This is a genomic window from Exiguobacterium sp. RIT594 (assembly GCF_003339585.1).
Taxonomy (GTDB): domain Bacteria; phylum Bacillota; class Bacilli; order Exiguobacteriales; family Exiguobacteriaceae; genus Exiguobacterium_A.
Genome location: NZ_QPKF01000007.1, coordinates 1 through 53,856, shown reverse-complemented (window position 1 = coordinate 53,856; position 53,856 = coordinate 1). Strand labels below are relative to the sequence as shown.

Genomic DNA, 53,856 nt, shown 5'->3' with positions numbered 1-53,856 from the left:
TCGTTTGACGACTTTTAAATCTTACAGTAAACTATTAACTGGTGTCAATAACTTTTTTCGTAAGTTTTTTTCGTTTTCGACGTGTCTGTGTGGCGTGTGCCTCAGCGACATGTATTAATATATCAACTCTTGTTTTTTACGTCAACTGTTTTTCTAAAAAAACATTAAAAAAAGATGGACGCCGCTCTGACCGGATAAAACGGTAGCACGGCGCCCTTTTCTTTTATGCTCTTTTCCCCGACGCAGCATTCGCTGAATTCGGTTTTTCCTGCAACCGGTGCAACATCAGAATCTGATACGCATTACAAACAAGTAATGTGGCAAGTGCCGCCCATAACATCCGCTTGTCTTGTGTCGCCTGAAGAGCCGGAACCCATTCAATCAATGTGATGACTGTCATCAAAAAGAGTGTCGGCACGAACGCTGTGAAGTTTGTCTCGCGGGCTTTCGTCCGAGCGACAAAAAACGCAATGAGCAATAAGACAACCATCTCTCCGATATACAGGTTTGTTTTTTCAAATCCGAAAGCAAGACCGCGAAGGTAGATTCCGTCGAATAACGCAAATGCGATTAAGACGATTTGAACCCGGTCCCACAACTTAGCTCCCCGAAAAATATCGAGTCCGACCCGGTGAAGGATCAGATACGAAAAGAATCCCATCAAACTGATGGCTGTCCATGTACTGCTGTAAGCCAGGGCTGTAACATATCCGCTGATCGATTGATTGCGGACATAACCCGGTTCAGCGACAAGGTTAAACACGAAGCCGGCGAGCGTCCCGATCAGGAGCGTCATCCAAAACAGCTTCAAAAATCCTCTAGTCTTCATTCATTATCCCTCTACTTTTTCGATGACACGCGCTGCGAGTTCATTATAGTGTGTTTCAAATGGATGGTCGTCACGGTAAATCGACGGTGCAAAGTCCGTGTCATTTGCATACGGCTGTCCAAGTGGAATCTTAGCTAGAATATCTGTTTTTAACGCTTCTGACAACTTCTCTCCGCCGCCTGAACCAAACACATACTCTTTTTCGCCCGTTATCTTGCTCTCGAAATAGGCCATATTCTCAATGATTCCGAGCAAACGGTGGTTTGTTTTGATTGCCATCGCCCCTGCACGTGCAGCAACGAATGCCGCAGTTGCATGCGGTGTCGTGACGATCAGTTCCTGACAGCTCGGCAACATCGAATGAATATCGAGTGCCACGTCGCCTGTGCCCGGCGGTAAATCAAGCAGTAAGTAATCGAGGTCGCCCCACTCGACGTCAGAGAAGAAGTTGTTCAACATCTTCCCGAGCATCGGACCACGCCAGATGACAGGTGCATTGTCTTCGACGAAGAAGCCCATCGAGATGACTTTCACGCCAAATCGTTCAGGTGGAACAATCCGGTCGTTGACGACCGTCGGACGAGTTTCGATCCCCATCATGTCCGGTACACTAAATCCATAGATATCCGCGTCAATCAAACCAACTTTTTTACCAGCTCGTGCGAGGGCAACTGCCAAGTTGACGGAAACCGTCGATTTTCCGACGCCACCTTTACCGGAAGCAATCGCGATGAAGGTCGTGCCTGAGTCGGGTTTGAGAATCGACGGTGTCGTCGCTGCTTGAATGCCATGGTCGCCGAGTGCCTCAAAACGTAAGCCAACCGTCTTGAATCCTTTTTCTTTCAACTCTTTAACGATCTGTTGTTGTAATGCGAGCTGTTCGCCCGAACCTGCTTGTGCCAGCGCGATTTTGAGACTGACATAGTCTCCTTTGATGCGGACATCGCGAATCCCGTTCGTATCTGTAAGCGAGCGTTCAATCGTCGGATCGATCAATTGCCCGACCACCTCGCGAATTTCTTGTTCATTCAACATAGTGCCTTCCCCCTGAGAACGTTCGATTTAATCCATTTCAGTATAACAAAAATAAGATAGCGCTTGCACATTTCGACTCGGAAAGCATGACATTTCCTTGACGACGCCAAAGGAATCGCCAAGAAGGATTCAAAAAAGAGATTCTCCTCTTCGCAACTGCAAAAAGGGAATCTCTACAGGATTAAAACATCCGGTTCCATGTCGCGGGTCCGACGACACCATCGACTGCTAATCCTTGACGTGCTTGATAGGCACGTACCTTATCGACGGTCTCCGCGTCAAAGCGTTTCGTCACCGTCGCCTTGACGGCCCGCTGAATCCGCTCGATGTCCCGGCTGTTCATATTGACCGCTCCTTTATAGAGCGGTTGTCCCGGATAAGGCACAAAGACATCCGTTGTCGTTTTGTTCAGCTCAAAGTGCGGATAGTCTTTAAATCCGCTCCAGTCTCCGCCCCAGGAGAAACCGTGCCGCTTCATCGCCTGGACGATTTGCTGAAAGTTGGCATCGGTATTAAAGATGGCTTCCGTCCCGTCCATGGAGTATTGAAACAGATCAACGGCAATCCCCCGGTTATGATTCGATTGTCCCCCACGGGCGTTCGTCACGATTGCACCGGGAGTCGTCCGTCCTTGTGCATACAACTTCTCCTGCTCGGCGTAGGACCGGAATCCTTGCGCCACCCCGACATAAATGCCTTTGACATGAAGTTCACGGATGACTTGTCGCGTCTTTCGGGCAACTTCAGGTGAAAGTCCCGGAACATTCAGTTTCCGGTTTGCCCGTTCTATTAACCAACTGACTGATACGGTCATCGTTCACCACACTCCTTTGTAGACTGTTCCCGAAAACCGAATCCGGTATACACAATAGGTTTATTCCGTTGCCTTTCAAGTACCAGAGCATTTCCGCCCACATAGGCGATTGATCCAAAAAAAATCTCCCACCCGTAAGGATGAGAGATAAAACGATTAACGTTTTGAGAACTGAGGTGCACGACGTGCTGCTTTAAGACCGTATTTTTTACGTTCTTTCATACGAGCATCGCGTGTGAGGAAACCTTTAGCTTTAAGTGTGCCACGGAAGTCTGGATCCGCTTGAAGAAGAGCACGTGAGATACCGTGACGGATTGCGCCTGCTTGACCAGTGAAGCCGCCGCCTTTGACCGTTACCATGATATCGTATTTGCCTTCTGTTTCTGTGAGTACAAGTGGTTCTTTTGCAGTCATGATTAATGTTTCATAACCGAAGTATTCGCTGATATCGCGCCCGTTAACTGTGACTTTACCGTCTCCAGCAACGAGGAAAACGCGAGCTGCCGCGTGTTTACGGCGACCAGTGCCGTAGTAACGTACATCTGCCATCGTGTAGTTCCTCCTAAATTCGTATTAATTAACCGCGAAGTTCGTAAACTTCTGGTTGTTGTGCTTCTTGCTTATGAGTATCTCCAGCGTAAACGTGGAGTTTGTTGAACATTTGACGACCGAGGCTACCTTTTGGAAGCATCCCTTTGATCGCGAGTTCAAGCATACGCTCAGGTTTGTTAGCGAGTAAGTCGCGTGCGACAGTCTGCTTCAAGCCGCCTGGATGACCAGAGTGACGGTAGTAGACCTTTTTGTCGAGTTTGTTACCAGTTAAAACGATTTTCTCAACGTTGATGAGGATAACGTGATCCCCACAGTCAACGTGTGGTGTGAACGTAGGTTTGTGCTTACCGCGGAGAAGTGAAGCCACTTCGCTCGAAAGACGACCGAGTGTTTTGCCTTCTGCGTCGATAAGGAGCCATTTGCGTTCTACATCAGTAGCTTTCGCCATGAAAGTTGTGCGCATGTAAAATACCTCCTAAGGAATTTAAAAATTTCTTTTTTGATTTTTCATTTATTCACTGTTTGAATCTATCAGAATCTTAGGTGTACGGGGCTAAGATTGTGGTTTCATAATAAATGAAATGCCAATAAACATTGTATGTTTTTTAGCGGCTAATGTCAAATGCCTTTTTTAGACTCTGGGTAGAAAACTTCCCAAAGGTATAACCCGTGCGGTGGTGCCGTCACACCAGCGACGTTTCGATCCTTCGCTTCGAGCATTCGTTTGATGTCTTCCGGAGTAAATCGACCGCGTCCGACATCAAGCAACGTGCCGACCATGATCCGAATCTGATTGTAGAGAAAACCGCTTCCCTGAAAACGGAAAATCAGCTCCGCTCCTTGTTCAATCAGTTCCGCTTCATAAATCGTCCGAACACGATTGTCCGTCTCTGTCTTCGCGACACAGAACGAACTGAAGTCATGAGTCCCGACTAAATACGCTAATCCCAGACGAATTTGCGCAACATCGAGTGAATACGGAATCAAGACGGATTGATGACGTCGAAACGCATCTTCCGTCCGGCGCACGAAGTACCGATACTCTTTCCCTACTACATCATACCTTGCTTCGAAGTCAGAAGCGACCTCTTTACAGTCACGAACGCGAATATCGTCCGGTAATAACGTATTTAAGGCCTTCACCATGCTTGCAGGGGCGATCAAAAGCTCCGTATCAAAATGAATGACCTGCCCCTGCGCGTGTACACGCGCATCCGTCCGTCCGGAACCGATGACCTTGACCGGGTGCTTATGCATCCGGTCAAGCGTCTTCTCGAGGACTTCCTGAATCGTCAGACCGTTCGGTTGTACCTGATATCCGGAATAGTCCGTCCCATCATACTGAATCGTACATTTAAAGCGTCGCATCAAAAGCCTCCCCGTAAATAGACCAGAAGCAGTCCGAGGACGATCAGAAGGACGATCAGTCCCGTATCGCGACCTGTCCATTTGGACTCACGGAGTCTCGTCCGTCCTTCGCCGCCCCGGTATCCCCGGGCTTCCATTGCCGTCGCCAGATCTTCTGCCCGTTTAAACGCCGAGATGAAGAGTGGAATCAGCAAAGGAATGATGGCCCGCAAGCGCTCTTTGATCGGACCCGCCGATAAATCGACACCCCGTGCCTGCTGCGCCTTCATGATTTTTTCCGTCTCTTCTGCCAAGGTCGGCAGGAAACGAAGGGAAATCGACAACATCAAGGCAATCTCGTGCGTCGGGACACGGACGACCTTAAACGGTTTCAATAATAACTCAATCGCATCCGTCAGTTCGATCGGCGACGTCGTCAACGTGACGAGTGTCGTAATCGACACAAGATAAAAGAACCGGAGCGAAACGATGATGGCAAGACGCAATCCTTCTTCATAAATCCTGAACCAGCCAAATTCAAACAGAATGGCCCCTTCACGCGTAAACAACAGTTGAATGATAAACGTAAAGACGATTAAGAATAAGATTGGTCGCAGCCCCTTTAAGACGTAACGAATCGGTAATTTACTACTCGCTAACGCAAAAAACGTAAACAGCAGTAAAAAAATATTCGTTGCCGCATTATTGGCTAAAAAGACAAGGGGAATGAAACAAAAGGCAAAAATGATTTTCGCGACGGCCGACGAACGATGTAAATACGACGTCCCTGGTATATGTTGTCCTACGATCATCGTCCATCCCCCCGTACACGTAAAATCCATTCAATCAATTCCGCTTCCGTCTGAAGTGACGGGCGCGGCTGTTTCAATTGATCCGCCATCTTCCAGGCAAACGCCAAAACGTGGGGTAAATCGAGATGGAATTGACGCAGTAACGTTTCTTGACGGAATAGACCCATTGGTTCTCCGTCATACGCAACTTGTCCCTCTTCCATGACGACGACCCGGTTCGTATACTCAAGGACCTGATCCATATCGTGTGTGATCAACAGCAAGGTCATTCCTGATTGCGCATGCAACTCAGCAAAAAGAGACAGCATCTGCTTTCGTCCTTGCGGATCAAGTCCCGCTGTTGGTTCATCGACGATCAACACGTCTGGTTGACTAGCGAGTACGCCCGCAATCGCAACACGCCTCATTTGCCCACCAGACAGGTCAAACGGAGAACGTGACCAGAAGACTTCATCGAGTCCGACGGTACGTAAGGCATCTTTCGCTAACCGTTCTGCCTCTGCCGGTGCATGACCAAAGTTCATTGGACCAAACATGACATCCTTCAGGACGGTTTCTTCGAACAATTGATATTCCGGATACTGAAAGACAAGACCCACCCGTTTACGGAGCGCTTTTAAATCTTGTTTTCGTTTTGGTTCGATGACGATGTCATCGACCTGTACCTTACCGGCAGTTGGTTTCAACAAGCCGTTGATGTGTTGGACGAGCGTGGATTTCCCGGAACCGGTATGCCCCACAAACGCAACAAGCGCCCCTGACGGAATCTCAAGATTCACATCACGCAGCGCGACTCGTTCAAACGGACTATTGAGTTGGTACGTATAATTCAATTCCTGGATTAAGATTGGCATAAGCGGTTCACCAAGTCTCTTTCATCTAGTATCGTGTCCTCATAAGTAAGACCACGTGCCGAAAGTTGCTCCTGCACCCGGACGACAAATGGAACATCTAGTCCAATCTGCTCAAGAAACGCGGATTGTGCAAACACCTCTTGCGGTGTGCCTTCTAAAACGATTTGCCCTGCATCCATAACAATGACACGACTGGCCCGTAAGACTTCATCGAGTTCATGTGTAATGGCAACGACGGCCATCGGGTGTTGCTCATATAATTCCTGGACGGTCGACATAACCTCAGTTCGTGCAATCGGATCAAGCATCGATGTCGCTTCATCGAGCACGAGAACATCAGGGCGCATCGCAAGCGCCGAGGCGATTGCGACACGCTGCTTCTGTCCGCCGGATAGTTGATGGGGTTCCCGATCAACAAAATCCGTAAGGCCAACGCGCGCTAGACTGTCGTCGATACGACGAACCATTTCCTCGCGTGGCACCCCCCAGTTTTCCAGGGCAAATGCCACGTCGTCGCGCACGGTCGTGCCAACGAATTGATTATCCGGATTCTGAAAGACGATACCGATTGCGCGGCGCATCTCCCACAGTTGCTCCGGCACTGCACTCGAGAATGTCTCGTTGACAGTGACCGTTCCTTCTTCAGGAAGCAACAATCCGTTAAACAGCTTCGTCAGCGTTGATTTTCCGGAGCCGTTGTGTCCAACGATTGCGACCCATTCCTGCGAATGAATCGAAAGAGAGACATTCCGTAAGGCTGGTTGTTCTTGTTCCGGGTAACGGTATGTCACCTGTTCCAACTCAATCAGCTTTGTCATGTCTGCTCCTCCTTCATCAAATCAAAATAATTTCATTTGTAACAAAAGGGCAGAAGCGAGTTACGCACTGCCCTTTTATTCGAATCATTTAAAAATTAAACGAGTTCGATGATGACCATTTCTGCGCCGTCACCACGACGTGGTCCCATTTTCATGATACGTGTGTAACCACCTTGACGCTCAGCAAAACGTGGAGCAACATCAGCAAACAATTTTTGGATTGCATCTTGTGTTTTACCAGCTTCGTTTTGACCAGCAGCTTCGCGACGAACGAACGATGCAACTTGACGACGAGCGTGGAGATCACCGCGTTTACCTAAAGTGATGAGTTTCTCAACGACTGGACGAAGTTCCTTCGCTTTTTGTTCTGTAGTTTGGATACGCTCATTGATGATGAGATCAGTCGCAAGGTCACGCAAAAGTGCCTTACGTTGTGAGCTTGTACGGCCTAATTTCGAGTATGCCATGGATGGATTCCCTCCTTCGTGCAATTAATAGTTTTAGTCTTCTTTACGTAGGCCCAGTCCGAGTTCATCGAGCTTCGCTTGAACTTCTTCGAGTGATTTACGTCCGAGGTTACGAACTTTCATCATCTCGTCTTCGCTCTTGTTCGCGAGTTCTTGAACCGTATTGATGCCGGCACGTTTCAAACAGTTGTACGAACGAACTGAAAGATCGAGTTCTTCGATCGTCATTTCAAGTACTTTTTCTTTCTGATCTTCTTCCTTTTCGACCATGATTTCGGCATGGAGCGCTTCGTCTGTAAGACCAACAAAGATGTTTAAGTGTTCTGTCATGATTTTTGCACCGAGTGACACTGCTTCTTCCGGGCGGATTGAACCGTCCGTCCAAACATCAAGCGTCAACTTATCGAAGCTCGCATCTTGACCAACACGTGTTTTTTCAACTTGATAGTTTACACGTTGAATTGGCGTGTAAATCGAATCAATTGGAATGACGCCGATTGGCATATCGTCCCGTTTGTTATCTTCAGCCTGAACGTAACCACGGCCACGACGAGCTGTCAGACGCATATGAAGTGATGCACCTTCTGCAAGTGTTGCAATGTGGAGTTCTGGGTTGAGGATTTCGACGTCGCTGTCATGCGTAATGTTCGCAGCAGTAACAACGCCGGCGCCTTGAATATCGATCTCAAGTGTTTTCTCTTCTTCCGAGTAAACTTTGAGGGCGAGTTTCTTAAGGTTCAAGATGATTTGGGTAACGTCTTCTACAACGCCATCAATCGTCGAGAACTCATGAAGAACGCCATCGATTTGGACTGCAGTGACTGCAGCACCCGGAAGTGAAGATAATAGGATACGACGCAATGAGTTACCAAGCGTTGTACCGAATCCACGTTCAAGCGGTTCTACCACGAATTTACCAAACGTAGCGTTATCGCTTAATTCGACCGTTTCAATCTTCGGCTTTTCGATTTCGATCATCTGAACCCCTCCTTGAATATCGTCATGTTGGCCATCGCGTTCAATCGCCAACCGTCTTGTGTACGTTTCTACTGCCTTGCTTGGTCAAACGATCAACGAAAGTCTACTCGAATTCCCGCTTTGCAGTACAAGACGGGTTACACGCGACGACGTTTTGGAGGGCGGCAACCGTTGTGTGGAACTGGAGTTACGTCACGGATCGCTGTTACTTCAAGACCGATTGCTTGGAGCGCACGGATTGCAGCTTCACGACCTGCACCAGGACCTTTAACGTTAACTTCTACAGTACGCATACCGTTATCCATTGCTGTTTTCGCAGCAGTTTCAGAAGCGAGTTGCGCAGCAAATGGAGTTGATTTACGTGAGCCTTTGAAGCCCATGTTACCTGCAGTTGCCCAAGAGATTGCATTCCCTTGCATGTCAGTGATCGTAACGATTGTGTTGTTGAATGTTGAACGGATATGCACGATACCAGATTCAATATTCTTTTTGACTTTACGTTTACTACGAACATTCTGTTTACGTTTTGCCATCTTAGTTTACCCTCCCTTACTTCTTCTTGTTCGCTACTGTACGGCGTGGGCCTTTACGAGTACGCGAGTTGTTTTTAGTGTTTTGACCACGAACTGGAAGACCACGACGGTGACGAACACCACGGTAGCAACCGATTTCGATCAAACGTTTGATGTTGAGTGAGATTTCACGACGAAGGTCACCCTCAACTTTTACTTTATCTAATCCATCACGGAGTTGGTTGAGTTGTTCTTCAGTCAATTCACGAGTACGAGTATCTTCAGAGATACCAGCTTCTTTCAAGACTTTCTGAGCAGTCGTTTTACCAACACCATAGATGTAAGTGAGTGAGATAACGATGCGTTTCTCACGTGGAATATCTACACCAGCAATACGTGCCATGTGTGCACCTCCTTGTTTATTACCCTTGTTTTTGTTTATGCTTAGGGTTTTCGCAAATAACCATTACTTTGCCTTTACGGCGGATAACTTTACATTTTTCACAGATCGGTTTAACCGAAGGTCTTACTTTCATTGTGAATACCTCCTCCTGAAAAAATCGGAGTTTTTATTTGAAACGGTATGTGATCCGTCCGCGAGTCAAGTCGTATGGTGACAACTCAACCGTTACTTTATCTCCTGGTAGGATCCGAATGAAGTGCATCCGAATTTTTCCTGAGACGTGCGCGAGGACCGTGTGGCCGTTTTCTAACTCCACCTTAAACATCGCGTTTGGAAGCGGTTCGATAACCGTACCTTCCACTTCGATTACATCTTGTTTCGCCATCAATTATACCCCTTTCTCTATAAAGTTGATTGGGAGCCCAGACGATTTGTAGCGCTTAGGGGCTTTCTACAGTAGCCGTGAGAGAATCATCGGTCACAAACACGAGTGGATAGCGGCTTATAGAAAGGTGACACCAATAACGCGCACAGCTCACTCTGCATCGACCGTTAAGATCTCGTAGCCTTCGTCTGTGATGGCGATGGTGTGCTCAAAGTGGGCGCACATGCTACCGTCCACTGTCACTACCGTCCAATTGTCGGATAGTGTGCGAACATAGCGTTTTCCAACATTGACCATTGGCTCAATCGCCAAAGTCATGCCGGTTTTCAGGCGCGGCCCTTTCCCCGGTGGTCCATAATGTGGAATTTGCGGATCTTCATGCAAATTTTGTCCCACGCCGTGGCCCACATATTCGCGGACTACAGAAAAATTCGCTGCTTCAACATGTGACTGAATCGCATGCGAAATATCTGTCAGGTGCACGCCAGCTTTGGCGCGCTCCAATCCTTTATACAGAGATTCTTCAGTTACGTCAAGTAACCGCTTCGTCTCTTCAGAGATTGTACCTACCGGATATGTCCAGGCTGAATCTCCGTGATATCCGTTATACTCCGCCCCAATATCAATCGAGATGATGTCTCCATCGTGGAGTACGCGGTCACCCGGAATACCATGGACAAGTTCTTCATTTACTGAAGCACAGATGCTGCCAGTAAACCCATTATAACCTTTAAACGATGGTGTTGCCCCTTGACTTCGAATATAACGTTCAGCAATCGCATCGAGTTGCCCCGTTGTGATCCCTGGACGAATATGAGCTTGCAGCTCCTTATGCGTCCGGGCGACGATTTGTCCTGCCTGACGCATGATGTCGATTTCACGCGGCGCTTTCGTAATGATCATTACTGATCACCAAGAAGTGCTTGAACATCGGAATAAACTTCATTAATCGGACGATCACCGTCCAAATTACGAAGATACCCTTTTTCAGCGTAAAAGTCAATCAAAGGTTGCGCTTGAGCGACGTTGACTTCAAGACGACGGCGAACCGTTTCTTCTTGATCATCTTCACGTTGAACAAGTGCTGATCCGTCGATATCACAGACACCCTCCACTTTTGGCGGGTTATAGATGACGTGATACGTTGCTCCACATGTCGGGCAAATCCGGCGGCCTGTCAAACGAGGGACAAGTTTCTCCGGGTTCACACCGATGTGAACGACGTGATCGATTTGTTTATTTAGATCCGCAAGCAATACTTCAAGAGCATCCGCTTGTTTCACTGTGCGTGGGAAACCGTCAAGAAGAAAACCATTTGCACAGTCTTCTTTGGCGAGACGTTCACGTACGATGCCGATTGTGACTTCATCCGGAACGAGTTCCCCTTTATCCATGTACGATTTCGCTTCCTGCCCGAGCGGTGTTTGATCTTTGATCGCCGCGCGGAACATGTCGCCTGTCGAGATGTGTGGAATGGCGTAGTCTTCGATAATTTTCGCAGCCTGCGTCCCTTTTCCAGCACCCGGCAAGCCCATCAATACAAGATTCATGTCGGTAGCCTCCACTTCTATAGACTCTATAGACACAACAGAAAGGAAAGGGATGGTCCCCTTCCTCCCGCCTTATCGGATAAAGCCTTTGTAGTGTCGTTTAACCAGTTGACTTTCAATCTGTTTCATCGTCTCAAGACCTACACCGATGACGATCAACAAGCTTGTTCCACCAATCTGCACCGAGTTCGGTAAACCAGCGAACTTAATAAAGAACGTTGGCGTCACCGCGATGACAGCGAGGAAGAGTGAGCCGAAGAATGTCAGACGGTACAGGATCTTCGTGATGTACTGTTCCGTTTGCTTACCAGGACGAATACCAGGAATGTACCCGCCTTGCTTTTGAAGGTTCTCTGCCATTTGTTCCGGATTAACCTGAACAAATGTATAGAAGTAAGAAAACGCGATGATCAGTGCCACATAGATCGACATACCGATTGGACTCGTATAGTCGAAAATGTCACGGATCTTCGTCGCATTTTCCGGACTTGCAAAGAAACTTGCAACCGTTGGTGGCGTCACCATGAACGATACAGCGAAGATAACTGGGATAACACCAGCAGCATTCAGTTTAATCGGCAAGTGTGTCGATTGACCGCCTACTGGTGCACGGTTCACCGTACGCTTAGCGTACTGGATCGGAATCTTACGGGCAGCTTGCTGCACATAGATGACTCCGACGATGACCGCGATGATGATTAAAAGCAACAGTACGATATAAAGCACATTGACAAACAAAGCATCCCCTGCATTTTGGAGCTTTGTTTCATAGATCTGACGGAACGCGTTCGGGAAGCCTGCGACAATCCCAGCGAAGATGATCATTGATATCCCGTTACCAATGCCCTTCTCCGTGATGAGTTCACCGAGGAACATCAAGAATGCGGTACCCGCCGTCAAAACAAGTGCAATCATAACGTACGTCCAGGTGCCGTATTGCTCATCGACAAGACCTGGGTAGATACGGTTAAATCCAAGCGCGATTCCAAACGCTTGGACTAAGCCGAGTACGATCGTTCCATAGCGCGTTACCGTTGCTAACTTCTTACGGCCCGCCTCTCCTTGTTTTGCCCATTCGGCAAACTTTGGAACAACGTCCATCTGTAAGAGTTGGACAACGATCGAGGCCGTGATATACGGCATGATTCCCATCGCAAAGAGTGAGAAATTCTGCAAAGCATTCCCGCCGAAGGAATTCAAGAAACCAAGAATACCATTCTGGTCAATCTTGAATACTTCAGTGTTTACCATTGGGACCGGGATATGTGCTCCGATACGGAACACGATAATCAGAGCCAGGGTAAAGAGAATGCGCCGACGAATGTCGGCTACGCGCCACATATTGGAGATCGCTTGAAACATTAGATCACCTCAACCGTACCGCCGGCAGCTTCGATCGCTTGCTTCGCAGCTTCGGAGAACTTGTGAGCTTTTACTGTCAGTTTCTTTTCAATCTTACCGTTAGAAAGGATCTTCACGCCATCCTTCATACCTTTGACTGCGCGAGTCTCGATAAGAAGTTCTGGTGTTACTTCCGTTCCATCTTCAAAACGGTTAAGTGTGTCAAGGTTGATAACCGCGAACTCTTTACGAGTCGGGTTGTTGAAGCCGCGTTTTGGTAAACGACGGAAAAGTGGGTTTTGTCCACCTTCGAAACCTGGACGAACACCACCGCCTGAACGAGCTTTTTGACCTTTGTGACCACGGCCAGAAGTCTTACCGTTACCAGAAGACATACCGCGACCTACACGGTTGCGTTCTGAACGTGAACCAGCAGCTGGTTTCAATTCATGGAGTTTCATAGTGGGGCACCTCCTCATAAAATTATATCAAACGTATTACTCTTGAATTTCTTTAACTGTCAATAAGTGTGACACGTGGTTAATCATCCCACGCATAGCAGCGTTGTCAGGTACGACAACAGTTTGGTGCATCTTACGGAGACCAAGCGTACGAGTAGTAACGCGTTGGTTCTCCGGACGACCGATCATGCTGCGTGTGAGGGTAACTGCGAGTTTCGCCATCTGTATTCCCTCCCTTTCTTAACCGCGAAGTTCTTCGACGGTTTTACCGCGGAGTTTCGCAACGTCTTCAGCACGTTTAAGTGAAGTGAGACCTTTAACAGTCGCACGAACCATGTTGATTGGAGTGCTTGATCCAAGTGATTTCGAAAGAATGTCGTTGATTCCCGCTAATTCGAGAACCGCACGAACTGGGCCACCAGCGATGACTCCAGTACCTTCAGAAGCAGGTTTCAAGAAGACGTGACCTGCACCGAAAATTCCGTTGATTTCGTGTGGAATTGTAGTGTTAACGATTGGAACGTTAACCATGTTTTTCTTTGCATCTTCGATTGCTTTACGGATCGCTTCAGGCACTTCCTGAGCTTTACCCGTACCGAAACCTACGTGACCATTCTTGTCACCTACGACGACGAGTGCAGCAAAACGGAAGCGACGGCCACCTTTTACTACTTTCGCGACGCGGTTTACAGTAACAACGCGTTCTTCGAGTTGATCCATGTTAATTTCTAACTGGCGCATGTAGAGGTTCCCTCCTTTTCTTTTAGAATTTGAGACCAGCTTCACGAGCTGCTTCAGCTACTGCTTTGATACGTCCATGATAGAGATATCCTCCACGGTCGAAAACGACTGTTTCAATACCTTTTTCAAGAGCGCGTTCAGCTGCAAGCTTACCAACTGCTGATGCAGCGTCAGTCGTGTTGCCTTTTTCAAGGTCGAGTGATGATGCAGATGCGAGTGTTGCATGTGTTGCATCGTCAATGACTTGTACGTAAATGTTCTTGTTCGAACGGAATACATTCAAGCGTGGACGAGCTGCAGTCCCGATGATTGTACGACGTACACGACCATGACGCTTTTTACGCGTAGCATTTTTGTTTGCCTTTGAGATCATTTATGCCACTCCTTTCCGGTCAATTCGTATCAACGAATTACTTACCTGTTTTACCTTCTTTACGACGAACGACTTCATCACTGTAACGAATTCCTTTACCTTTGTACGGCTCAGGCTGACGGTACGAACGGATCAATGCAGCAACGTGTCCAACACGCTCTTTGTTGATTCCGCGGACGATGATTTGCGTATTCGTAGGAACTTCGACTTCAATGCCTTGTTCCGGAGTGTACTCGATTGGGTGTGAATAACCGAGGTTGAGTACGATTTTGTTACCTTGTTTTTGAGCACGGTAACCAACACCTTGGATATCGAGTGTCTTAGCGAAACCGTTGTTTACACCTTCGACCATGTTCGCGATAAGCGCACGAGTCGTTCCGTGGATTGTACGGTTAGCTTTCTCGTCGTTTGGACGAGTGACAGTCAATTCATTACCTTCTACGTTGATAGCCATAGTCGGGTTGAACTCACGTGTGAGTTCACCTTTAGGACCTTTTACCGTAACTGTGCTGTTTTCAACTGTTACTGTAACGCCTGCTGGGATAACGACCGGCTTTTTACCAATACGTGACATTTAAGACACCTCCGTTCTTTTTATGCGTGAATTACCAGATGTATGCGATCACTTCGCCGCCGACTTTTTGTTGGCGAGCTTCTTTGTCTGTCATAACACCTTTAGATGTTGAAACGATAGCGATTCCGAGACCACCGAGTACTTTCGGGATTTCATCAGCTTTCGCGTAAACGCGAAGACCTGGTTTCGAGATACGTTTGAGTCCAGTGATGACGCGTTCGTTGCTTGCGCCGTACTTAAGGAATACGCGGAGCGTACCTTGTTTGCTGTCCTCGAGATATTCAACATCGCGGATGAAACCTTCACGTTTGAGGATTTCAGCGACTTCACGTTTGATTGTAGAAGCTGGCATTTCCAACTTCTCATGGCGAACCATGTTTGCATTACGAATGCGTGTAAGCATATCTGCAATCGGATCTGTCATAACCATGCGATGTACCTCCTTTCACAACTTTAATGAATTACCAGCTTGCTTTTTTAACACCAGGGATTTGACCTTTATGAGCAAGATCACGGAACTTAATACGGCTGATACCGAATTTACCAATGTAACCGTGTGGACGGCCAGTGATACTGCAACGGTTGTGTAAACGAACCGCTGAAGAGTTACGTGGGAGTTTGCTCAAGCCGATGTAGTCGCCTTGTGCTTTCAATTCTGCGCGTTGTTCAGCGTAGCGCTCTACGAGTGCTTGGCGTTTTACTTCACGTGCGATCATTGATTTCTTAGCCATGTGTGCGGCCTCCCTTATTTTTGGAATGGCATGCCGAGTGCTGTGAGAAGCTCACGTGACTCTTCATCCGTATTAGCAGTTGTAACGATAACGATGTCCATACCACGGACTTTAGATACGCGATCGTAGTCGATCTCTGGGAAGATCAATTGTTCCTTCACGCCTAGCGTGTAGTTACCACGGCCATCGAATGATTTCTTCGATACACCACGGAAGTCACGTACACGTGGAAGTGACACGTTGATCAACTTGTCGAGGAACTCATACATGCGCTCTCCACGAAGTGTTACCTTCGCGCCGATTGGCATACCTTCACGAAGTTTGAAACCAGCGATTGATTTCTTAGCTTTCGTGATGAGTGGCTTCTGACCAGTGAGGAGCTGAAGCTCTTCGACTGCCATGTCAAGTGCTTTCGTGTTCGTAACAGCGTCACCAACACCCATGTTGATTACGATCTTATCGACTTTCGGCGCTTGCATTACAGAAGTATAGTTGAATTTCTCCATCATTACTTTGACGATTTCGTCTTGGTATTTAGCTTTTAAACGGTTCATCAGAAAGTGGACCTCCTTTCTTTAAATCTTCTTATTTATCTAAAGCTTCGCCCGATTTTTTAGCGATACGTACTTTCTTGCCGTCAACCACAGTGAAACCAACGCGTGTTGGGTTTCCTGTCTTAGGGTCGATGAGCATAACGTTCGATACGTGAATCGGTGCTTCTTTCTCGACAATTCCGCCTTGCGGGTTGAGTTGAGAAGGTTTTGAGTGTTTTTTGATCATGTTAACGCCTTCGACGATAATGCGATCTTTTTTAGGCATAGCAGTAAGGACAACACCTTGTTTGCCTTTATCTTTACCAGTCATAACCTGAACTTTATCACCTTTTTTGACATGCATCGTTAGAGCACCTCCTTGTAGGAATTCTTTGGAATTAAAGTACTTCCGGTGCCAACGAGACGATCTTCATGAAGTCTTTTTCACGAAGTTCGCGTGCGACTGGTCCGAAGATACGTGTGCCACGTGGGCTTTTATCATCTTTGATGATGACTGCTGCATTTTCGTCAAAACGGATGTACGAACCGTCTTTACGACGAACGCCACGTTTAGTACGAACGACTACTGCGCGTACAACTTCACCTTTTTTGACAACGCCACCTGGTGTTGCTTGTTTAACTGTGCAAACAATTACGTCACCGATGTTAGCAGTTTTGCGACCAGATCCTCCGAGGACTTTGATCGTCAAGACTTCACGAGCTCCTGAGTTGTCTGCTACTTTCAAGCGAGATTCTTGTTGAATCATACGATTGTACCTCCCTCCGGATGTTTATTCATCCGAACTAATTAGAGTTTAGATGATTACTGCTTTTTCGACGACTTCTACGAGACGGAAACGTTTGTCTTTAGAAAGTGGACGTGTTTCTTGAATGCGTACGACGTCACCGACTTTAGCTGTGTTGTTTTCATCATGCGTTTTGTACTTCTTAGAGTAGTTTACGCGTTTGCCGTAGAGCTTATGCTTTACTTTAGTCTCAACTGTAACTACGATCGTTTTATCCATTTTGTCAGATACGACGCGTCCAGTTAACACTTTGCGGTTGTTTGTGCGTTCCATTGAGTGTTCCTCCTCTCAGAATCCGAGTGAATTATGCGTTGTTGATGCCGAGTTCGCGTTCACGAAGAACGGTTTTCGCGCGTGCAATCGACTTGCGCACTTCACGGATACGAGCAGGGTTCTCAAGCTGACCAGTCGCAAGTTGGAAACGAAGGTTGAACAACTCTTCTTTCCACGAACCGACTTTACCGTTGAGCTCTTCTGTAGTTTGCTGACGGAGATCAGTTGCTTTCATTCGTATCACCACCATTTTCTTCACGTTTTACGAACTTACATTTTACTGGAAGTTTGTGTGATGCAAGACGGAGAGCTTCGCGTGCGATCTCTTCCGATACTCCTGCGATTTCGAACATTACTTTCCCCGGTTTGACGACTGCAACCCAGCCCTCCGGAGCACCTTTACCTGAACCCATTCGGACTTCAAGAGGTTTTTTAGTGTATGGTTTATGTGGGAAAATCTTGATCCACACTTTACCACCACGTTTCATATAACGAGTCATCGCGATACGCGCTGATTCGATTTGACGGCTAGTGATCCAGCTAGCTTCTTGAGCTTGGATACCGAACTCGCCGAAGTGTACTGTAGTACCACGTTTCGCTTTACCACGCATGTTGCCGCGGTGAACACGACGATATTTTACACGTTTTGGTAACAACATGTTGTGTTGCCTCCTTCCCTAGACGGATGTGGATTATTGTTCGTTAGATGCTGCTTTTTTCGTAGGAAGCACTTCACCGTGGTGGAGCCATACTTTTACGCCAATTTTGCCGTAAGTTGTATCAGCTTCAGCAGTACCGTAATCGATGTCTGCACGGAGTGTATGAAGTGGAACTGTTCCTTCTGAATACTTCTCTGAACGAGCGATATCAGCGCCGCCAAGACGACCAGAAACTTCAGTCTTGATTCCTTTGATACCTGAACGCATCGAGCGTTGGATTGATTGCTTCATTGCACGACGGAACGATACACGGCCTTCAAGTTGGCGTGCGATGTTCTCAGCGACAAGTTTAGCAACTGCATCCGGGTTTTTCACTTCAACGACGTTAACGTGAACGCGTTTGCCTTTTGCAAGGTTAGTGATGTCTGTACGAAGTGTTTCGATTTCAGAACCGCCTTTACCGATAACCATACCCGGCTTAGCAGTGTGAAGTGAGATGTTCAAGCGGTTTGCTGCGCGCTCGATTTCAACTTTAGAGACACTAGCGTCTTTAAGACGTTTTTCGATATATTCACGAACTACGTAGTCTTCATGAAGGAGATCAGCATAGTCTTTATCTGCGAACCAACGTGATTCCCAGTCTTTGATGATACCTACGCGAAGACCAGTTGGGTTAATCTTCTGACCCACGGTAATCCCTCCTTATTTTTCAGATACCACGATGTGAACGTGGCTCGTACGTTTGTTGATGCGGCTTGCGCGACCCATTGCACGTGGGCGGAAACGTTTGAGCGTTGGACCTTCGTTGACGTAAGCCTCTGTTACTACGAGGTTTTCGATGTTCATGTCGAAGTTGTGCTCAGCGTTCGCGATTGCCGATTTCAATACTTTCTCAACGATTGGCGTTGCTGCCTTGTTCGTGTAAGCAAGAATCGAAAGTGCTTCACCGATTTGCTTCCCGCGGATTAAGTCTACTACTAGACGTGCCTTACGAGGAGCAATGCGAACCATATTAGCCGATGCTTTTGATTGCATAATGAGTACCTCCCCTCAGATTAACGTTTAGTCTTCTTATCGTTTCCAGCATGTCCTTTGTAAGAACGTGTTGGCGCGAATTCACCAAGTTTGTGACCGACCATATCTTCTGTCACGTAAACCGGTACGTGTTTACGACCATCGTAGACAGCGATCGTGTGACCGATGAACTCTGGGAAGATTGTAGAACGGCGTGACCAAGTTTTGATAACATGCTTGTCACCAGCTTCGTTGGCTTTGTCAACCTTAGCGAGCAAATGGTGATCTGCAAATGGACCTTTTTTCAAGCTGCGACCCATAGTTGTACCTCCCTTTGGCATGATTCAGGAACGGTTCCTGCGAACCGTTCAGAAATCACGTAATTATTTTTTAGAACGACGGACGATATATTTATCGCTCGCTTTGTTTTTCTTACGAGTTTTGTATCCGAGTGCCGGTTTACCCCAAGGAGTAAGTGGGCCCGAACGACCGATTGGAGCACGTCCTTCACCACCACCGTGTGGGTGATCAACTGGGTTCATTACAGAACCACGAACTGTAGGACGTTTTCCGAGCCAGCGTGAACGACCAGCTTTACCGATATTGACGAGCTCGTGCTCTTCATTACCGACAGCGCCGACTGTTGCACGGCAAGTAGCAAGGATCATACGTGTTTCGCCTGATTGGAGACGAACGATCGCGTATTTACCATCTTTACCGAGAAGCTGAGCAGAAGTACCAGCTGAACGAACGAGCTGACCACCTTTACCTGGCTTAAGTTCGATGTTGTGGATCAATGTACCAACTGGGATGTTTGAAAGTGGAAGAGCGTTACCGACTTTAATGTCAGCCTCAACTCCTGACATGACTTGCATGTCAACTTTCAATCCTTTAGGTGCGAGGATGTAGCGTTTTTCACCATCGATGTAGTGGACAAGAGCGATGTTTGCAGAGCGGTTCGGATCGTACTCGATTGTAGCGATACGGCCAGCGATGCCATCCTTGTTCCGTTTGAAGTCGATGATACGGTATTTACGTTTGTGTCCGCCACCTTGGTGACGTACTGTCAAGCGACCTTGGTTGTTACGTCCGCCCTTTTTCGAAAGCTTTTCAGTTAACGATTTTTCAGGACGTGAAGCCGTAATCTCAGCAAAGTCAAGCGCAGTCATATTACGACGACCGTTAGTGGTCGGTTTAAACTTTTTAATTCCCATCGAGAGTTCCCTCCTTTTCTACAGAGTACCGATTAACCGAGGTAATCGAGTTCTTTGCTATCTGCAGTAAGCGTGACGACCGCTTTTTTGCGGCGTGCTGTGTAACCAGCGTGACGACCTACGCGTTTTGCTTTTGGTTTTGAGATAAGTGTGTTGATTTTTTCAACTTTAACGCCGAAGATCGCTTCAACTGCATCTTTGATTTGTGGCTTAGATGCCTTTACGTCTACTTCGAACGTGTACTTTTTCTCAGCCATTTGGTTCACTGAGCGTTCAGTAATTACAGGACGTTTGATAATGTCGTGTGCGTTTGCCATTATGCAAGCACCTCCTCTACTCTCGCAACAGCATCCTTCGTGAAGATGACTTTGTCGTGTGCGACAAGATCAAGGACGTTTACTCCAGCAGCGTCAACGACTGTGACACCAGGAATGTTGCGTGTTGAAAGAACGACTGTCTCGTTGTAATCAGCAGTAACGACGAGGACTTTACGTTCGATTGAAAGAGCAGCGAAGACCGAAATCATATCTTTCGTTTTCGGAGCATCGATTGTCAATCCTTCAAGAACGATGAACTCGTTGTTAGCGACTTTCGAAGAAAGTGCTGAACGTAATGCGAGACGACGAACCTTTTTAGGAAGTTTATAAGCGTACGAACGTGGTGTTGGACCGAAGACTGTTCCACCGCCAACCCATTGTGGCGAACGGATCGAACCTTGGCGTGCACGACCAGTACCTTTTTGTTTCCATGGTTTACGGCCGCCACCGCGAACTTCCGAGCGACCTTTTGTATCATGTGTACCTTGGCGACGTGAAGCTTGTTGCATGACGATTGCATCGTATACGACTGCTTCGTTTGGCTCGATTCCGAAAACGGCATCTGCCAACTCGATGTCTCCAACTTGTGTACCTGTTTGGTTAAGCAAAGCTACTTTAGGCATTCGTTATTCCTCCTTTCCTTGCAAACAAATTAGTTGCCTTTTACCGCAGTTTTGACGACAACTTGGCTCTTACGTGCGCCTGGGATAGCACCCTTGACGAGGAGTAAGCCGCGTTCTACATCAACTTTTACGATTTCAAGGTTTTGAACAGTGACTTGCTCTCCACCCATGCGTCCTGGGAGCAATTTCCCTTTGAATACACGGTTTGGAGCGACAGGACCCATTGAACCTGGGCGACGGTGGTAACGCGAACCGTGAGCCATTGGACCACGTGATTGGTTGTGACGCTTGATTGCTCCAGCGAAACCTTTACCTTTCGACGTACCTGTTACATCAACCATTTCGCCTGCAGCGAAAGTATCTGCTTTAATCTCTTGACCGATTTCGAAATCTGTTACAGATGTACGGATTTCTTTAATGAAGCGCTTAGGTGTCGCACTAGCTTTCGCTGCGTGACCTTTTTGCGGTTTGTTTTGACGACCTTCTTTGATATCACCAAAGCCGAGTTGGACTGCTTCGTAACCGTCCACTTCCATTGTCTTCAATTGAAGAACAACGTTACCCTCTACTGAAACAACAGTAACTGGTACTACTTCGCCTGACTCGTTGAAGATTTGTGTCATACCGAGTTTAGTTCCTAAGATTCCTTTAGCCATGAGATACACCTCCTAATATTGAATGATTTTGATCTTCTGGCTAGTATCAACTATTTATAGAAGAAAAATTAAAGTTTGATTTCGATGTCAACGCCCGATGGAAGTTCAAGACGCATAAGCGCATCAACTGTTTTCGGTGTTGGGTTAACGATGTCGATCAAACGTTTGTGTGTACGCATTTCGAACTGCTCACGAGCATCTTTGTACTTGTGAACGGCACGAAGTACTGTGTAGATCGCTTTCTCCGTTGGGAGTGGGATCGGACCAGATACAGTAGCACCAGAACGTTTTGCTGTTTCGACAATTTTCTCAGCCGATTGATCAAGCACGCGGTGATCGTATGCTTTCAAACGGATCCGAATTTTTTCATTTGCCATGTTGTTTCCCTCCTTTTCGCCTATTTTGTAAATAGACATTCTCCGCGGAAATTTCCACACTAGCCATGGCAATGCCGCCTGGTGTGTCATAACCTCCCGCTTCATCGCGTTGTGTTTGTGACCAACATATACTAGTTTACTTAATTCCAAGCTAGAAAGCAAGTAAAATAAAATAGAATTTGTTTTCAAGTCTCTCACCACTCGCACAAACACTTTCCTCAGTATATAAGATGTCTGACCATGTTGCAAGACTGTTTTGAAAGAAATGAAAAAAGGCCTTCCGTCACGGGAGACGGAAGACCTTTTTGTCTTAAAAATTACTCAACGATTTCTGTTACTGATCCAGCGCCTACTGTACGGCCACCTTCACGGATTGAGAAACGAGTTTCTTTTTCAAGAGCGATTGGCGCGATGAGTTCAACAGTCAATTCGATGTTGTCCCCAGGCATTACCATTTCAGTTCCTTCAGGAAGTTGGCACATACCAGTTACGTCAGTTGTACGGAAGTAGAACTGTGGACGGTAGTTACCGAAGAATGGCGTGTGACGGCCACCCTCTTCTTTTGAAAGGATGTAAACTTGCGCTTTGAAAGTTTTGTGCGGTGTGATTGTGTTTGGTTTCGCGAGAACTTGTCCACGCTCGATGTCATCACGTGATACACCACGGAGAAGTGCTCCGATGTTGTCGCCAGCTTCAGCATAGTCAAGAAGCTTACGGAACATCTCTACACCAGTACATACTGATTTTTTAGTTTCTTCGTGAAGACCAACGATTTCAACTTCGTCGTTGACTTTAAGAACTCCACGCTCAACGCGGCCAGTAGCTACTGTACCACGACCAGTGATTGAGAAAACATCCTCAACTGGCATCATGAAGTCTTTTTCAGTGTCACGAGTTGGCTCAGGGATGTACTCATCAACAGCTGTCATGAGTTCCATGATTTTTTCTTCCCATTTAGCTTCGCCGTTAAGCGCGCCGAGAGCAGATCCTTGGATAACTGGGAGGTCATCGCCTGGGAAGTCGTACTCAGAAAGAAGTTCGCGGATTTCCATTTCAACGAGTTCAAGAAGCTCTTCGTCGTCAACCATGTCGACTTTGTTCATGAATACTACGATGAAAGGAACACCTACTTGACGTGAAAGCAAGATGTGCTCACGTGTTTGTGGCATTGGACCATCAGTTGCAGAAACAACGAGGATCGCGCCGTCCATTTGTGCAGCACCAGTGATCATGTTTTTAACATAGTCAGCGTGACCTGGGCAGTCAACGTGTGCATAGTGGCGTTTTTCTGTTTCGTACTCGATGTGAGCTGTTGCGATAGTGATACCGCGCTCGCGCTCTTCTGGAGCACCATCGATTTGGTCAAACTTAGTAGCAGTTTTACCTTGTGATTTTGCAAGTACAGCTGAGATAGCTGCTGTCAAAGTTGTTTTACCGTGGTCGACGTGGCCAATTGTACCAACGTTAACGTGCGGTTTAGAACGGTCGAATTTTTCTTTACCCATTCTGAATTCCTCCTCTATGTGTCTAATAATATTTTATAACTAGGAAGGTGAATCGTCGAATAACGTACACCTTCCTTAGCTTACACTAATCATAAAAGCGTGACAACCTGTGAAGGATTAGCCGTTTGCTTTTTTGATGATTTCTTCAGCAACTGATTTCGGTACTTCTTCGTAGTGATCGAAGTGCATCGAGTACGTTCCGCGACCTTGTGTGCGTGAACGAAGACCAGTAGCGTAACCGAACATCTCTGAAAGTGGAATCATCGAACGAACGACTTGAGCGTTCCCGCGAGCTTCCATACCTTCAACGCGTCCACGGCGTGATGTAACATCACCCATGATGTCTCCCATGTATTCATCTGGGATAACGATTTCAACTTTCATCATTGGCTCAAGGATAACAGCGCCGCTCTTATCTTTAAGTTGTTTGACGGCCATTGAAGCCGCGATTTTAAATGCCATCTCGTTTGAGTCGACATCGTGGTACGATCCGAAAACGAGTGCCGCTTTAACGTCAACTACTGGATAACCAGCAAGGATACCGTTTTGAAGCGCTTCTTCGATTCCGTGTTCAACCGCTGGGATGTATTCACGTGGAACAACACCACCGACGATTTTGTTGTTGAACTCAAAGCCAGCACCTTCTTCGTTTGGCTCGAATTCTACGACGACGTGACCATACTGACCACGACCACCTGATTGACGAGCAAACTTAGAATCGATTTTCGCCGCTTGGCGAATCGTTTCACGGTAAGCTACTTGTGGAGCACCAACATTTGCTTCGACTTTAAATTCGCGACGCATACGGTCAACGATGATGTCGAGGTGAAGCTCACCCATACCTGAGATGATCGTTTGACCAGTCTCTGGGTTTGTTTCCGTGCGGAATGTTGGATCCTCTTCAGCAAGCTTAGCGAGTGCTTGACCCATTTTATCTTGGTCAGCTTTCGTTTTTGGTTCGATTGCGACCGAGATAACCGGTTCTGGGAATGTCATTGATTCGAGAACGACGTTGTCTTTCTCTGCACAAAGCGTATCTCCAGTAGTAGTATCTTTAAGACCTACAGCTGCTGCGATGTCACCAGCGAAGACCATTGGGATCTCCTCACGGCTGTTCGCGTGCATTTGAAGGATACGTCCAAGACGCTCACGTTTCCCTTTTGTTGAGTTCTTGACGTAAGATCCTGCCGAAGCTGTACCAGAGTACACACGGAAGAATGTCAATTTACCAACATACGGGTCAGTCATAACTTTGAATGCAAGTGCAGAGAATGGCGCTTCGTCAGTTGACTCACGAATGATCTCTTCTTCTGTATCCATGTTAATCCCTGTGATCGCTTTTACGTCGACTGGTGATGGGAGGTAGTCAAGGACTGCGTCAAGCATAAGCTGAACACCTTTGTTCTTGAATGCCGAACCAACGAGAACTGGGTAGAAATCTACTGTAAGAGTCGCTTTACGGATACCCGCTTTAAGCTCTTCAATTGTGATTTCCTCGCCCTCGAGGTATTTCATCATCATTTCTTCTTCGTAATCTGCAACTGCTTCGATTAATGATGCACGAAGTTCTTCAGCTTCTTCTGCGAATTCTGCAGGGAAACCGTCAGTTTCTTCGATATCAGTACCGAGGTCGTTACCGTACATGTATGTTTTCTTTTCAACGAGGTCGATGATTCCTTTGAATTCATCTTCTGCGCCGATCGGGATTTGGATTGCGTGTGCGTTAGCTTGAAGGCGGTCGCGAAGCGTTCCAACCGAGTACAGGAAGTCTGCACCGATTTTATCCATTTTGTTAACGAAAACGATACGTGGTACGCCGTAAGTTGTAGCTTGGCGCCATACTGTCTCAGTTTGTGGCTCAACACCAGACTGAGCATCAAGTACTGCTACCGCACCATCAAGTACACGGAGTGAACGTTCAACTTCAACAGTGAAGTCTACGTGTCCAGGTGTATCGATGATGTTTACGCGGTTACCTTTCCATTGTGCAGTTGTTGCTGCAGATGTAATCGTGATTCCACGTTCTTGCTCTTGCTCCATCCAGTCCATCTGTGAAGCACCTTCGTGCGTTTCACCAATCTTGTGGATACGACCCGTGTAATAGAGGATACGCTCAGTCGTTGTTGTTTTACCAGCATCGATGTGGGCCATGATCCCGATATTACGGGTGTTCTTAAGGGAGAATTCTCTTGCCATCTTTAAACATTCTCCTTTCGCATTTTAGTTTAGTGTCCGTGTGTTGCCACACGTCATGACTATACCCGAAAGCCACCTCATATTTCCATACAAAATGGCATAGATGAGGTGGTTGATTCCGGATTTACCAGCGGTAGTGAGCAAACGCTTTGTTCGCTTCCGCCATTTTGTGCATATCTTCGCGCTTCTTAACTGAAGCACCAGTGTTGTTTGCAGCGTCCATGATTTCGTTAGCAAGACGAGCATCCATTGTTTTTTCGTTACGGAGACGTGAGTAGTTCACGAGGTAACGAAGTGCAAGTGTCGTACGGCGCTCAGGGCGGACTTCGACAGGAACTTGATAGTTAGCTCCACCTACACGGCGTGCTTTAACTTCAAGAACTGGCATGATGTTGTTCATCGCCTCTTCAAAAACTTCCATTGCATCGCGACCTGAACGTTCAGCGATAGCTTCAAAAGCTTTGTATAAGATTTGTTGAGCAGTACCTTTTTTACCATCTAACATAAGACGGTTGATAAGGCGGGTAACGAGTTTAGAGTTGTAGATCGGATCAGCCATTACATCACGGCGTTCTACTTGACCTTTACGTGGCATTCCGAGTCCCTCCTTTCATATAGTGAGGTGATATCTTCTGATATCTAGATTATTTTTTTGCTGCTTTTGGACGTTTAGTACCATATTTCGAACGACCTTGCATACGGCCGTCAACTCCAGCTGTATCGAGTGCACCACGAACGATGTGGTAACGTACCCCTGGTAAGTCTTTTACGCGACCGCCGCGAATAAGAACAACACTGTGCTCTTGCAAGTTGTGGCCGATACCTGGGATGTAAGCTGTTACTTCCATTGTGTTCGTTAAACGTACACGTGCGTACTTACGAAGAGCCGAGTTCGGTTTCTTCGGAGTCATTGTACCTACACGAGTACAAACACCACGTTTTTGTGGTGAGCTGATGTCAGTACGAGCTTTGATAAAGCTGTTGTACCCTTTGTTCAGCGCTGGCGAATCTGATTTTACAACTTTTGATTGACGTCCTTTACGGACTAATTGGTTGATAGTAGGCATCTTTGAGATCCTCCCTTCCTGAATTCATGACAAGTTTCAAAACCACCGAGCCGGGTGGTTCATCGAAAGTCATAATGAAACGTTTTGCGTGGCTCAGGCATTCCATCGCCACACAAAACGTATTATCAAACTTTCTTAATAGCAACAGCAGTTGCTGCAACGTCGATTCCACAAGCCTTACCAAGCTCAAGCTTAGAAGGAACGCTCACAACTGGAACGTTTGCTTGTTTCGCCGCATCGAGCAATGCTTGCTTTACGTGTTCATCTGCGTCATCTGCGATGATCACTTCCGACGCCTTGCCAGATCGCAATGCTTTGAGCGTTTGCTTTTGACCGACAAACTTCAAATCTGCGCCGACTACTTTTTTGTAAGACATGAAGATATCCTCCAAAATAACACAGCCGGTTGGCAACACTATATCATAGTAGCACCGCCATACCGGCGTGTCAAGGCGTTTTATTCTACAGGAGAATCTGCTTCTACAGGTGCTTCGCCTGCAATCTCGAGACCGATTTGACGGTAACGTGTCATTCCTGTACCAGCTGGAACAAGTTTACCGATAATAACGTTCTCTTTCAAGCCGCGAAGGTAGTCGCTCTTCCCTTTAATCGCCGCATCCGTAAGGACACGAGTAGTTTCCTGGAACGAAGCAGCTGATAGGAACGAATCCGTCTCAAGCGACGCTTTAGTGATACCGAGGAGAACTGGTTTAGCCGAAGCGAGTGCTTTACCGGCACGGAGCGCTTCTTTACATGCTTCTTTAAATGTGCTGATATCGACTAGCGAACCTGGTAAGAGTGATGTCTCACCAGACTCGATGACGCGGACGCGACGGATCATCTGACGTACCATGACCTCGACGTGCTTGTCACCGATCTCAACCCCTTGCATCCGGTATACTTTTTGAACTTCTTGAAGAAGATAGTTCTGTACGCCTGATACACCTTTGACGTTCAAGAGTTCTTTCGGGTCGATTGAACCCTCTGTGAACACTTGTCCGGCTACAACTTCTTCACCGAGTTGAACACGAAGACGTGATCCGAAAGGAATCGTGTATGTCCGTGTTTCGCTCAGACCTTGAATCGTCAACTCACGCTTATCACGCGACTCCGTAAAGTCGATGACTTGTCCGTCGATTTCCGAGATGACCGCTTGACCTTTCGGGTTACGGGCCTCGAACAATTCCTGGATACGCGGAAGACCTTGTGTGATATCGTCTCCGGCAACCCCACCTGTGTGGAAGGTACGCATTGTAAGCTGCGTTCCTGGCTCACCGATTGATTGTGCCGCGATGATTCCGACTGCTTCGCCGACTTCGACGTCGTTACCAGTCGCAAGGTTACGTCCGTAACATTTCTTACAGACACCATGACTTGTATTACAAGTGAAGGCTGTACGAATCTCAACGTTGTCGATGCCTGCGTCCGTGATAGCACGCGCGATATCTTCGTCGATGAGTTCGTTTGTTGAAACGAGGACTGCTCCTGTTTCCGGGTGAACGACTTTTTCGAACGCCGTACGGCCAACGAGTCGGTCGTAGAGGTTTTCGATTTCTTCTGTTCCTTCGCGGAGTGCTGTAACACGGATACCACGATCCGTTCCACAATCATCTTCGCGAATGATAACATCTTGCGCGACGTCAACGAGACGACGAGTCAGGTAACCTGAATCGGCAGTCTTCAAGGCTGTATCGGCAAGACCTTTACGGGCACCGTGCGTCGAGATGAAGTATTCCTGAACCGTCAGACCCTCACGGAACGAAGATTTGATCGGGAGCTCGATGATCCGTCCACTTGGAGCGGCCATGAGTCCACGCATCCCTGCAAGCTGCGTAAAGTTTGATGCGTTACCACGGGCACCAGAGTCACTCATCATGAAGATCGGGTTCAAACGGTTGAGGGATTTCATCAGACGAGACTGAATTTCATCCTTCGCGTCATTCCACGATTTAACGACACGCTCATAGCGCTCTTCTTCTGTGATGAGACCACGGCGATACGATTTCATAACGCGGTCAACATTATCTTGTGCCTCGACCAGGATTTCCTGTTTATCCGGAAGTACGATGATATCAGCGATACCAACCGTAATACCCGCACGTGTCGAGTGTTTGAAACCAAGGTTTTTCATTCGGTCAAGCATGCGGCTCGTCTCAGTCGTTTCAAAACGCTTGAAGACTTCTGCGATGACATTTCCGAGGAATCCTTTTTTGAATGGTTCGATGATCGGACGGCTCTTGATTTCAGCCGCGATATCCGTTCCTTTTTCAAGGAAGTACTGATCAGGCGTTGCTTCCTGCAGATTGTTCATCGATGGTTCATTCAAGTATGGGAACGTCGTTGGGAGGATCTCGTTGAAGATCAACTTACCGACCGTCGTAACCAGTAACTTCTCGTTTTGCGCTTCCGTGAAGGTCGGGTTCTTCAGAACGCCGGCCGGAATCGCAACACGTGTGTGGAAGTGAACATACCCATTTTGGTAGGCAATCAACGCTTCATTCACGGTCGAGAATGTTTTCCCTTCGCCGATTGCGTTTTCACGCTCAAGCGTCAGGTAGTAGTTACCGAGGACCATATCCTGCGATGGTGTAACAACAGGCTTACCGTCTTTCGGGTTCAAGATGTTTTGTGCAGCGAGCATGAGAAGACGGGCTTCTGCTTGGGCTTCTGCTGAAAGTGGTACGTGAACCGCCATTTGGTCACCATCGAAATCGGCGTTGTAAGCCGTACATACGAGTGGGTGAAGACGAATCGCGCGACCTTCGACGAGTGTCGGTTCGAACGCCTGGATACCGAGACGGTGAAGCGTCGGGGCACGGTTCAAGAGAACCGGATGCTCACGGATGACTTCTTCTAAAACGTCCCAAATTTCAGGTTGAACACGTTCGATTTTCCGTTTTGCACTCTTGATGTTTGGTGCGATGCCACGTGAGACAAGCTCTTTCATGACAAACGGTTTGAAGAGTTCAAGGGCCATTTCTTTCGGAAGACCACATTGATACATCTTCAGGTTTGGACCAACGACGATAACCGAACGACCAGAATAGTCGACTCGTTTACCGAGTAAGTTTTGACGGAAACGTCCTTGTTTCCCTTTCAGCATGTGTGAAAGAGATTTTAATGGACGGTTACCCGGTCCAGTAACCGGACGACCGCGACGACCGTTATCGATCAAGGCATCGACCGCTTCTTGCAACATCCGTTTTTCATTCTGAACGATGATGTTCGGAGCGCCAAGGTCAAGAAGACGCTTGAGACGGTTGTTACGGTTGATGACACGACGGTATAAGTCGTTTAAGTCAGATGTCGCGAAACGTCCACCATCAAGCTGGACCATCGGACGGAGTTCCGGCGGGATGACCGGTAATACTTCAAGAACCATCCACTCCGGGTTGTTGCCTGAGTTGCGGAAAGCATCGAGGACTTCAAGACGTTTGATCGCACGTGTACGACGTTGTCCTTGAATCATTCGAAGATCTTCACGTAAGCCAGCTACTTCTTTTTCGAGTTCAACGTCACGGAGCAATTTACGAACTGCTTCCGCACCCATTTCAGCGGTAAACGAACTACCGAATTTCTCGCGGTAGGCGCGGTACTCTTTTTCTGAAAGAAGTTGTTTCTTCTCGAGTGTCGATTCGCCTGGATCCGTGACGACGTACGACGCGAAGTAAATGATCTCTTCGAGTGCACGCGGTGACATATCAAGGACGAGACCCATACGACTTGGGATTCCTTTAAAGTACCAGATGTGCGAAACCGGTGCTGCAAGTTCAATGTGACCCATGCGCTCACGACGGACTTTCGACTTGGTTACTTCAACACCACAACGGTCACAAATGATTCCTTTATAACGAATCCGTTTGTATTTCCCGCAGTAACATTCCCAGTCTTTTGTTGGACCAAAAATCCGTTCACAGAACAAGCCGTCTTTCTCTGGCTTGAGCGTACGATAGTTGATCGTTTCCGGCTTCTTCACTTCCCCGAAAGACCACGAACGGATCTTTTCAGGGGAAGCGAGGCCGATTTTCATATATTCAAATCTATTAACATCTACCAAGGGGTGGACCTCCCTTTCGCTTATTCCTCTTCAGTAACAACTGGTGCGACAGGCGCTTGAACTTCTTCGAGTGCTGGAGTCGCGTTCGGGATGTTGTCATCGTCGTCGTCTTTCATTTCGATCTCTTCATCTTCGGCAGACATCATCTTAACATCCATACCAAGTGATTGAAGCTCTTTAATGAGGACTCGGAACGATTCCGGCACGCCCGGTTGTGGTACATTTTCGCCTTTAACGATCGCTTCATATGCTTTAACACGACCGATTGTATCATCGGATTTGATTGTCAGGATCTCTTGGAGCGTATAAGCGGCACCGTATGCTTCCAGTGCCCATACTTCCATCTCACCGAAACGCTGTCCACCGAACTGGGCTTTACCACCGAGCGGCTGCTGCGTAACGAGCGAGTAAGGACCCGTCGAACGTGCGTGAAGTTTATCATCGACCATGTGGGCGAGTTTGATCATATACATGACACCAACCGAGATGCGGTTATCGAAGGCTTCACCAGAACGTCCATCATACAGGATCGTCTTAGCGTCGCGGTCCATACCGGCCTCTTCAATCGTTGCCCAAACATCTTCCTCACGTGCACCATCGAATACCGGCGATGCAACTTTGATTCCGAGTTGGCGTGCAGCCATACCAAGGTGAAGCTCGAGCAACTGCCCGATGTTCATCCGTGATGGTACACCAAGTGGATTCAACATGATGTCGATTGGTGTGCCGTCTGGCATGTACGGCATGTCTTCTTCCGGCAGGATACGTGAGATAACACCTTTGTTACCGTGACGTCCCGCCATTTTATCTCCTTCGTGAATCTTACGCTTCTGAACGATGTACGCACGGATCAACTGGTTGACACCAGGTGACAGTTCGTCGCCGTTATCACGATCGAAGATTTTCACGTCAAGGATGATTCCGTCGCCGCCGTGTGGAACACGAAGTGACGTATCACGAACTTCACGTGCTTTTTCACCGAAGATTGCATGAAGCAGACGTTCTTCAGCTGTCAATTCCGTTACGCCTTTAGGTGTAACTTTACCGACTAAGATATCCCCGTCTTTAACTTCAGCACCGACACGGATGATTCCGCGGTCGTCGAGGTTTTTCAGGGCGTCGTCGCCGACATTTGGAATGTCACGAGTGATCTCTTCCGGTCCGAGTTTTGTATCACGTGATTCACACTCATATTCTTCAATGTGAATCGATGTGTAGACGTCGTCTTTCACGAGACGTTCACTCATGATGACAGCATCCTCGTAGTTGTAACCATCCCATGTCATGAAACCGACGAGTACGTTACGACCAAGCGCAAGTTCCCCACCGTCCATCGATGGACCATCTGCAAGGATCTCGCCTTTATCGACAGGATCGCCTACTTTGATGATTGGTTTTTGGTTATAGCACGTTCCTTGGTTAGAACGAATGAATTTCTGGATCTTGTAACGGTCAAGTTCACCTTGAATGATGTTGCCATCGACTTCCGTCGTACGACGGACAAGGATTTCACGGGCCGTTACACGCTCAGCGATACCTGAATGTTTTGCAACAACAGCAGCACCTGAGTCTTTTGCAGACACGTACTCCATCCCGGTACCGACAATCGGTGATTCCGGATCAAGAAGAGGTACGGCCTGACGTTGCATGTTCGCTCCCATGAGGGCACGGTTCGAGTCATCGTTCTCTAAGAACGGGATACATGCCGTCGCTGCCGAAACAACCTGTTTCGGTGAAACGTCCATGTAATCGACACGAGGTGGTTCGACAGATAAGTTTTGTCCACGGAAACGTGACAAGACGTGTGTATCTTGGAACGTCTTCTCTTCCGTCAACAACATATTTGCCTGTGCGACGACGTAGAGATCTTCTTCGTCGGCCGTCATGTAGTGAATTTCATTCGTGACGACACCCGTTTCCGGATCGACACGACGGTATGGTGCTTCGATGAAACCATACTCATTGACTTTCGCGAACGAAGACAGTGAGTTGATCAGCCCGATGTTCGGACCCTCAGGCGTTTCAATCGGACACATACGGGAATAGTGCGAGTAGTGAACATCTCGGACTTCAAAGCCGGCACGCTCACGTGTGAGACCACCGGGTCCAAGTGCAGATAGACGACGTTTGTGCGTCAACTCAGCAAGCGGGTTCGTTTGGTCCATGAACTGTGATAACTGCGAGCTACCGAAGAACTCTTTAATCGATGCGATAACAGGACGAATGTTGATCAATGCCTGTGGCGTGATCGCATTCTGGTCTTGAATCGACATCCGCTCCTTGACGACACGTTCCATACGAGAAAGCCCGATCCGGAACTGGTTTTGGAGCAATTCACCGACTGAACGGAGACGACGGTTACCGAGGTGGTCGATATCGTCTGTCGTTCCTACTTCATGCAACAAGTTGAAGAAATAGTTGATGGCAGCAATCATGTCAGCAGGCGTAATGTGCTTGATGTCACGATCGATGTTACCGTTACCGATGATATTGATGATGCGTTCACCTTCAGCATCGTCCGGTGCGAACACCTTGATCGACTGTAAGTTGAAGGCTTCGCCTTGCGTTACGCCGCCAGTTGGCGTCGCTTCGATGTAACCGACAGATCCTTCAAGGAATGGCAAGACTTTGTCGAGCATGCGACGGTCAAGAACCGTTCCTTCTTCTGCGATCACTTCCCCTGTTTCCGGATCGACAAGCGTTTCCGCAAGTTTCTGCCCGAACAGACGATTCTTCAGATGAAGTTTTTTGTTGATTTTATAACGACCAACGTTTGCCAAATCATAACGTTTCGGGTCAAAGAACCGTGACACGAGAAGTGCTTTCGCATTTTCGACAGTCGGTGGCTCTCCCGGACGCAGACGCTCATAAATTTCAATGAGGGCTTTTTCCGTTGTTTCTGTATTATCTTTTTCAAGGGAGTTACGGAGGTACTCATCATCTCCAAGGAGATCGATGATTTCCTGATCCGTACCGAAACCAAGAGCACGTAAAAGAACCGTTACTGGAATCTTACGCGTGCGGTCGATTCGGACGTATACGATATCTTTCGCATCTGTCTCAAGTTCGAGCCATGCTCCACGGTTCGGGATGACCGTTGCCGAAAATCCACGTTTACCATTTTTATCTAACTTATTGTTGTAATACACACTTGGCGAACGAACAAGCTGGGAAACGATAACTCGTTCCGCACCATTAATAATGAATGTTCCCGACTCCGTCATAAGCGGGAAGTCACCCATAAAGACTTCTTGTTCCTTCAATTCACCCGTCTCTTTGTTTTGAAGACGGACTTTTACGCGTAGTGGTGCCGAATAGGTCACATCGCGCTCTTTTGATTCATCAATCGAATACTTCGGCTCTCCGAGCGAGTAGTCGATGAATTCTAATACGAGATTTCCTGTAAAGTCGGAAATCGGCGAGATATCATGAAACATCTCACGAAGACCTTCCCGTAGGAACCATTCGTATGAATTCGTTTGAATCTCAATAAGGTTTGGAAGTTCTAAAACTTCGCTGATACGTGCATAGCTTCTTCTCTGACGGTGACGACCGTACTGAACAAGTTGACCAGTCAACTGATTCACCTCTCAGACCCAGTTCTTCTTCTTGAGAAGGACGGGTGTAATATCGAACATTGAAGCCATTTTTTGACCGATAAGCGCAAAAAAGCGACGTCTTGTCTACTCAATCATCTGTAGTCGAGAACGCCAGCTGCTTCAAACTGCTTATCCAAAAATCACTCCAATGGCATTTTATAATACTATCATAGACATTAGACAAGGTCAACGACAAATCACTCGATTTGTCAAGACCGAATTGATTTAAATATCGAATACCCTTTATCGCGGGTAACCGTCTCACATGAACCAAATACTTCTTCCATCAACTTCTTCGCTGATGGGCCACCTTGTTTCTTTTGAATAACGACCCATAAGGCCCCGCCAATTTCCAAATGGTCATACGCTTCCCGTAAAATCCGGTGAACAACCGGCTTCCCCGCCCGAATCGGTGGATTCGTCACGATCGCTGCAAACGTCTGTTCAGCCACGCCAGCATATCCGTCACTTACACCGGTCGTCACGGAAACACCATTCGCACGTGCATTGTCAGCCGCAAGCTCAAGAGCCCGCTCGTTTACATCTACTAAAACGGCTTCTCGTCCGGTCGTTTTCGCAAGCGAAATGCCCATCGGACCATATCCGCACCCGACATCCAAAATTGCTCCCGGTACATCCGGCTCCACAAAGGCTTCAATCAGTAAACGCGAACCGAAATCAACGCCGCCTTTTGAAAACACTCCATGATCCGAAGTGAAGCGGAACGTTTCACCACGTAAGACGAATTCCCACGACTTTGGATCCCGTTTCGAGGAGGGATCATTTGTGTAATAATGATCTGCCATGTTTCCTTCCCCTCTCTATATTAAAGTTGAAAACAAAAGAAGCCCGCAAAGCGAGCTTCTTTTGTTTTAAGTGAAGAAGAAAATTACTTAACTTCTACGCTTGCGCCAGCTTCTTCAAGCTTAGCTTTGATTGCGTCAGCGTCTTCTTTCGAAACGCCTTCTTTAACTGGAGCCGGAGTTCCGTCAACGAGTGCTTTCGCTTCTTTAAGACCGAGGCCTGTCAATTCGCGAACTGCTTTGATGACGTTGATTTTACCAGAACCTGCGCTAGTAAGGATTACGTCGAATTCAGTTTGCTCTTCAGCTGCTGCTGCGCCTGCACCTGCTGCTGCTACTGGAGCTGCTGCTGATACGCCGAATTCTTCTTCGATTGTTTTTACGAGTTCGTTAAGTTCAAGAACAGTCATGCCCTTGAGGTCTTCGATAAATTGCTCTTTGTTGAAAGCCATTATGGTTTTCCTCCTTTGATTTAACCCACGTTGGGGTGTGAAAAATTGTGTGTTTGCCTATCCCGCTAAGCGGATATTAAGCAGATTGTTCTTCTTTTTGCTCTGCAATTGCGTTCGTTGCCACCGCAAGACCACGGATTGGCGCTTGAAGCACGCTGAGAAGCATCGAAAGGAGACCTTCGCGTGATGGAAGTTCCGCAAGGGCTTTGACATCTTCTACTGAAGTGACTTTGCCTTCGATGATACCACCTTTAAGCTCAAGAGCTTTGTGGTCTTTCGAGAAGTTGTTTAAGATCTTAGCTGGAGCGATAACGTCTTCATTGCTGAAGGCGATCGCAGTAGGACCTGTAAAGACTTCGTCAAGACCTTCAAGATTGCTTTGAACTGCAGCACGGCGGAGGAGACCGTTTTTATAAACTTTGAATTCAACACCCGCTTCGCGGAGTTGTTTACGAAGTTCTGTTACTTCGTCTACTGTGAGACCACGGTAGTCGACGACGATTGTTCCAGCGCTCGCTTGCATTTTCTCAGCGATCTCAGATACGAGATCCGCTTTGACAGCGATAACTTTTTCGTTTGCCATTTCTGTTGCACCTCCTGGTAAATGGAATGTACCGGCGCGAGGGGCTGCTCGATTTCAAATAAAAAGCCTCCGTCTGCCAGGCAGAGGAGGCGTAATCGTCAAAAAGGATACCTGAACAAACAGGCTCTCTGAGCAAGAACACCTCGGAAGGGTTTATGCTCAATCGATGAGCACCTTCTGTCTACGGTATGTCGAATATATCAACGTTTTATACTGTAACAGCGTTCTTAGAACGTTGTCAAGTTCGTTTTAGACGAAATTATTTCGCAAAGTCAGCTGAAGATACTTTTACACCAGGACCCATTGTTGAAGCGATCGCGATGTTCTTAAGGTAGATACCTTTAGCAGTAGCAGGCTTAACTTTAACGAGAGTTTCGATGACTGTGTTGATGTTCTCAACCAATTTAGCGTCATCAAATGATTTTTTACCGACTGGAACGTGGATGTTACCAGATTTGTCGACACGGTACTCAACTTTACCAGCTTTGATATCGTTGATTGCTTTAGTGACGTCAAATGTAACTGTTCCTGTTTTCGGGTTAGGCATGAGGCCTTTAGGTCCGAGAACACGGCCGAGTTTACCAACTTCACCCATCATGTCAGGTGTCGCAACGATAACATCGAAGTCGAACCATCCTTGTTGGATTTTAGTGATGTACTCAGAATCACCAGCGAAGTCTGCTCCAGCAGCTTCCGCTTCTTTTAATTTCTCACCTTTAGCAAAGACGAGAACTTTTTGTGTTTTACCAGTACCGTGTGGCAATACGACTGCTCCACGGATTTGTTGATCTGCTTTCTTCGGATCGACTCCGAGACGAACAGCAAGTTCGATTGTTTCATCGAATTTCGCAGTGGCAGACTTTTTAGTCAAGTCTACTGCTTCAGCGAGTTCGTATGAAACCGTACGATCGATAAGTTTAGCAGCTTCTTTATACTTCTTACCCATTTTAGGTTCCTCCTTTGTGGTTGTGCGGAAAATCCTCCCACATAATGAAAGGGTAGCAAGGCTTCAAGTAACTATCCGCCTGCGACCCTCATCGTTGTTCATTGCAATCAAAAGACTCAGTCTTCGATTACGATACCCATAGAACGTGCAGTACCTTCAACCATCAACATCGCTGTTTCAACAGATGCTGCGTTGAGGTCTGGCATTTTCGTTTCAGCGATTTCGCGAACTTTGTCACGTTTGACAGTCGCTACTTTCTTACGGTTAGGCTCGCCTGAACCGCTCTCGATTCCAGCTGCTTTCTTCAAGAGAACTGCTGCTGGTGGAGTTTTAGTAATAAACGTAAATGAACGATCTTCAAAAACCGTGATGACTACAGGAATAATCAAGCCGGCTTGGTCTTGTGTACGAGCGTTGAACTCTTTACAGAAGCCCATGATGTTCACACCTGCTTGACCGAGTGCCGGTCCAACTGGTGGAGCTGGGTTTGCTTTGCCCGCAGGAATTTGAAGTTTAACTAGTTTCATAACCTTCTTCGCCACGAGACACACCTCCTTAATTCTTTAATGTGGTTTAATTGGACGTTGCGCGTCCTCCCACTCATTCTATTCGACGAGTAATTTATCGAAATAAGCACAACATCAAACAGGAAAAATTGTACCATTAAAATAAAAGTTTCGCAATAGGAAACTTAATCTATTTTCTCAACTTGTGAGAAATCGAGCTCTACTTTCGTTTCACGACCGAACATATCGACAGAAACTTTCATTTTTTCTGTTTCTGTTTCAAGTTCTTCGATCGTACCTTCCAGGTTCGCAAAGACACCTTCTTTGATCCGTACGATTTGTCCCATTGTAAAGTCATAACGACTCTTCATGTCAACAAGTCCCATTGATCCGAGAATGTTTTCCGCTTCTTCTGGAAGAAGTGGTGTCGGTTTTGAACCGCCGCCAACCGAACCGAGGAATCCCGTGACGTTCGGTGTGTTACGGACGACATACCAAGAATCATCCGTCATGACCATCTCCACGAGGACATACCCCGGGAAAATCTTGATTTCACGTTCCTTGATTTTCGTTTCACCTTTTTTGTTTGTTACTTCTTCCTGTACCGTTTCGATTGGAACGAGTACACGGAAGATTTTCTCGTCCATGTTCATGGATTCAATCCGACGCTCAAGATTTGCCTTGACGTTATTTTCGAATCCAGAGTACGTTTGGACAACAAACCACTGCTTATCCATGGTACGTCACCTCTTCTTTTTACTTAATCAACCAACTCATGAATGCGCTGAGCCCTGAATCGATACCGAAGATGAAGACACCCATAAAAATGACCATACCGATTACAGTCAGTGTATACTTCGTCAGTTCTTTTCGTTTCGGCCAGCTCGTCTTTTTCAGTTCATTCCATACGTCACGCAAAAATTTCATCGTACTTTCCCTCCAGGATGTAGTAAATGGGGATAGATGAAGCCTTATTTCGCTTCTTTATGAATCGTATGCGCGTTACAACGGCGACAGAACTTCTTCAGTTCCAAGCGGATGCTGACATCCTCTTTTTTCATCGTCGTGTAGTCGCGGGCACCGCAAATATCACAAGCAAGGCCTACTTTCTTCGCCATCTCAAACGACCTCCTTCTTTGCCACTCCTTCTCTTCAAGAAGAGAATCCTCTCTAAAAAAGAGCGTAAAAAAAAACGCCTATGAGCGGCGTCTCGCTAGTAAGGCGCTATTTATACAGTAGCACACCCGGTTAACGGGGTCAATCCACCTCTCGATCAGACCGTCAGTTTTCGTGCTTCAAGATACCGTTCCAGCTTTTTCTTCACACGTTGAAGGGCATTATCGATTGACTTGACATGACGATCGAGATCATCCGAGATTTCCTGATAGGTTCTTCCGTCGAGATAGAGCGCCAGTACTTTTCGCTCCAGATCACTAAGGATTTCATCCATCTTACTTTCAATATCCGCATACTCTTCCCGGTTCACGATCAACACTTGCGGATCCGACGGGGCTGTCGATGTGATGATATCGAGTAACGTCCGTTCCGATTCGTCATCGTAAATCGGCTTATCGAGCGAAATGTAGGAATTCAGCGGAATATGTTTTTGACGCGTTGCGGTTTTGATTGCTGTAATCATTTGCCGGGTAATACACAGCTCAGCAAAGCCTTTGAACGAAGCCAGCTTATCCGTGCGGTAATCCCGGACTGCCTTATACAGACCGATCATACCTTCCTGGATGATATCTTCCCGGTCCGCTCCGATTAAAAAGTAAGACCGTGCCTTGGCGCGTACGAAGTTCCGATACCGCTCGATCAGAAATTCGAGCGCATCACTGTTGTCAAATACCTTCGCTTGTTCCACAAGCGCCTCATCGGTCATGCACTCAAACTGGTCGAACGAAACCAAACTCATCCGTCATCCCTCCAAGCTTCTCTAACAAACTAATCGATTGTTTCTAATTATACAATAATTTCCTGTCTTACGACAATGAAAATTGGCATGACCTCTTTTTTCCCCTGTTAATCGTGCGAAGACGTGACATCTGAGGTATCAAAAAAAGCGAATTTCACGACTTTATCGTGAATCCGCTTTTTCATTTTCTTCATGAATCTGAATTTTTACGCCGCCGGATCTCTTCAAGCCGTTCAATGACATCAGCCGGCATATCGATTGTCGAACGTGGTTTCTTGCTCGTCTTCGACGCAATCGTCTGTCCACGGATGACGGCAACCGCCGCCTTCCAGTCCCGTCGTAATTCCTGCGCCGAGATCCGAAGGGCACCGAGCGTGAAGATGACCCACTGTTCGGTGAAATCGTTGGTCGCAACCGTCAGCTTGACCCGGATATCCTGTAACCATTCCGCCGCTGTTTTCTCAATCCATTCATCCGCCGTTTCGTTTTCCCGTGTATAGATGACTTCGATACCGCTTTTCCTGATCCGGGATTCTCTCCCCGGTTGGAGATAGGCATCGAAGACAATCGTCACACTGATTCCTGTCACGGCTTGGTACTCGGCCATCGCATCGACCAATCGTTCCCGTGCTAATTCAAAATCCTGCTCCCGCAATGTCCGGAACTCCGGCCATGCGCCAATGATATTGTAGCCATCAACGATCAGACGGTCGTATTTCATCGCGAATACGGCTTTCTTGTCCGGTAGACCTCATATAACAACAACGAGGCAGCAACTGATGCGTTGAGTGACGTGACATGTCCTGCCATCGGGAGATGAACAAGGAAATCGCATTTTTCGCGGACAAGCCGGCTCATGCCTTTTCCTTCACTGCCGATGACGATTCCAAGTGGCATCGTTCCGTCGAGCGTTCGGTAGTCATCACTCTCACGGGCATCCGTCCCGACAAACCAAATCCCTTTTTTCTTTAAATCTTCCATCGTCCGCGTCAAGTTCGTCACACGAACGACCGGGATATGTTCGATTGCCCCTGTCGAAGCTTTCGCGACAACCTGTGTCAATCCGACAGACCGGCGTTTCGGAATAATGATTCCGTGGGCACCGACGGCATCTGCCGTCCGGAGAATCGATCCGAGATTATGCGGGTCTTCGAGTTCATCGAGTAAAATCATCAATGGCGTCTCGTCTTTCTTTTCTGCCAGTGCAAAGATATCGTCGAGTTCTGCATACTCATAGGCAGCGACGGCAGCAACGACACCCTGGTGATTGTCGCTTCCCGTCAAACCGTGTAGTTTCGAGCGTGGAACGATTTGTGTCTGGACACCTGCCTCTTTCGCCATCGCATGGATGACGGCAAGCGGTCCTTTCTGCTGCCCTTCTTGGATGAAGAGCTTGTTCATCTCACGACCCGTCCGTAACGCTTCGAGAACCGGATTCCGTCCGTATAAGAAATCCTGTCCTTCTTCGAGCGGTTCGATCACGATGGTCTCTTCTTGTTTGGGCTCAACTTTCTTCTGTTTCGCTTTTTCGCCATGCGGCTTGTCTTTTTGTTTACGTGCCGGTTGGAACGATTTATTTTCCGTCCGTTGCTTCGGCTTCGAGTAATTCGAACGCTTGTCCGATGAGTTCTTCAAGACGATCCCCTCCTTCTGCAAGATAGACATATCCGAGCAATGCCTCAAACGCCGTTGCGTACCGGTACGTATGGACATCCGTACTTTTCGGAACGGAACCTGATTTAGCGTTCTTCCCGCGCCGGACGACAGCCTGCTCTTCTTCTGTCAACGTATTTTCATTTAACCAGTGTGTCACGACGAAGGCTTGCGCCTGAGCGCGGACATAGCGGATGGCCGCTTGATGCAGTTCACCCGGTTTGACATATCCCTTTTCAAGCAACCGTTCCCGGACATGCATTTCATAGACAACATCACCCATATAGGCGAGCGCCAGCGCATTTAATTGTTTGTAGTTCTTCATCCGCGCTTCCACCGCATCCCTTGCGCTGTATCCTCAAGAAGGATGCCTTGGTCACGTAGTTGATCACGGATCGCGTCCGCACGGGCAAAGTCACGTTCTTTCCGTGCCGTATCCCGATCACGAATCAGCTGTTCGACTTCTTCATCGAGTAACCCTTTTTCGATTGTCAACGTGACTCCGAGGACTGTCGATAGTTCATCAAAGACTGCCAGGAATCGTTCCAGCACTTCTGTTGCGACTTGGTCTTCGCCGAGGTACAGGTTTGCTTCTTTCGACAGATCAAACAAATCGGTCACAGCGTTCGCTGTATTGAAATCATCATCCATCGATGTAATGAAGTGTTGCTTGATTTCTTCGATCCGGTTCAGCCATTTGTCCGTTGCCGTTCCAAGATTAGCCGTCATCGTCAAACGGTGTTCAACGTTTGCGACGGATTCCCTGATCCGCGCGAGACCGTTTGCCGCCTGATCGATCAGGTCACGGCTGTAGTTGATTGGATGACGGTACTGGACCGACAGCATGAAGAAACGTAAGACCATCGGATCGACGGCTTGAATCGCTTCGTGGACCGTCAGGAAGTTGCCGAGTGATTTTGACATCTTCTCGTTTTCGATGTTGAGGAATCCGTTATGCATCCAGTAGTTTGCAAACTTTTGTGAGTTGCAGGCTTCCGATTGGGCAATTTCATTTTCATGGTGCGGGAATTTAAGGTCTTGTCCGCCCGCGTGGATATCGATCGTATCCCCGAGATACTTTTTCGCCATCGCCGAGCACTCTATGTGCCAGCCGGGACGACCTTCTCCCCATGGACTCGTCCATGCCGGTTCACCCGGTTTTGCCGCTTTCCATAAAACGAAATCGAGCGGATCCTCTTTTTTCTCACCGACTTCAATCCGCGCACCCGAGCGGAGTTCATCAATCGACTGTTGGCTCAATTGACCGTAATCTTTAAAGCTGCGTGTCCGGAAGTAAACATCTCCGCTTGACGCGTAGGCATTTCCTTTTTCGACGAGGACTTCGATGAAGGCGATGATATCGTCCATCGTTTCCGTGACGAGCGGATGAATATCCGCTTTTTGGACATTCAATGCACCTGTATCCGCGTGATAGGCTTCAATGAATCGTTTCGTCAGCGCGTGATAATCTTCTCCGAGTTCGTTCGCTGTCCGGATGATTTTATCGTCGACATCCGTGAAGTTCGAGACATATTTCACTTCGTAGCCCCGGTACGTAAAGTAGCGGCGGACCGTATCGAAGACGATGGCCGGACGGGCATTCCCGATATGGATGTAATTATAGACAGTCGGTCCACAGACATACATCTTGACCTTTCCTTCTTCGAGCGGTTTAAACGGTTCCTTTTTTCCGGTCATGCTGTTGTAAAGTTGTATCATGGCGGTGTCCTCCTTGTATTCGTTCAATCTCACGTTTTAATTGTTCCAGTTCCAGTTCAACCCGTTCCTGGCATTCGCGAACCGGATCAGGTAATTGATGATCAAGCGGCGCATCGACTTTTATTCCGTCTTGTATCACGACACGTCCGGGAATTCCGACAACGGTCGCATTTGACGGCACATCTTTTAGAACGACCGAGCTTGCGCCAATCTTCGATGAATCACCGATCGTGATATCACCGAGGACACGTGCTCCGGCTGATACGAGGACACCATTTCCGAGTGTCGGATGCCGTTTGCCCGTTTCTTTCCCTGTTCCCCCGAGTGTCACACCTTGGAATAAGGTGACATCGTCGCCAATAATCGCTGTCTCACCAATGACGACGCCCATACCATGGTCGATGAAAAAACGCCGGCCGATCGTCGCACCGGGATGAATCTCGATTCCCGTCAGGAACCGACTGAATTGCGACAACATCCGTGCGGCGAGATGCAGATTCATCTTCCACATACGATGCGCCAATCGATGCATCCAGACGGCATGTAATCCCGGATAGGTCAAGACGACTTCCATCGTACTCCGGGCTGCCGGATCCTGTTTAAATACATTGCGGATATCTTCACGCATCCGTGTCATGTTCGTTCTCCTCTCCATAAGAAAAAGCGCCTCCGTGCATCGCTGCACAGAGACGCCAATCAGCGCGGTCCCACTCTGTTTGGATGAACTGAACCATCCCTCTCCGGTCCGTTAACGCCGGAGATACGTCTACGCCTACTCTCACTGATTTCGGGCAGCACTCAGAGGGGCATTTCGAAAGCGCGTCCGTTCAAGCTTTCTCACCATGCAAGCTTGTCTCTGTATAACGGACATCGTTCCTACTTTCCTCATCTACGCTTTATTTTATGCGTCCAGACGCGCGAGTACGCGGTCTTTTCCTAATAATTGAATCGTGTTCGGGAGCTCCGGTCCATGTGTTTGTCCGGTCGTTGCGACACGGATTGGCATGAACAGATTTTTCCCTTTTTGTCCGGTCGCTTTTTGAGTCGCTTTGATTGCGCCTTTGATCGCTTCCGGTGTCCATTCTTCAAGCGTCCGCAACTGATTCGCGAATTCACTTAAGACTGCAGGAACAGTTTCTCCTGCCAAGACAGTGTTTGCTTCTTCATCATACACCAGTTCATCCTCAAAGAACATCTCTGAAAGCTCGACGATTTCTGCGCCGTGTGTCATCTGTTCCCGGTATAATCCGACCAGATTTTGTGCCCAGACAAGCTCTTCTTCCGTCGGTTCGCTTGCAACGCGTCCCGCGTCCTGCAGGAATGGCAGGCTCGCTTCGAATACTTCTTCGAACGATTGGTGTTTCATGTATTGACCGTTGATCCAAGCCAGTTTTTGCTGGTCAAAGACAGCCGGACTCTTCGACAAACGAGATGCATCAAAGATTTCGATGAACTCTTCTTTCGTGAAGATTTCCTGTTCACCGACCGGCGACCAGCCGAGTAACGTCACGAAGTTCAGTAACGCTTCCGGCAAGTAACCGAGATCTTTATACTGCTCGATGTATTGGATGATCGACTGATCACGTTTCGACAGTTTTTTGTGTTCTTCGTTGACGATTAATGTCATATGTCCGAATGTCGGGTACTCCCAACCGAATGCATCATAAATCATCATTTGTTTTGGTGTATTCGAGATATGATCGTCCCCGCGGAGGACATGGCTGATTGCCATCAAGTAATCATCGACGACGACAGCGAAGTTGTACGTCGGGATCCCGTCTTTTTTGACGATGACCCAATCACCGAAGTCTTTTGATTCGAACGAAACGTCTTCTTTGACGATATCGTTCCATGTGTAGGTGACGCTTTCCGGAACACGGATCCGAATCGACGGTGTCCGGCCTTCTGCAACGAACGCCTCTTCTTGTTCTTGCGTCAGGTTGCGGTGTGCACCTGAATAACGTGGTGCTTCCCCACGTGCGATTTGCGCTTCCCGTTCCGCTTCGAGCTCTTCCGATGTCATGTAACAGCGGTAAGCCAGTCCCTTTTCAAGTAACTCGTCTGTGTATTTTTTGTACAGATCGAGCCGCTCCATTTGGAAGTAAGGACCATAGTCGCCACCGCGACCCGGACCTTCATCCCAGTCGATGCCGAGCCACTCGAGGTACTTCATCTGACTTTCCACACCACCATCGATGTTTCGTTTCTGATCCGTATCCTCAATCCGTAAAATCATCTTACCGCCTGCGTGTCGTGCAAACAGGTAGTTAAACAATGCTGTTCGTGCATTTCCAATATGAAGGTGTCCCGTTGGACTTGGTGCATAACGTACACGTACTTCTGCCATTACCGATCCACTCCTTTAGTCTAAAATTCGCTTACCTAGTATACCTTATTCTTCGATTCGTTTCAGCAAAATCACAGCCTGACATGCGATTCCTTCTTCACGCCCGGTAAAGCCGAGCCATTCTGTCGTCGTCGCCTTGACGTTGATCTGTTCGATATCCGCTTCAAGCAGTTCCGCGATCCGTGCCCGCATCGTATCGATATACGGACGTAATTTCGGTGCTTGTGCAATGACGGTCGCGTCTAAATTGCCCAGTTCATAACCTTGTGCTTTGACGAGTGCATACACGTGCTGCAGCAATTTTGCTGAGTCAGCATCTTTAAATTCCGGATCCGTATCCGGGAAGTGTTTCCCGATATCACCCGCCGCAATCGCACCAAGCGCTGCGTCAGCAATCGTATGTAACAGGACGTCCGCATCCGAGTGACCGAGTAACCCTTTCGTATGCGGAATCTCAATCCCACCTAAAATCAGTTTGCGGTCCTCTGCAAAAGCATGTACATCAAATCCTTGTCCAATTCGGATCATCTTCATTTCCCCCGTTTCGTTAGAATGGCTTCTCCAAACAATAAATCGTCCGGCGTCGTCACTTTAATGTTCTCGTATTGTCCGGTGACCCAAGTCACCGTTCCTCCGTCCCATTCTATCAAACTTGCGTCATCCGTACCTAAAAATTCCGTCGCCGCCTTCGCATGAACAGTTCGAATCCGCTCCAACTCAAAGGCTTGCGGTGTTTGGGCTGCCATCAGCTGATCCCGGGGAACCGTCTCGACAATCGCGTCGCCGTCAATCCGTTTGACGGTATCCTTAATCGGCACACCTAAAATCGCAGCTCCGGTCTCTTCAGCTGCTTGGACGACCTGCTGAATCGATTCGATCGTCACGAATGGTCGGGCTCCGTCATGAATCAGGACGATACCGGGTGCTGTCACCGCTTCTAGTCCACGCTGCACACTTTCCTGACGCTCGCGTCCACCCGGGACGAGACGGATCGACGTCTTGTATGGTGCTGTGATACGTTCGAACCATGGTTGCTCCGCCGGATTAATTGCCAAAATGATTTCAAGACAAGCCGGATCCTGCTCAAAGACATCCAGCGTCCATTCGATGATGGACCGGTTTCGTAACGTCAGCATTAATTTGTTTCGATCTGCTCCCATCCGTTTCCCTGCTCCGGCGGCCGGAATGACAATCCGGTATGTGTGCTCTTTCATCTAGTTCCCTCTTTTCCCATAAGTAAAGACTGCCAAAAGAGATTTGGCAGTCTGCTGTTTATTTTTCCTGGGGTTTCGCGAAAATCATCCGTCCGGCAGATGTCTGCAGCACACTGGTCACGACAACACCAATCGTTTTCGAAATCAAATGTTTTCCTTCTTCCACGACGACCATCGTTCCATCCTCGAGATAGGCAATTCCCTGTTTCTGCTCTTTTCCTTCTTTGATGACGAGGACCGTCATCTCTTCACCGGGGATGACCACCTGTTTGACGGCATTCGCCAGATCGTTGATGTTCAAGACCGGTACATTCCGTACTTCACAGACCTTATTTAAGTTGTAGTCGTTCGTGACGACGATTCCTTTAATCAGTTCTGCCAGCTTAATCAACTTGATGTCGACTTCCGGAACATCCTCAAAGTCCCCGTCATAAATCTCGACTTCCATGCCCGGAATCGATTGCAATTCCTTCAGCACATCGAGCCCGCGACGTCCGCGGTTTCGCTTCAGTGTATCTGATGAGTCCGCAATATACTGCAACTCGCCGATGACGAATTGCGGAACAATCAGTTTGCCTTCGACAAATCCTGTTTTTGCGATATCCGTAATCCGGCCGTCGATGATAACACTCGTATCGAGGACTTTACTGTTTGATTTTGCGACAACAACAGGCTCAGCCGCTTTTTTCTCCGTCTGATTGTTACTGTTGCGCAAGAAGACTTTCGTCAGTTCGTGACGCTTCCGGTAGCCGACCGTAAATCCGAGGTAACCGAACAGTACTGCGACAATCATGGTTAACACATTACTGAGTAAAGGAATACCGACAAGTTCAATCAGCATGCTGACAAGAAAAGCCATGACGAGACCGACCAATAAGCCGAATGTGCCGAAAAATAGATCGGCGACAGGTGCTTTCACTAACTTTTCTTCTAAAAACCGGAGAAGCCGAATCACAGAATCCGTAATGAATAATCCAATTAATAAAAATATGAGTGCACCAATCGTTCCTGTTACGTATGTGGTCATCAACCATTCCGGGAAAGCCATCTTCGTCGCCGCTTCAATCAGCTGAAACAATTGAGGAAGCAACAAGATACCAAGCGCAAGACCTAGTAACGCAAAAAAGATCCTGATGACGATTTTCAATCTTCCCACCTCCTTTTATTATTTTAAGTTCATTGTAACATGTATTTATTTGAATCACCTACGCCTTAAGATGGGGAAACTGTTTACAGGTCTGTTACACCTTCCCCATCTTTTGCCGTAGTTGAAACCGCTTAAAACGGAATCGTTTCCCGTAATGCTTCATCCACACTCTCGACTCCGATTACCGTGATGCCGGGCGGATATGTCCAACCTCCCAGATTATTCTTCGGAATGATGGCACGGGTGAAACCAAGCTTCGCCGCTTCCGCGACCCGTTGTTCGATCCGTGAAACACGTCTGACTTCGCCCGTCAGCCCGACTTCGCCGATGACGACATCTGTCGGTCGGGTCGGCTTATCGCGGAAACTGGATGCGACCGCGACACAAATTGCTAAATCGATGGCCGGTTCATCGAGTTTGACTCCACCCGCCGCCTTAAGATATGCATCTTGCGTCTGGAGCAACAAGCCTGACCGTTTTTCCAGAACCGCCATCAGCAAAGCGACTTTATTCTGATCAATCCCGGTCGCCATGCGACGCGGGTTACCGAACGATGTCGGAGAAATCAATGCTTGCAGTTCCACAAGAACTGTCCGCGTTCCCTCCATCGAGGCGACGATCGTCGAACCGGATACACCGGATGTCCGTTCTTCGAGGAAAATCTCCGATGGATTCAGGACTTCCTCAAGACCGGATTCACGCATTTCAAAAATACCGATTTCATTCGTCGAACCGAACCGGTTTTTGACTGCCCGTAAAATCCGGAACGTGTGGTGGCGCTCCCCTTCAAAGTACAAGACGGCATCTACCATATGCTCAAGTAAACGCGGTCCGGCAATCGATCCTTGTTTGGTTACGTGACCGACGATAAAGATGGCAATACCACGACTCTTCGCGATTTTCATCAGCATCGCTGTACATTCCCGGACTTGCGTGACACTGCCCGGAGCCGACTGAATCTCATCGATATACACGGTTTGAATGGAGTCGATGATCAAAAAGCCCGGATTTTCTTCGTCGACGACCCGTTCGATCATGTTCATGTCTGTCTCACTCAAGACAAACAGGTCCTGTGTCGGCAATCCGAGGCGTTCCGCCCGCAGTTTCGTTTGTTTCAGCGATTCTTCCCCTGAAATGTACAGGACTTTTTCTCCACGCGCCGCAAGACGGGCACTGGTTTGAAGCAAGATCGTCGACTTCCCGATTCCGGGATCGCCGCCGACAAGAACCATCGAGCCCGGTACGATTCCACCGCCGAGGACCCGGTCAAATTCACCGCTGCCTGTAAAGACACGGCTTTCTTCCTGTGACAAGATATTTGATAAGCGTTCCGGTTTTAATTGTTTGGTTGTCGTATGCACGAAGGCAGAACCGCGCCGTGCTTTTTTCTCTTCAACGACTTCTTCGATCATCGTGTTCCATTCGCCACAGCCGGAACAGCGTCCCATCCATTTGGGAGATTCCGTACCACAACTCTGGCAGACAAATTTCGTCTTTATTTTAGCCAAGCGATTCATCCTTTCTTTTTATCAAGAAAAAAATCCAGCTTTCGCCACATACTTGCGAAAGCTGGACCCTGTTGATCAATTATTCAGTCGTTGCTGGTTCAGCCTGATGACGGCGGACGATGAATTCACCATCTTCGACATCAAGTGCCACCCGCTCACCTTTTTGAATATCACCTGCAAGCAAGGCTTCTGACAAACGATCCTCTGCTTCCCGTTGAAGAGCACGACGGATAGGACGGGCTCCGTATTCCGGATCGTATCCGATATCCGCGATTTTCGAGAGCGCGGCTGGCGTCAACTCGAAATGCACTTGTTGTTCCGCAAGACGTTTTTCAAGCGTTTTTGCCATTAATTTCACGATTTCTTCGATGTGTTTTTTCTCAAGTGAGTGGAAGACGATTGTTTCGTCAATCCGGTTCAAGAATTCAGGACGGAAGGCTTTTTTCAGCTCATCCATGACTTTCCCCTTCATGTCTTTGTACTCACGGTCCGTATCATCGGAGACTGCGAAACCAACGTATTTGTTACGTTTGAGTGCACTTGCTCCGACGTTTGACGTCATGACGATGATCGTATTTCGGAAGTCGACTGTCCGGCCTTTTGAATCCGTCAAGCGACCGTCGTCAAGCACTTGAAGCAAGATGTTGAAGACTTCAGGATGTGCTTTTTCGATTTCATCAAGCAAGATGACAGAGTATGGTTTCCGGCGTACTTTTTCTGTTAACTGACCGCCTTCTTCATACCCGACGTATCCCGGAGGAGAACCGACAAGACGACTTGTCGCATGTTTCTCCATATATTCGGACATATCGATCCGGATGATGGCATCTTCGTCACCGAACATCGCTTCCGCGACAGCCCGGGCCAGTTCCGTTTTACCGACACCGGTTGGTCCGAGGAAGATAAATGAACCAATTGGACGTTTTGGATCTTTTAGACCGGCTCGCGCACGGCGAATTGCTTTGGAAATCGATTTAACGGCTTCGTTTTGACCGATGACACGTCCATGAAGGATTTCTTCAAGACGCAATAAGCGGTCGGTTTCTTCTTCAGCAATTTTCGTGACCGGAACACCTGTCCAGTTGGCGACGACTTGTGCGATATCGTCTTTCGTCACTTCTAATTTTTCATTGCCTTGCTTGTTCTGCCATTCTTCTTTTAAGCGTTCCAATTCATCACGCAATTTTTGTTCTGTATCACGGAGACTGGCTGCTTTTTCGAATTCCTGGCTTTGAACGGCTTCGTCTTTGTCTTTACGAATACCTTCAAGCTTCGCTTCGACTTCTTTTAGGTTTGGTGGTGCTGTATAGGAGCGCAAACGAACTTTTGAAGCGGCTTCATCAATCAAGTCAATCGCTTTATCCGGTAGGAAACGGTCCGAGATGTAACGGTCCGAAAGTGTGACTGCTTCTTGAATGGCTTCATCCGTAATCGTCACACGGTGGTGTGCTTCATAACGGTCACGAAGACCAAACAAGATTTGTGTCGCTTCATCTGTTGTTGGTTCAGCCACTTGAATCGGTTGGAAACGACGTTCGAGTGCCGCATCTTTTTCGATGTATTTCCGGTACTCATCGAGCGTTGTCGCTCCGATACACTGGAGTTCACCACGGGCGAGTGACGGCTTGAGGATGTTCGAGGCATCAATTGCCCCTTCTGCTCCACCGGCACCAATCAATGTGTGCAATTCGTCGATGAAGAGAATGATATTTCCGGCCTGACGAATCTCATCCATGACTTTTTTCAAACGGTCTTCGAACTCACCACGGTATTTTGTTCCGGCGACGAGTGTTCCCATATCGAGAACCATGACGCGTTTATTCCGTAACGTCTCCGGCACTTCATTGTTGATGATTTGTTGGGCAAGACCTTCGACGACGGCTGTTTTACCAACACCCGGCTCTCCGATCAAGACCGGATTGTTTTTCGTTCGACGGCTTAAGACTTCGATGACACGTTGGATTTCTTTCGCACGGCCGATCACTGGATCAAGACGTGTTTCCCGTGCCTGTTGTGTCAAATCTCGTGCGAGACCGTCAAGCGTCGGTGTCGCGACACCAGACCCTGCTTGCGATGCATTGGCTGTCGTTTCACTGTTACCAAGCAGTTGAAGCACCTGCTGACGGGCTTTAGAGAGACTGATGCCAAGGTTGTTCAAGACACGTGCTGCGACGCCTTCTCCTTCACGGATCAGGCCGAGCAAGAGATGCTCCGTGCCGACGTACGAATGACCGAGTTTACGGGCTTCATCCATCGACAGCTCGATGACTTTTTTCGCGCGTGGTGTATAGTGAATCGTCGTCGCACCGTCTTGACCGCGACCGATTAAAGCTTCAACTTCCATTTGAATCTTATCTGAACTGAGTCCGAGTGCTGTTAAGGCTTTCGCCGCAATCCCGTCTCCTTCACGTACAAGTCCGAGTAAAATGTGTTCTGTCCCGATATTATGGTGACCAAGACGTACCGCTTCTTCTTGAGCAAGTGCGAGTACGCGTTGAGCACGTTCTGTGAATCGTCCAAACATCATTACGCAAAACCTCCTTGTGTGTGATCCCTGTTTGTCTGTTCGGTTAACATCTGACGAATGATACTCGCACGTTCGATGTCCCGTTCTCTTGATGTTAATTGTTTCCCGAAATGCTTTTGTAGAAAACCTGTTTGTAACGATACAAGTAAATGATGAAACAAGTTTGGCGGAAGTTCCACGGCCAAACCGAGGCTATCGGCTAACCGGACATCCGATAAACGCTCCGTTGCTTCCCGTGCCGTAATTAATCGGGCCGATCGCAAAATTCCGGATGACCGGTAAAGCCGGTCTTCTAGTTCTTCTTGATACGTCTCCAATAATCCTTTTCTTGCCGCTTGTTCTGCCTCAATTAATGCTTCAACAGCAAATTGATAATCCGTAATCAGCATATCCTCACTCGCTCCAAGTGTCCGTTGATTCGATAATTGGAACATTCGACCGGAAGCATCGCTTCCTTCGCCGTAACGCCCGCGAATTGCAAAACCGAGCTGCCGCAGGTGTTTAATATACCCTTGGATTTGATTGGTCAGGACGAGTCCCGGTAAATGCAACATCACCGAAGCCCGTAGGCCTGTACCGACGTTACTCGGACAAGTCGTCAAATAACCGAGCGTATCATCAAAAGCTATCTTGAAGCGTTCACTGATTAAACGATCGACCTGCTTTGCCACGCGAAAAGCTTCTTCTAACTGCAAACCCGGTAACAGGGTTTGAATACGAAAATGATCTTCTTCATTCACCATGACACTGATCTGTTCATCTTCACTGATAAAAAGTCCGGTTCGTGGATGTGTCGCAAGGGCAGGACTGATCAAATGTTTTTCTACTAAAGCAGTTCGCGTTAAGGCATCAACTTGATCGACCCGCCCGAATTGAAATCCTTTTAGTCCGGATAATTGACGTTCTGTTTCGTTGATTAACGCATTTGCCTGTTCTTCTGTCATTCTTGTCGAAAAAGGATAATGGGCTACGTTACGCGCTAAACGAATTCGTGTCGAAACGACGATATCATCGTAAGGTGCCTGTTGATCCATCTTTTGACTAAGAGGTTGCGTCAATAGTTCTTCAAACATGGCGCAAATCCTCCTCCACATTTACAATCTGCTGTTTAATGAGTTCTGCTTCTTCATAGTCTTCCGATAAAATCTTACGGTTCAACTGTTCTTTGAGTCGACTCAACTGTTGTGCCAATCTTTTTTCGACCGACTCTTCTTCAGGACGTGAACCATAATGTTTCGTATGACCGTGTTGAAACTGACGAATCATCCCATCTACTTCTTCTTTAAAAAACGAATAGCATGTTGCACAACCAACTTTTCGCAAATGTAAAAGTTGTTGGCGTGTCATCCCACATGAAGGACAAGCGGTTTCTTGATAGGCTTTTGCCAGTTCTTTTACACAAACAGAACAAAGAACTTGTTCTGTTCCCTCTTGGTCTTGTGGGAGTTTGACACGGACGACAGCTTCTCGTTCACCACACCGCTGACAACGCATACACATTCCTCCCGTGTCACAGTCGCTTAATGGTTTGCAGGACGGTCTGCATCAAATGAGCCCGCATCCGGCGTTGATCCTCAAGTGCCATTGGTAGACTTTCCTTTTGCAACAACGATTGAATCAAAATCGCTTCTCGCCGTGTCAACAGCTGCTCGTTTACTAAACGAATCAGATAATCTTCTGCAGCTTGTTCGGTTAAATCGTTTCCAACCCATTGGCTGACTTCATCTAACAGATCATGACTATCTAAAATGACAATCTTTTGAATGCGGATATACCCACCGCCACCACGTTTACTTTCAACAAAATAACCCTTTTCAACCGTAAAACGGGTGTTGATGACATAATTGATTTGTGAGGGTACACAATCAAAACGTTCTGCAATTTCCTGGCGTTTGATTTCAATTTTTTTCTCATCATGTAAAATCTGCTTTAAATAGGCTTCGATGATATCTGTGATGTTTTGCATGGGCACCACCTCTCTGACCATCTTTGACTATTGTTTGATTTAATAGTAATCATCTTAAAAGTGAAATGCAACCATTTAGGCTTTTCATTTAGCATAC

The 53,856-nt window shown here is 47.6% G+C and carries 69 protein-coding genes and 2 other annotated features; all 69 genes read right to left on the bottom strand.

Annotated elements, in window-relative coordinates; translation table 11 throughout:
* Positions 1-223: 223 nt before the first annotated feature.
* The 69 genes from DVG79_RS14830 to DVG79_RS14490 all read right to left on the bottom strand — a co-directional run bounded on the left by DVG79_RS14830 (position 224) and on the right by DVG79_RS14490 (position 53,759).
* Positions 224-829: a KinB-signaling pathway activation protein gene (locus DVG79_RS14830; RefSeq protein WP_026826929.1), complete on the bottom strand. Its 606-nt coding sequence runs from the start codon at positions 827-829 to the stop codon at positions 224-226.
* Between the two features lie 3 nt (positions 830-832).
* A complete protein-coding gene (locus DVG79_RS14825; RefSeq protein WP_114597372.1) occupies positions 833-1,864 on the bottom strand; it encodes an Mrp/NBP35 family ATP-binding protein in 1,032 nt (343 codons plus the stop codon).
* Positions 1,865-2,045: 181 nt separating this feature from the next.
* Positions 2,046-2,678, bottom strand: a complete 633-nt coding sequence (locus tag DVG79_RS14820) for a M15 family metallopeptidase (RefSeq protein WP_114597371.1) — start codon at positions 2,676-2,678, stop codon at positions 2,046-2,048.
* A 156-nt stretch (positions 2,679-2,834) separates the two neighbouring features.
* Positions 2,835-3,227 carry a 30S ribosomal protein S9 gene (rpsI, locus tag DVG79_RS14815; protein ID WP_012369042.1) on the bottom strand — a complete coding sequence of 131 codons (393 nt, stop codon included), beginning with the start codon at positions 3,225-3,227 and terminating at the stop codon, positions 2,835-2,837.
* A 28-nt stretch (positions 3,228-3,255) separates the two neighbouring features.
* Positions 3,256-3,693: a 50S ribosomal protein L13 gene (gene rplM, locus DVG79_RS14810; RefSeq protein ID WP_012369041.1), complete on the bottom strand. Its 438-nt coding sequence runs from the start codon at positions 3,691-3,693 to the stop codon at positions 3,256-3,258.
* Positions 3,694-3,848: 155 nt separating this feature from the next.
* The gene (gene truA / locus DVG79_RS14805; protein WP_114597370.1) at positions 3,849-4,598 is read right to left on the bottom strand and encodes a tRNA pseudouridine(38-40) synthase TruA; all 750 of its coding nucleotides are present in this window, start codon (positions 4,596-4,598) and stop codon (positions 3,849-3,851) included.
* The gene (locus DVG79_RS14800; protein ID WP_114597369.1) at positions 4,598-5,389 is read right to left on the bottom strand and encodes an energy-coupling factor transporter transmembrane component T family protein; all 792 of its coding nucleotides are present in this window, start codon (positions 5,387-5,389) and stop codon (positions 4,598-4,600) included. The genes truA and DVG79_RS14800 overlap by 1 nt, the downstream gene beginning before the upstream one ends.
* Positions 5,386-6,243 (bottom strand): energy-coupling factor transporter ATPase, encoded by an 858-nt coding sequence (locus DVG79_RS14795; protein WP_114597368.1) that lies wholly within the window; start codon positions 6,241-6,243, stop codon positions 5,386-5,388. Before DVG79_RS14795 ends, DVG79_RS14800 begins: the two co-directional genes overlap by 4 nt.
* The gene (locus DVG79_RS14790) at positions 6,231-7,061 is read right to left on the bottom strand and encodes an energy-coupling factor ABC transporter ATP-binding protein (RefSeq protein ID WP_026826922.1); all 831 of its coding nucleotides are present in this window, start codon (positions 7,059-7,061) and stop codon (positions 6,231-6,233) included. The genes DVG79_RS14795 and DVG79_RS14790 overlap by 13 nt, the downstream gene beginning before the upstream one ends.
* Before the next feature lie 95 nt (positions 7,062-7,156).
* Positions 7,157-7,528: a 50S ribosomal protein L17 gene (gene rplQ / locus DVG79_RS14785; protein WP_012369036.1), complete on the bottom strand. Its 372-nt coding sequence runs from the start codon at positions 7,526-7,528 to the stop codon at positions 7,157-7,159.
* Positions 7,529-7,561: 33 nt separating this feature from the next.
* Complete coding sequence (locus tag DVG79_RS14780) at positions 7,562-8,506, bottom strand: DNA-directed RNA polymerase subunit alpha (protein ID WP_012369035.1); 945 nt, start codon at positions 8,504-8,506, stop codon at positions 7,562-7,564.
* 137 nt (positions 8,507-8,643) lie between these two features.
* Entirely contained in the window at positions 8,644-9,039 is a 396-nt protein-coding gene (gene rpsK / locus DVG79_RS14775) for a 30S ribosomal protein S11 (RefSeq protein ID WP_012369034.1), read from the bottom strand.
* A gap of 16 nt (positions 9,040-9,055) precedes the next feature.
* Positions 9,056-9,421: a 30S ribosomal protein S13 gene (gene rpsM, locus DVG79_RS14770; protein ID WP_012369033.1), complete on the bottom strand. Its 366-nt coding sequence runs from the start codon at positions 9,419-9,421 to the stop codon at positions 9,056-9,058.
* A gap of 19 nt (positions 9,422-9,440) precedes the next feature.
* Positions 9,441-9,554 (bottom strand): 50S ribosomal protein L36, encoded by a 114-nt coding sequence (rpmJ, locus tag DVG79_RS14765; RefSeq protein WP_003156543.1) that lies wholly within the window; start codon positions 9,552-9,554, stop codon positions 9,441-9,443.
* Between the two features lie 33 nt (positions 9,555-9,587).
* On the bottom strand, positions 9,588-9,806 hold the full coding sequence (gene infA, locus DVG79_RS14760) for a translation initiation factor IF-1 (protein ID WP_012369032.1): 219 nt from the start codon (positions 9,804-9,806) through the stop codon (positions 9,588-9,590).
* A 150-nt stretch (positions 9,807-9,956) separates the two neighbouring features.
* Positions 9,957-10,709: a type I methionyl aminopeptidase gene (gene map, locus DVG79_RS14755; protein WP_114597367.1), complete on the bottom strand. Its 753-nt coding sequence runs from the start codon at positions 10,707-10,709 to the stop codon at positions 9,957-9,959.
* Entirely contained in the window at positions 10,709-11,356 is a 648-nt protein-coding gene (locus DVG79_RS14750; RefSeq protein WP_026826920.1) for an adenylate kinase, read from the bottom strand. The genes map and DVG79_RS14750 overlap by 1 nt, the downstream gene beginning before the upstream one ends.
* A gap of 72 nt (positions 11,357-11,428) precedes the next feature.
* On the bottom strand, positions 11,429-12,718 hold the full coding sequence (gene secY, locus DVG79_RS14745) for a preprotein translocase subunit SecY (RefSeq protein ID WP_012369029.1): 1,290 nt from the start codon (positions 12,716-12,718) through the stop codon (positions 11,429-11,431).
* The gene (gene rplO / locus DVG79_RS14740; protein WP_012369028.1) at positions 12,718-13,158 is read right to left on the bottom strand and encodes a 50S ribosomal protein L15; all 441 of its coding nucleotides are present in this window, start codon (positions 13,156-13,158) and stop codon (positions 12,718-12,720) included. Before rplO ends, secY begins: the two co-directional genes overlap by 1 nt.
* A gap of 36 nt (positions 13,159-13,194) precedes the next feature.
* Positions 13,195-13,380, bottom strand: coding sequence for a 50S ribosomal protein L30 (gene rpmD, locus DVG79_RS14735; protein ID WP_012369027.1), 186 nt, complete (start codon positions 13,378-13,380; stop codon positions 13,195-13,197).
* 18 nt (positions 13,381-13,398) lie between these two features.
* Positions 13,399-13,899, bottom strand: coding sequence for a 30S ribosomal protein S5 (gene rpsE / locus DVG79_RS14730; protein ID WP_012369026.1), 501 nt, complete (start codon positions 13,897-13,899; stop codon positions 13,399-13,401).
* Between the two features lie 22 nt (positions 13,900-13,921).
* Positions 13,922-14,272, bottom strand: coding sequence for a 50S ribosomal protein L18 (rplR, locus tag DVG79_RS14725; RefSeq protein WP_012369025.1), 351 nt, complete (start codon positions 14,270-14,272; stop codon positions 13,922-13,924).
* Between the two features lie 37 nt (positions 14,273-14,309).
* Positions 14,310-14,846 (bottom strand): 50S ribosomal protein L6, encoded by a 537-nt coding sequence (gene rplF / locus DVG79_RS14720; RefSeq protein ID WP_026826919.1) that lies wholly within the window; start codon positions 14,844-14,846, stop codon positions 14,310-14,312.
* Between the two features lie 31 nt (positions 14,847-14,877).
* Positions 14,878-15,276: a 30S ribosomal protein S8 gene (gene rpsH / locus DVG79_RS14715; RefSeq protein ID WP_012369023.1), complete on the bottom strand. Its 399-nt coding sequence runs from the start codon at positions 15,274-15,276 to the stop codon at positions 14,878-14,880.
* A 31-nt stretch (positions 15,277-15,307) separates the two neighbouring features.
* A complete protein-coding gene (gene rpsN, locus DVG79_RS14710; protein WP_012369022.1) occupies positions 15,308-15,577 on the bottom strand; it encodes a 30S ribosomal protein S14 in 270 nt (89 codons plus the stop codon).
* Between the two features lie 14 nt (positions 15,578-15,591).
* Positions 15,592-16,131 carry a 50S ribosomal protein L5 gene (gene rplE / locus DVG79_RS14705; protein ID WP_012369021.1) on the bottom strand — a complete coding sequence of 180 codons (540 nt, stop codon included), beginning with the start codon at positions 16,129-16,131 and terminating at the stop codon, positions 15,592-15,594.
* Positions 16,132-16,162: 31 nt separating this feature from the next.
* Entirely contained in the window at positions 16,163-16,474 is a 312-nt protein-coding gene (gene rplX / locus DVG79_RS14700; RefSeq protein ID WP_014969156.1) for a 50S ribosomal protein L24, read from the bottom strand.
* A 34-nt stretch (positions 16,475-16,508) separates the two neighbouring features.
* On the bottom strand, positions 16,509-16,877 hold the full coding sequence (rplN, locus tag DVG79_RS14695) for a 50S ribosomal protein L14 (RefSeq protein ID WP_012369019.1): 369 nt from the start codon (positions 16,875-16,877) through the stop codon (positions 16,509-16,511).
* Between the two features lie 48 nt (positions 16,878-16,925).
* Positions 16,926-17,189 (bottom strand): 30S ribosomal protein S17, encoded by a 264-nt coding sequence (gene rpsQ, locus DVG79_RS14690; protein WP_026826917.1) that lies wholly within the window; start codon positions 17,187-17,189, stop codon positions 16,926-16,928.
* 31 nt (positions 17,190-17,220) lie between these two features.
* Positions 17,221-17,424, bottom strand: coding sequence for a 50S ribosomal protein L29 (gene rpmC, locus DVG79_RS14685; protein WP_012369017.1), 204 nt, complete (start codon positions 17,422-17,424; stop codon positions 17,221-17,223).
* Positions 17,411-17,848, bottom strand: a complete 438-nt coding sequence (gene rplP / locus DVG79_RS14680) for a 50S ribosomal protein L16 (protein WP_012369016.1) — start codon at positions 17,846-17,848, stop codon at positions 17,411-17,413. Before rplP ends, rpmC begins: the two co-directional genes overlap by 14 nt.
* A 33-nt stretch (positions 17,849-17,881) precedes the next feature.
* Positions 17,882-18,538: a 30S ribosomal protein S3 gene (gene rpsC, locus DVG79_RS14675; RefSeq protein WP_012369015.1), complete on the bottom strand. Its 657-nt coding sequence runs from the start codon at positions 18,536-18,538 to the stop codon at positions 17,882-17,884.
* Positions 18,539-18,550: 12 nt separating this feature from the next.
* Positions 18,551-18,883 carry a 50S ribosomal protein L22 gene (gene rplV / locus DVG79_RS14670; protein WP_012369014.1) on the bottom strand — a complete coding sequence of 111 codons (333 nt, stop codon included), beginning with the start codon at positions 18,881-18,883 and terminating at the stop codon, positions 18,551-18,553.
* A gap of 20 nt (positions 18,884-18,903) precedes the next feature.
* Positions 18,904-19,182: a 30S ribosomal protein S19 gene (gene rpsS / locus DVG79_RS14665; protein WP_012369013.1), complete on the bottom strand. Its 279-nt coding sequence runs from the start codon at positions 19,180-19,182 to the stop codon at positions 18,904-18,906.
* Between the two features lie 63 nt (positions 19,183-19,245).
* A complete protein-coding gene (rplB, locus tag DVG79_RS14660) occupies positions 19,246-20,076 on the bottom strand; it encodes a 50S ribosomal protein L2 (protein WP_012369012.1) in 831 nt (276 codons plus the stop codon).
* A 32-nt stretch (positions 20,077-20,108) separates the two neighbouring features.
* A complete protein-coding gene (rplW, locus tag DVG79_RS14655; RefSeq protein WP_014969151.1) occupies positions 20,109-20,393 on the bottom strand; it encodes a 50S ribosomal protein L23 in 285 nt (94 codons plus the stop codon).
* Complete coding sequence (rplD, locus tag DVG79_RS14650) at positions 20,393-21,016, bottom strand: 50S ribosomal protein L4 (protein WP_012369010.1); 624 nt, start codon at positions 21,014-21,016, stop codon at positions 20,393-20,395. The genes rplW and rplD overlap by 1 nt, the downstream gene beginning before the upstream one ends.
* 29 nt (positions 21,017-21,045) lie before the next feature.
* Positions 21,046-21,672, bottom strand: a complete 627-nt coding sequence (gene rplC, locus DVG79_RS14645) for a 50S ribosomal protein L3 (RefSeq protein WP_012369009.1) — start codon at positions 21,670-21,672, stop codon at positions 21,046-21,048.
* A 68-nt stretch (positions 21,673-21,740) separates the two neighbouring features.
* Positions 21,741-22,049 carry a 30S ribosomal protein S10 gene (rpsJ, locus tag DVG79_RS14640; RefSeq protein ID WP_012369008.1) on the bottom strand — a complete coding sequence of 103 codons (309 nt, stop codon included), beginning with the start codon at positions 22,047-22,049 and terminating at the stop codon, positions 21,741-21,743.
* 317 nt (positions 22,050-22,366) lie between these two features.
* Positions 22,367-23,554: an elongation factor Tu gene (gene tuf, locus DVG79_RS14635; protein ID WP_026826916.1), complete on the bottom strand. Its 1,188-nt coding sequence runs from the start codon at positions 23,552-23,554 to the stop codon at positions 22,367-22,369.
* A 117-nt stretch (positions 23,555-23,671) separates the two neighbouring features.
* Positions 23,672-25,750, bottom strand: coding sequence for an elongation factor G (gene fusA / locus DVG79_RS14630; RefSeq protein ID WP_114597366.1), 2,079 nt, complete (start codon positions 25,748-25,750; stop codon positions 23,672-23,674).
* A gap of 124 nt (positions 25,751-25,874) precedes the next feature.
* The gene (rpsG, locus tag DVG79_RS14625) at positions 25,875-26,345 is read right to left on the bottom strand and encodes a 30S ribosomal protein S7 (RefSeq protein WP_012369005.1); all 471 of its coding nucleotides are present in this window, start codon (positions 26,343-26,345) and stop codon (positions 25,875-25,877) included.
* A gap of 49 nt (positions 26,346-26,394) precedes the next feature.
* Positions 26,395-26,817 carry a 30S ribosomal protein S12 gene (gene rpsL, locus DVG79_RS14620; RefSeq protein WP_012369004.1) on the bottom strand — a complete coding sequence of 141 codons (423 nt, stop codon included), beginning with the start codon at positions 26,815-26,817 and terminating at the stop codon, positions 26,395-26,397.
* A gap of 125 nt (positions 26,818-26,942) precedes the next feature.
* Entirely contained in the window at positions 26,943-27,194 is a 252-nt protein-coding gene (locus tag DVG79_RS14615; protein ID WP_026834304.1) for a ribosomal L7Ae/L30e/S12e/Gadd45 family protein, read from the bottom strand.
* A gap of 80 nt (positions 27,195-27,274) precedes the next feature.
* Complete coding sequence (gene rpoC, locus DVG79_RS14610; protein ID WP_114597365.1) at positions 27,275-30,874, bottom strand: DNA-directed RNA polymerase subunit beta'; 3,600 nt, start codon at positions 30,872-30,874, stop codon at positions 27,275-27,277.
* A 20-nt stretch (positions 30,875-30,894) separates the two neighbouring features.
* Positions 30,895-34,452 carry a DNA-directed RNA polymerase subunit beta gene (rpoB, locus tag DVG79_RS14605; RefSeq protein ID WP_114597373.1) on the bottom strand — a complete coding sequence of 1,186 codons (3,558 nt, stop codon included), beginning with the start codon at positions 34,450-34,452 and terminating at the stop codon, positions 30,895-30,897.
* A gap of 230 nt (positions 34,453-34,682) precedes the next feature.
* Positions 34,683-35,279 carry a class I SAM-dependent methyltransferase gene (locus DVG79_RS14600; RefSeq protein ID WP_114597364.1) on the bottom strand — a complete coding sequence of 199 codons (597 nt, stop codon included), beginning with the start codon at positions 35,277-35,279 and terminating at the stop codon, positions 34,683-34,685.
* A gap of 83 nt (positions 35,280-35,362) precedes the next feature.
* On the bottom strand, positions 35,363-35,728 hold the full coding sequence (rplL, locus tag DVG79_RS14595; RefSeq protein ID WP_012368999.1) for a 50S ribosomal protein L7/L12: 366 nt from the start codon (positions 35,726-35,728) through the stop codon (positions 35,363-35,365).
* Positions 35,729-35,804: 76 nt separating this feature from the next.
* Complete coding sequence (gene rplJ, locus DVG79_RS14590; RefSeq protein WP_012368998.1) at positions 35,805-36,311, bottom strand: 50S ribosomal protein L10; 507 nt, start codon at positions 36,309-36,311, stop codon at positions 35,805-35,807.
* Between the two features lie 50 nt (positions 36,312-36,361).
* Positions 36,362-36,516, bottom strand: a sequence feature (ribosomal protein L10 leader region).
* A 54-nt stretch (positions 36,517-36,570) separates the two neighbouring features.
* Positions 36,571-37,257 (bottom strand): 50S ribosomal protein L1, encoded by a 687-nt coding sequence (gene rplA / locus DVG79_RS14585; protein WP_034769418.1) that lies wholly within the window; start codon positions 37,255-37,257, stop codon positions 36,571-36,573.
* Positions 37,258-37,373: 116 nt separating this feature from the next.
* Positions 37,374-37,799, bottom strand: coding sequence for a 50S ribosomal protein L11 (gene rplK, locus DVG79_RS14580; RefSeq protein WP_012368996.1), 426 nt, complete (start codon positions 37,797-37,799; stop codon positions 37,374-37,376).
* A gap of 149 nt (positions 37,800-37,948) precedes the next feature.
* Positions 37,949-38,500 (bottom strand): transcription termination/antitermination protein NusG, encoded by a 552-nt coding sequence (gene nusG / locus DVG79_RS14575; RefSeq protein ID WP_026826909.1) that lies wholly within the window; start codon positions 38,498-38,500, stop codon positions 37,949-37,951.
* A gap of 19 nt (positions 38,501-38,519) precedes the next feature.
* Positions 38,520-38,690, bottom strand: coding sequence for a preprotein translocase subunit SecE (gene secE / locus DVG79_RS14570; RefSeq protein ID WP_014969138.1), 171 nt, complete (start codon positions 38,688-38,690; stop codon positions 38,520-38,522).
* Positions 38,691-38,734: 44 nt separating this feature from the next.
* The gene (rpmG, locus tag DVG79_RS14565; RefSeq protein ID WP_012368993.1) at positions 38,735-38,881 is read right to left on the bottom strand and encodes a 50S ribosomal protein L33; all 147 of its coding nucleotides are present in this window, start codon (positions 38,879-38,881) and stop codon (positions 38,735-38,737) included.
* A 155-nt stretch (positions 38,882-39,036) separates the two neighbouring features.
* On the bottom strand, positions 39,037-39,678 hold the full coding sequence (gene sigH / locus DVG79_RS14560; protein WP_012368992.1) for an RNA polymerase sporulation sigma factor SigH: 642 nt from the start codon (positions 39,676-39,678) through the stop codon (positions 39,037-39,039).
* A 190-nt stretch (positions 39,679-39,868) separates the two neighbouring features.
* The gene (locus DVG79_RS14555; RefSeq protein WP_114597363.1) at positions 39,869-40,399 is read right to left on the bottom strand and encodes an NYN domain-containing protein; all 531 of its coding nucleotides are present in this window, start codon (positions 40,397-40,399) and stop codon (positions 39,869-39,871) included.
* Positions 40,396-41,160 (bottom strand): 23S rRNA (guanosine(2251)-2'-O)-methyltransferase RlmB, encoded by a 765-nt coding sequence (gene rlmB, locus DVG79_RS14550; protein ID WP_026826906.1) that lies wholly within the window; start codon positions 41,158-41,160, stop codon positions 40,396-40,398. Before rlmB ends, DVG79_RS14555 begins: the two co-directional genes overlap by 4 nt.
* Before the next feature lie 91 nt (positions 41,161-41,251).
* The gene (locus DVG79_RS14545; protein WP_114597362.1) at positions 41,252-41,656 is read right to left on the bottom strand and encodes a Mini-ribonuclease 3; all 405 of its coding nucleotides are present in this window, start codon (positions 41,654-41,656) and stop codon (positions 41,252-41,254) included.
* Positions 41,653-43,050 carry a cysteine--tRNA ligase gene (gene cysS, locus DVG79_RS14540; protein ID WP_114597361.1) on the bottom strand — a complete coding sequence of 466 codons (1,398 nt, stop codon included), beginning with the start codon at positions 43,048-43,050 and terminating at the stop codon, positions 41,653-41,655. The genes DVG79_RS14545 and cysS overlap by 4 nt, the downstream gene beginning before the upstream one ends.
* A complete protein-coding gene (gene cysE / locus DVG79_RS14535) occupies positions 43,004-43,687 on the bottom strand; it encodes a serine O-acetyltransferase (protein ID WP_114597360.1) in 684 nt (227 codons plus the stop codon). The genes cysS and cysE overlap by 47 nt, the downstream gene beginning before the upstream one ends.
* Before the next feature lie 45 nt (positions 43,688-43,732).
* Positions 43,733-43,951 (bottom strand) — a binding site (T-box leader).
* A complete protein-coding gene (gene gltX / locus DVG79_RS14530) occupies positions 43,952-45,397 on the bottom strand; it encodes a glutamate--tRNA ligase (protein WP_114597359.1) in 1,446 nt (481 codons plus the stop codon).
* A gap of 45 nt (positions 45,398-45,442) precedes the next feature.
* Complete coding sequence (gene ispF / locus DVG79_RS14525; RefSeq protein ID WP_041261398.1) at positions 45,443-45,925, bottom strand: 2-C-methyl-D-erythritol 2,4-cyclodiphosphate synthase; 483 nt, start codon at positions 45,923-45,925, stop codon at positions 45,443-45,445.
* Positions 45,926-45,927: 2 nt separating this feature from the next.
* Positions 45,928-46,611: a 2-C-methyl-D-erythritol 4-phosphate cytidylyltransferase gene (ispD, locus tag DVG79_RS14520; RefSeq protein ID WP_114597358.1), complete on the bottom strand. Its 684-nt coding sequence runs from the start codon at positions 46,609-46,611 to the stop codon at positions 45,928-45,930.
* 58 nt (positions 46,612-46,669) lie between these two features.
* Positions 46,670-47,758, bottom strand: coding sequence for a PIN/TRAM domain-containing protein (locus DVG79_RS14515; RefSeq protein WP_114597357.1), 1,089 nt, complete (start codon positions 47,756-47,758; stop codon positions 46,670-46,672).
* Positions 47,759-47,889: 131 nt separating this feature from the next.
* Positions 47,890-49,266: a DNA repair protein RadA gene (gene radA, locus DVG79_RS14510; RefSeq protein WP_233494618.1), complete on the bottom strand. Its 1,377-nt coding sequence runs from the start codon at positions 49,264-49,266 to the stop codon at positions 47,890-47,892.
* A 79-nt stretch (positions 49,267-49,345) separates the two neighbouring features.
* Positions 49,346-51,793, bottom strand: a complete 2,448-nt coding sequence (clpC, locus tag DVG79_RS14505; protein ID WP_114597355.1) for an ATP-dependent protease ATP-binding subunit ClpC — start codon at positions 51,791-51,793, stop codon at positions 49,346-49,348.
* Positions 51,793-52,866: a protein arginine kinase gene (locus DVG79_RS14500; RefSeq protein WP_114597354.1), complete on the bottom strand. Its 1,074-nt coding sequence runs from the start codon at positions 52,864-52,866 to the stop codon at positions 51,793-51,795. The genes clpC and DVG79_RS14500 overlap by 1 nt, the downstream gene beginning before the upstream one ends.
* Complete coding sequence (locus DVG79_RS14495) at positions 52,859-53,287, bottom strand: hypothetical protein (protein WP_114597353.1); 429 nt, start codon at positions 53,285-53,287, stop codon at positions 52,859-52,861. Before DVG79_RS14495 ends, DVG79_RS14500 begins: the two co-directional genes overlap by 8 nt.
* 16 nt (positions 53,288-53,303) lie before the next feature.
* Positions 53,304-53,759 (bottom strand): CtsR family transcriptional regulator, encoded by a 456-nt coding sequence (locus tag DVG79_RS14490; protein WP_114597352.1) that lies wholly within the window; start codon positions 53,757-53,759, stop codon positions 53,304-53,306.
* Positions 53,760-53,856 lie beyond the last annotated feature (97 nt).

What these genes read in the sequence shown, in the direction of transcription:
- rplQ (WP_012369036.1), bottom strand. Translation starts at nt 7,528, where the DNA reads ATGGCATACTCGAAATTAGGCCGTACAAGCTCACAACGTAAGGCACTT.
- ispD (WP_114597358.1), bottom strand. Translation starts at nt 46,611, where the DNA reads ATGAAAGAGCACACATACCGGATTGTCATTCCGGCCGCCGGAGCAGGG.
- ispF (WP_041261398.1), bottom strand. Translation starts at nt 45,925, where the DNA reads ATGATCCGAATTGGACAAGGATTTGATGTACATGCTTTTGCAGAGGAC.
- rplB (WP_012369012.1), bottom strand. Translation starts at nt 20,076, where the DNA reads ATGGGAATTAAAAAGTTTAAACCGACCACTAACGGTCGTCGTAATATG.
- clpC (WP_114597355.1), bottom strand. Translation starts at nt 51,793, where the DNA reads ATGATGTTTGGACGATTCACAGAACGTGCTCAACGCGTACTCGCACTT.
- rplP (WP_012369016.1), bottom strand. Translation starts at nt 17,848, where the DNA reads ATGTTGTTACCAAAACGTGTAAAATATCGTCGTGTTCACCGCGGCAAC.
- DVG79_RS14820 (WP_114597371.1), bottom strand. Translation starts at nt 2,678, where the DNA reads ATGACCGTATCAGTCAGTTGGTTAATAGAACGGGCAAACCGGAAACTG.
- rplE (WP_012369021.1), bottom strand. Translation starts at nt 16,131, where the DNA reads ATGAACCGTTTAAAAGCTAAATACCAAGACGAAATCGTCAAAGTAATG.
- DVG79_RS14495 (WP_114597353.1), bottom strand. Translation starts at nt 53,287, where the DNA reads ATGCGTTGTCAGCGGTGTGGTGAACGAGAAGCTGTCGTCCGTGTCAAA.
- infA (WP_012369032.1), bottom strand. Translation starts at nt 9,806, where the DNA reads ATGGCGAAACAAGATGTAATCGAAGTGGAAGGTACGGTTATCGAACCG.
- rpsJ (WP_012369008.1), bottom strand. Translation starts at nt 22,049, where the DNA reads ATGGCAAATGAAAAAATTCGGATCCGTTTGAAAGCATACGATCACCGC.
- rpmD (WP_012369027.1), bottom strand. Translation starts at nt 13,380, where the DNA reads ATGGCGAAACTCGCAGTTACCCTCACACGCAGCATGATCGGTCGTCCG.
- rpsK (WP_012369034.1), bottom strand. Translation starts at nt 9,039, where the DNA reads ATGGCAAAACGTAAACAGAATGTTCGTAGTAAACGTAAAGTCAAAAAG.
- rpsH (WP_012369023.1), bottom strand. Translation starts at nt 15,276, where the DNA reads ATGGTTATGACAGATCCGATTGCAGATATGCTTACACGCATTCGTAAT.
- sigH (WP_012368992.1), bottom strand. Translation starts at nt 39,678, where the DNA reads ATGAGTTTGGTTTCGTTCGACCAGTTTGAGTGCATGACCGATGAGGCG.
- DVG79_RS14825 (WP_114597372.1), bottom strand. Translation starts at nt 1,864, where the DNA reads ATGTTGAATGAACAAGAAATTCGCGAGGTGGTCGGGCAATTGATCGAT.
- rplM (WP_012369041.1), bottom strand. Translation starts at nt 3,693, where the DNA reads ATGCGCACAACTTTCATGGCGAAAGCTACTGATGTAGAACGCAAATGG.
- rplA (WP_034769418.1), bottom strand. Translation starts at nt 37,257, where the DNA reads ATGGGTAAGAAGTATAAAGAAGCTGCTAAACTTATCGATCGTACGGTT.
- DVG79_RS14545 (WP_114597362.1), bottom strand. Translation starts at nt 41,656, where the DNA reads ATGAAGAACTACAAACAATTAAATGCGCTGGCGCTCGCCTATATGGGT.
- rpsN (WP_012369022.1), bottom strand. Translation starts at nt 15,577, where the DNA reads ATGGCTAAGAAATCAATGATCGCACGTGAAGTAAAACGCCAAGCACTC.
- rplJ (WP_012368998.1), bottom strand. Translation starts at nt 36,311, where the DNA reads ATGGCAAACGAAAAAGTTATCGCTGTCAAAGCGGATCTCGTATCTGAG.
- DVG79_RS14600 (WP_114597364.1), bottom strand. Translation starts at nt 35,279, where the DNA reads ATGGCAGATCATTATTACACAAATGATCCCTCCTCGAAACGGGATCCA.
- tuf (WP_026826916.1), bottom strand. Translation starts at nt 23,554, where the DNA reads ATGGGTAAAGAAAAATTCGACCGTTCTAAACCGCACGTTAACGTTGGT.
- rplW (WP_014969151.1), bottom strand. Translation starts at nt 20,393, where the DNA reads ATGGCAAACGCACACGACATTATCAAACGTCCTGTAATTACTGAACGC.
- rplC (WP_012369009.1), bottom strand. Translation starts at nt 21,672, where the DNA reads ATGGCTAAAGGAATCTTAGGAACTAAACTCGGTATGACACAAATCTTC.
- secE (WP_014969138.1), bottom strand. Translation starts at nt 38,690, where the DNA reads ATGAAATTTTTGCGTGACGTATGGAATGAACTGAAAAAGACGAGCTGG.
- rpsE (WP_012369026.1), bottom strand. Translation starts at nt 13,899, where the DNA reads ATGCGCCAGTTAGAAATTAACATGGATCAACTCGAAGAACGCGTTGTT.
- DVG79_RS14615 (WP_026834304.1), bottom strand. Translation starts at nt 27,194, where the DNA reads ATGTCTTACAAAAAAGTAGTCGGCGCAGATTTGAAGTTTGTCGGTCAA.
- rplV (WP_012369014.1), bottom strand. Translation starts at nt 18,883, where the DNA reads ATGCAATCAAAAGCATCGGCTAATATGGTTCGCATTGCTCCTCGTAAG.
- rplX (WP_014969156.1), bottom strand. Translation starts at nt 16,474, where the DNA reads ATGCATGTCAAAAAAGGTGATAAAGTTCAGGTTATGACTGGTAAAGAT.
- secY (WP_012369029.1), bottom strand. Translation starts at nt 12,718, where the DNA reads ATGTTTCAAGCGATCTCCAATATGTGGCGCGTAGCCGACATTCGTCGG.
- DVG79_RS14490 (WP_114597352.1), bottom strand. Translation starts at nt 53,759, where the DNA reads ATGCAAAACATCACAGATATCATCGAAGCCTATTTAAAGCAGATTTTA.
- map (WP_114597367.1), bottom strand. Translation starts at nt 10,709, where the DNA reads ATGATCATTACGAAAGCGCCGCGTGAAATCGACATCATGCGTCAGGCA.
- rpmJ (WP_003156543.1), bottom strand. Translation starts at nt 9,554, where the DNA reads ATGAAAGTAAGACCTTCGGTTAAACCGATCTGTGAAAAATGTAAAGTT.
- nusG (WP_026826909.1), bottom strand. Translation starts at nt 38,500, where the DNA reads ATGGATAAGCAGTGGTTTGTTGTCCAAACGTACTCTGGATTCGAAAAT.
- DVG79_RS14780 (WP_012369035.1), bottom strand. Translation starts at nt 8,506, where the DNA reads ATGATCGAAATCGAAAAGCCGAAGATTGAAACGGTCGAATTAAGCGAT.
- rpsS (WP_012369013.1), bottom strand. Translation starts at nt 19,182, where the DNA reads ATGGGTCGCAGCTTGAAAAAAGGTCCATTTGCAGATCACCATTTGCTC.
- rpsM (WP_012369033.1), bottom strand. Translation starts at nt 9,421, where the DNA reads ATGGCACGTATTGCTGGTGTAGATATTCCACGTGAGAAACGCATCGTT.
- cysE (WP_114597360.1), bottom strand. Translation starts at nt 43,687, where the DNA reads ATGACACGGATGCGTGAAGATATCCGCAATGTATTTAAACAGGATCCG.
- rplO (WP_012369028.1), bottom strand. Translation starts at nt 13,158, where the DNA reads ATGAAACTCCATGAATTGAAACCAGCTGCTGGTTCACGTTCAGAACGC.
- DVG79_RS14500 (WP_114597354.1), bottom strand. Translation starts at nt 52,866, where the DNA reads ATGTTTGAAGAACTATTGACGCAACCTCTTAGTCAAAAGATGGATCAA.
- DVG79_RS14750 (WP_026826920.1), bottom strand. Translation starts at nt 11,356, where the DNA reads ATGAATCTTGTATTGATGGGCTTGCCGGGTGCTGGAAAAGGGACGCAG.
- truA (WP_114597370.1), bottom strand. Translation starts at nt 4,598, where the DNA reads ATGCGACGCTTTAAATGTACGATTCAGTATGATGGGACGGACTATTCC.
- cysS (WP_114597361.1), bottom strand. Translation starts at nt 43,050, where the DNA reads ATGATACAACTTTACAACAGCATGACCGGAAAAAAGGAACCGTTTAAA.
- DVG79_RS14830 (WP_026826929.1), bottom strand. Translation starts at nt 829, where the DNA reads ATGAAGACTAGAGGATTTTTGAAGCTGTTTTGGATGACGCTCCTGATC.
- DVG79_RS14555 (WP_114597363.1), bottom strand. Translation starts at nt 40,399, where the DNA reads ATGAAATACGACCGTCTGATCGTTGATGGCTACAATATCATTGGCGCA.
- rpsL (WP_012369004.1), bottom strand. Translation starts at nt 26,817, where the DNA reads ATGCCTACTATCAACCAATTAGTCCGTAAAGGACGTCAATCAAAAGTT.
- fusA (WP_114597366.1), bottom strand. Translation starts at nt 25,750, where the DNA reads ATGGCAAGAGAATTCTCCCTTAAGAACACCCGTAATATCGGGATCATG.
- DVG79_RS14800 (WP_114597369.1), bottom strand. Translation starts at nt 5,389, where the DNA reads ATGATCGTAGGACAACATATACCAGGGACGTCGTATTTACATCGTTCG.
- rpsG (WP_012369005.1), bottom strand. Translation starts at nt 26,345, where the DNA reads ATGCCACGTAAAGGTCAAGTAGAACGCCGTGATGTAATGGCTGATCCG.
- rplN (WP_012369019.1), bottom strand. Translation starts at nt 16,877, where the DNA reads ATGATTCAACAAGAATCTCGCTTGAAAGTAGCAGACAACTCAGGAGCT.
- rplR (WP_012369025.1), bottom strand. Translation starts at nt 14,272, where the DNA reads ATGATCTCAAAGGCAAACAAAAATGCTACGCGTAAAAAGCGTCATGGT.
- rpmC (WP_012369017.1), bottom strand. Translation starts at nt 17,424, where the DNA reads ATGAAAGCAACTGATCTCCGTCAGCAAACTACAGAAGAGCTCAACGGT.
- rplF (WP_026826919.1), bottom strand. Translation starts at nt 14,846, where the DNA reads ATGTCACGTATTGGTAAAAAGCCGGTCGTTATCCCAGCAGGCGTTACA.
- rplL (WP_012368999.1), bottom strand. Translation starts at nt 35,728, where the DNA reads ATGGCTTTCAACAAAGAGCAATTTATCGAAGACCTCAAGGGCATGACT.
- rpsQ (WP_026826917.1), bottom strand. Translation starts at nt 17,189, where the DNA reads ATGGAACGCACAAACAACCGCAAAGTGTTAACTGGACGCGTCGTATCT.
- DVG79_RS14795 (WP_114597368.1), bottom strand. Translation starts at nt 6,243, where the DNA reads ATGCCAATCTTAATCCAGGAATTGAATTATACGTACCAACTCAATAGT.
- DVG79_RS14790 (WP_026826922.1), bottom strand. Translation starts at nt 7,061, where the DNA reads ATGACAAAGCTGATTGAGTTGGAACAGGTGACATACCGTTACCCGGAA.
- gltX (WP_114597359.1), bottom strand. Translation starts at nt 45,397, where the DNA reads ATGGCAGAAGTACGTGTACGTTATGCACCAAGTCCAACGGGACACCTT.
- rpmG (WP_012368993.1), bottom strand. Translation starts at nt 38,881, where the DNA reads ATGGCGAAGAAAGTAGGCCTTGCTTGTGATATTTGCGGTGCCCGCGAC.
- rpsI (WP_012369042.1), bottom strand. Translation starts at nt 3,227, where the DNA reads ATGGCAGATGTACGTTACTACGGCACTGGTCGCCGTAAACACGCGGCA.
- rplD (WP_012369010.1), bottom strand. Translation starts at nt 21,016, where the DNA reads ATGCCTAAAGTAGCTTTGCTTAACCAAACAGGTACACAAGTTGGAGAC.